This window comes from Bacillus sp. TE8-1 (assembly GCF_008368855.1).
GTDB classification, from domain to species: domain Bacteria; phylum Bacillota; class Bacilli; order Bacillales; family Bacillaceae_G; genus Bacillus_A; species Bacillus_A cereus.
The window spans coordinates 57672-115342 of the sequence record NZ_QPET01000005.1 but is presented as its reverse complement, the minus strand read 5'-3'; the positions used below and the strand labels follow the sequence as shown (position 1 = coordinate 115342).

The window sequence follows — 57671 nt, the reverse complement described above, 5'->3', positions numbered from 1 at the left end:
AAGCGATGACTAGTAAATTTAAAGTATAATAACAGCAGATAAGTAAGGTGAAAATAATATCACCTTACTTATTTTTCTATTCAGCAATTAGGGGAGTCATTAACGGGATGAAAAAAAGAAGAAGACTATGGAATTTATGGAAAACGATTACATTGTTAGTTTGTACAGTTGTAATTTTTTCTTTACTTGTGACAGATATATTAATTAGTCATAATGTAGAACGGACGACGGAGGATAGCCAAGCAGAGAAGGCAAAAACAATTGCACACATTGTGGCGAATGATTCGATTGTAATCGATGGTTTGGTTGGGAAAGCAGATACCTCTGCAATCCAAACGTATACAAATAGAATATTACAAAACACAGGTGTTCAGTTTATTGTAGTTATGGACATGAATGGAATAAGAAAGTCACATCCAAATCCTCAAAAAATAGGGCATCATTTTATTGGGGGAGATGAAGGGCCTGCATTGAAAGGAAAAGAACATGTATCGTTAGCAGAAGGAACTTTAGGTATTTCCATGCGAGTGTTTGTACCAATATTTTCTGAAACAGGTGAACAACTTGGAGCTGTGGCTGTTGGTATTTCAGCAGATAATGTAAAAGAGAGAGTTAAGGAAAGTAGACATATCATTTATATTGGTGTCGGAGTTGGTGTATTAGTCGGAATTATAGGAGCAATATTGCTAGCTAGACATATAAAGAAAAGTTTATTCGGTCTTGAGCCGCACAGGATAGCAAAAATTCTTGAAGAAAGAAATACGATGCTACAATCTGTAAAGGAAGGTATTATTGCTGTAGATAAAGAGGCTAGAGTAACATTAATTAATAATGAAGCGAAACGTCTATTTAAAAAAAGCGGACTTGAAGAAGATTTTATCGGTAAAGATGTTGAGTTGTATATGCCAAATTCACGTATAAAAGAAGTATTGCAAACGGGAGAAGTACAATTAAACGAAGAACAAAATATTTATGGAATTACGATTGTGACGAATCGAGTTCCTTTATATGTAAAAGGAGAAATAGTTGGTGCAATTGCAACATTTCGTGATAAAACAGAGATTAGAAAACTAGCAGAGGAACTAACTGGTATTAGACTATATGCAGAAGCATTACGGGCACAATCTCATGAGTTTATGAATAAGATGCATGTCGTATTAGGGCTTACACATATGAAGCAGTATGAAGAATTACAGAAGTATATAAGCGGCATGGTATCAGAGCATCAATATGAAATTGGTGGAGTTATGAAAAGAATAAAAAGTCCAGTATTTGCTGGTTTTTTACTAGGTAAGCTCAGCTATGCTAGAGAGAAAAATATAAAATTAATTATAAGTGAAGATTCTTATATGCCGGAAATAGATGATGAAAGTATTACTCATGAACTTATTACGATTGTCGGAAATTTAATTGATAATGCATTAGAGGCAGTTACGAATTGTGAAAAGAAGCGAGTTGAAGTTAAGATACAACATGGGGATATACTAACTATTACAGTACAAGATACGGGAAAAGGTATACAAGAAAAAGAAATAGAGGAATTATTTACGAAAGGTTATTCCACAAAGGGAGATAACCGCGGTTATGGTTTGTATCTTGTAAAAGAAAGTATACAGCGAATAAATGGGGAAATTCATATGCATTCATTAGTAGGAAAGGGAACAACGATAACAATTGAAATACCTAAAGGTAGGGATGAGAGGCAAATATGATTAAAGTTTTAATTGTAGAAGATGACCCGATGGTAGCAATGTTAAATACGCATTATTTAGAGCAAGTAGGAGGGTTTGAGCTTGTTCAAGCAGTTAACTCAGTAAAGTCGGCGATAGAAATATTAGAGAAATCACGAGTAGATTTAGTATTACTTGATATTTTTATGCCTGAAGAGACTGGTTTTGAGCTTTTAATGTATATCCGGAACCAAGAAAAAGAAATCGATATTATAATGATTTCAGCTGTACATGATATGGGAAGTATTAAAAAAGCATTACAATATGGCGTAGTAGATTATTTAATTAAACCATTTACATTTGAACGATTTAAAGAGGCATTAACTATATATCGAGAAAAACTTACTTTTATGAAAGAACAACAAAAAATTAGTCAATCGGAATTAGATTCGTTAATTTTACAAAAAGAAAAAAGGGCGCCTACTGTCACGAAAGAGCTTCCGAAAGGGTTAACGAAGCAAACATTGCAATTAATTTGGCAGAAGATCGAGTCGTTGAATGGAAGGGTGTTTACAACAGATGAAATGGCACAATTAGTTGGAATTTCAAGAGTTTCTATTCGAAAATATGTAATGTTTTTGACTGACATTGGGGTGTTAGAAAACGAAATGATGTACCAACATGTGGGAAGACCTGTAAGTAAATTAAGATGTGTTGATCAAAAGAAAATAGAGTTTTACGTATAAGCGACTTAGTATAAGTCGCTTATACTTTTTTTAATTACAAAATCAATTACAAAACTTACAAAAACTATTTTTACTATTGAAAGCGTTTTAATATTGTTATTAAGAAAACGAGGGGGTGCCATATGGGAATTCAAAAGAATGTGGAAGCGGTATCATTTTCTGAAGGAAATGAAGTACAAAGAGAATCTTTCGCTTCTAAAATTATGAATGTAAAAATCGGTGTTATACCTTTACCGTTATATGTAGTATTGGCTGCTATTATTTATGGGGCATCTGTATATAATAAATTGCCAGCAGATATGATTGGTGGATTTGCAGTTATTATGATCATGGGGATTTTCTTAGGCGATATTGGGATGAGAATTCCAATTTTAAAAAATATCGGCGGTCCAGCAATACTTTCGTTATTTATTCCATCATTACTTGTATTTTTTAACTGGATGAATCCAGCTTCAATGGAAGCTGCGACTATGTTAATGAAAAAATCGAACTTTTTATATTTATATATTTCTTGTTTAGTAGTCGGAAGTATTTTAGGAATGAACCGTAAAGTGTTAGTACAAGGTTTCGTTCGCATGTTTATTCCTTTAGTAGTAGGGACATTAGCTTCTGTAGCAGTAGGGTTATTGGTCGGTTCATTATTTGGATTTGAAATGAAGCACACATTCTTCTTTATCATCGTACCAATTGTGAGTGGTGGTATCGGGGAAGGGATTTTACCATTGTCGCTAGCTTATAGTGATATTTTAAATGAATCATCAGCGACGTTTGTATCACAGCTTATTCCAGCAGCTATTATTGGAAATATGTTCGCAATTGTAAGTGCAGGGTATATGAAGCGTTTAGGTGAGAAGAAACCGGAGCTTAGTGGTAACGGTGTATTAGTGAAAACAGACAATCAAGCAGAATTATTAAAAGAACAAAATACAGAGAAGCCAATTGACTTCTCATTAATGGGAGCAGGTTTATTAATTGCGTGTACGTTCTTCATCTTCGGAGGATTTGCTTCTAAGTTCATCGGTATTCCTGGGGCAATCATTATGATTTTTTCAGCAGCACTTGTGAAATACTTTAAATTAATGCCAGCAAAAATGGAGCAAGGAGCATTCCATTTATATAAATTTATTTCGAAGAATTTAACTTGGCCTTTAATGGTTGGATTAGGATTGCTATATATTCCGTTAAAAGACGTAGCAGCAGTTCTTTCAGTAGGATATGTTGTTGTGTGCGCATCGGTTGTTCTTACAATGGTAGCATCAGGTTTTCTTGTAGGGAAAGTGATGAAGATGTATCCAGTTGAATCGGCGATTGTAACTGGATGTCATAGCGGTTTAGGCGGAACTGGAGATGTTGCTATTTTATCGGCTTCAAATCGTATGGAATTAATGCCGTTCGCGCAAATTTCAACTCGTTTAGGCGGGGCGGCAATGGTTGTAACGGCGACAATATTATTAAAAATGTTTTCATGATCAAACAAGCTAGCTATATTCGTATAGCTAGCTTGTCAAATTAAGGGGAGATTATAAGTATGTTAGCAAATCAAATTAATGAAAGATCATTGTTATTGCATAAAGAATTAGTAGGGAAAATTGAAATTACAAGTAAAGTGGAGGTAAATTCAGCGGATGATTTAAGCCTGACGTATACACCAGGTGTAGCGGAGTCGTGTAAAGCGATTGCGGCAGATGAAGAAACAGTGTATGACTATACAGCACGTGGCAATATGGTGGCAGTTGTTTCAGATGGAACAGCGGTACTCGGTTTAGGAAACATTGGACCGAAAGCCGCTATGCCTGTTATGGAAGGAAAAAGTATTTTGTTTAAGAAGTTTGCGAATGTAGATGCTTTCCCATTATGTTTAGGCACAACGGATGTAGATGAAATCGTTACCCTTGTAAAAAATTTAGAGCCTACATTTGCAGGGATTAATTTAGAAGATATTGCAGCACCGCGTTGTTTTGAAATTGAAAAACGATTAAAAGAAGAAACGAATATTCCTGTATTCCATGATGATCAACATGGAACAGCTATTGTCGTTTTAGCAGCTGTTATTAATGCATTAAAAGTTGTTAGCAAACAAATGGATAATGTGAAAATCGTTATTAACGGTGCGGGTTCGGCAGGAATTGCAATTGGAAAATTATTATTAAAGGCTGGTGCAAAGCACATTACGCTAGTTAGCCTAGAAGGTATTGTTTGTGAAGGTGAAACATGGATGAACGAAGCACAAATTGAAGTTTCAAAAAAGACAAATCGTGAACATGTGCGTGGAACGTTAAAAGAAGCAATTCACCAAGCTGATATTTTTATTGGCGTATCTGCTCCTAACGTATTAACGAAAGAACTTGTACAGACGATGAATGAGAAAGCAATTGTGTTTGCAATGGCTAATCCAATTCCAGAAATCTTCCCTGAGGATGCATTAGAGGCTGGGGCAGCTGTAGTAGGAACTGGACGCTCGGATTATGCGAATCAAGTAAATAATGTATTGGCGTTTCCCGGAATATTCCGCGGTGCGTTAGATGTGCGCGCAACTGATATTACAGAAGAGATGAAATTAGCGGCAGCATATGGGATCGCTAACATCATTACTGATGAAGAACGTAATGCGAATTATGTAATTCCGAATCCATTAGATAAAAGAGTTGTTCCAAGTGTTGCAGAAGCAGTAGCGAAAGCAGCTATTGATTCAGGCGTGGCACAAATTACGAAAATACCACGTTATTAATAGCGAAAAGCAGTGCCTAAAAGGCACTGCTTTTTTGAGATAAGAAATCAAAATAATGAAGAAGTGTAGAATTATTTATGTTTCTTCACTATTTATTTAATTCCATTGCAACTTGTTTACCATTCACTAAAACCTCAGTTACTGCTACGATCACTTCTATCATTTTTTTCATCTCTCATCTCTCCTCGTTTCATTTCTTACTTTAAGTATAAGAGAAGAGAGATAATTCAACTATCGAAGTACATGACGTAGAAATTACATTGTTGTAAGAAAGTGGTTTATTTTTGTCACTTTACTCAGCAGTGATTACAAACTGATCATAATATTTTTCATTCACATATATATTTAATAACCATAATCCAGATGAAGGTAGTGACATAGTGAGAGGGAGTTCGTTTGTAGTAGAATCGATTGTATTTGAAGTAGTCCAAGTTTGTTTGGAAGTTTCTTTTTGAAAGAGTACTTGTGTCGGAGTTACAGATCCTTGTTTTAGCGCAATAATAGACAATTTTCCAGTTGGTATTTCAGAATCTAGAAAGTGCCACATTATTTCATTTTGTTCATTTGCGATAATAGGACTATCAGCCATTGCGACTTTACCCTCGATGCCTTTTAAAGGCATTTTTCCTTCTACGAAAGAAGGTGTTTCTTCCCAATTTACATCTTTTAAAACACTAAGGTGAAAGAAGGAAGGTGCGTTCACTTGAGTGGATGACGTTGCTATTACGTCTTTTTTTTGTTCTTTTGAATCCGGTTGCGTTTGTGTGCATCCGGTGATGAGGAAGGAGAGAAGTAGCATAGTTCCGATTTTTTTCATGGTGCCACACTCCTAGTTTTTATTGTTAGTGTAATTGTATTTGCTAGAAGGCGGGACAATTCCTTTAAAGTATAAAAAGAGGTCGTAAGTTTTGTACGACCTCTTTTGACATTTTTTATCCCGTAAAAGCCCGATTGGTGTAGGTTAATAATTAGTGGGAGATAGCCCCACTAATTAAAGTTTCACTTTATACTTGCTCAGTTGTATAGGTTGGTTCGGTTTCTTTTTGAGGCATCGTCAAAAAAATAACGGACAGAACGATACATATGCCGCCTAATAATTGATATGTTCCAAAAGATTCATTTAGCCAAGTGATTGAAAAGATGGCAGCTACAAGGGGTTCAATGCTAGATAAAATGCTTGTTTCTGTTGCTGCTAAATATTTAAGACTACCGATATATAGAAGGAAAGAAAGGGTACCACTAATAATGATAAGAATAAGCATAGAAAAAGTTTTTAGTGTAAGAGTTTGTGAAAATTGATTCCACCCGAATGAACGATTATAAATAAGTAGTGCAATTCCTCCGATTAACATCCCCCAACCAATTACTACAGTTGTCCCGCATTCTTTAATGAGAGAAGCCGGATGAAGGGTATAAAATGCAAATCCGATTGCTGTTAATAGTCCAAAAATAATAGCTTCTTTGGATAAAACAATATTTTCAATTGAGCCATTTGTAATAATAAAGTATGTTCCTATTAGCGCGGCTATAATTGCGAATAGTTGCATGGAAGCAGGGAATTTTCTTTGTTCAAATGCAACATACATGGTAATAAGAACAGGACCTAGAAATTGAAATAGCGTTGCTGTGACTGCATTACTAATATGAACCGTTTCGATAAAGGCGTATTGCGCACCGAGCATGCCGAGAATAGAGAAAATAATAAGTTGTATAGAATATCTAGGGTGTTTCCAAATTTGAAATATGTTTTGTTTCTTTATAAGTAAGAAAGACAAAATAAATATTCCTGCAAGCAACAATCGAATTGTTAAAAAATCAATTGAGGATACATTAGTATGTTGAAATAGCCACTGAATCATTGGACCAGATAATCCCCATAATGTAGCCCCTGTAATAATCATAATGAGTCCGATACGTCTACCATTGTTCATTATCATGTTTCTCCTCTCCAGTATTTGATTTTTTATGTGTGACATGATAAAAGGAATTATATATAACTTCTGGTACTGTAAAAAGTATCAGATTTTAGTTTTATTAAGGGGTCAGATATTATGTTAGAATTAACGCCTAATTTAAATATGAATAGTAAAAAGGCATTGTATGTGCAATTGTATGAGTATATAAAAAAAGAAATTAAAGATGGATCGATTGTCCCTTTTACGAAATTACCGGCTAAGCGAAAGTTAGCGATACATTTACAAGTAAGTAAAAATACAGTAGAGGCAGCGTACGAACAATTACTTGCAGAAGGTTATATTGAGTCGATATCGAGAAAAGGTTATTTTGTATGCAAGATTGAGCAAATGGTTCATATAGAGGATAGCGGAGATAGAATAGAAGAAGTACCGTTTCAGGAGAAGAGTTATAAATTTGATTTTACACAAACAGGAATTGATACAAATGCTTTTCCATTCAATATGTATCGGAAAATTGTAAATGAAATATGGCAGCCGCATAATAACGAACTTCTCTTTCTAGGACACCCTCAAGGAGAAGCGAGCTTAAGAGAAGAGATTACGAATTATTTGTATGAATCTAGAGGTGTACGTTGTTCAGCTAGTCAAATTGTATTAGGAGCGGGAACACAAATATTAGTGAAACTATTGTTTCAATTGTTAAAGGGAAGCAATTATGCAGTTGAAAACCCAGGGTATCATAGAAAGATGGTTGTTTTTGAACAGGGAGAAGCAAGAGTCCAAATGTTATCTTTAGATAGAGATGGAATTTGTATTGCAGATTTAGAAAATAGCAATGCGAATGTTGTATTTGTTACACCTTCCCATCAGTTTCCGTATGGAATGATTATGCCTATTACGAGAAGGATGCAGCTTTTACAATGGGCCAAGAAAGAAGAGAGCAGGTATATTATTGAAGATGATTATGATAGTGAATTTCGCTATTCTGGAAAGCCTATACCGGCGCTGCAAGGGTTAGATACAGAGGGGAAAGTTATTTATATGGGGACGCTATCTAAAGCATTATTACCATCGCTACGGATGAGCTATATGGTGTTGCCGAAGAAATTAATTAAAAAGTATCAACAGCAATATTTATTTTATACACAAAGTGTTTCAAGAATGGACCAAGAAGTGATTAGAAGATTTTTAAATGAAGGCTATTGGGAAAAACATATTCATAAAATGCGTGTCGTCTACCGAAAGAAGAGAGATCGACTTGTTTTTGAAATAGAGAAGTATTTCTCTAATCGTGTTGAAGTGATAGGAGAAGATTCGGGATTACACATTTTATTAAAATTGCATAATGGAATGCGGGAAGAAGAATTAATTCAAGAAGCTGCGAAACATAGTATCAAAATATATCCTGTGTCTACGTACTATAAAGACGGTACGGCGCCTGAGAATGTAGTTTTACTTGGGTTTGCGATATTATCAGAGGGCGAGATTGCGAAAGCGATTCAATTATTACACACGGCATGGTTTACAAGAAAGTAAAAAACATCCTCCAAACATGAGGATGTTTTTTATTATTTATTTTCATCTAAGAATAAGACCATATGCTCTTCGTCCCAATATTGTCCGTTATATTTTAATGAACGTTCTTGTACACCGAATGTTTTAAAACCTAATGATTCATAAAGTTTTTTCGCTCCATCGTTGCCAACAACAACATCAAGCATAACTTGTTCTACTTCTAAAGATTTAGCAAGCTCAAGACATTCTTTAATAAGTGCTTTTCCTGCTCCAAGTCCGCGTGCTTTTGGAGATACATATACAGAACCGATTTTAGCTTTATGTTCTTGTTTTACATATGGTTTCGTTTCCAGTGTTGCAACCCCGATTAATTTTCCATCTTTAAATGCACCTAGCGTATAGTTTTCGTCTTGTGCTAATTTTTGTGCTTTATATTCAATCGCACACTCTTTATTAATAATATCTTCATAAGAAGAGCTGAATGCTTCAGGGTTTTGCTTTAATCCTTCTACGCGAAGTTCTAAGTAAATTTCTGCTTCGTCTTTTGTTAATACATGGATATCCAATTATATCACCCTCCAAATCTTTGCAAATGTACCTTTATTTTATATTGAAATAAGAATAATTTCAAAAGCTTAGCTTATATGAGCTGTTGTTATGAACAAAATAACACCAGTAGTGTTTACTACTACTGGTGTTTTCACACGCATATTATTCAAAAGGTAGCTCGATTATAAAGTTTGTTCCCGCTCCTAATTGGCTTGTTACTAGAATAGAACCGTTATGCAATTCTACAATTTCTTTTGCAACAGCTAGCCCGATGCCTTTTCCGCCTGTAGCTCGTGTTCTAGATTTATCAACACGATAAAAACGGTCAAAAATATGCGGGATATCTTCTTCAGGAATACCTTCACCTTCATCTTGTACACTTATTGTAAAAGAATCTGTTTCCATGAGTACACGTATCGTAATAGATGTGTTTTCTGGCGAATGTTGATAAGCGTTGTGTAATAAATTTAACATAACTTGTTCCATACGTCTTTCGTCTATGCAAACTTCTAAATCATCTTTGCAATATACATGAAGTTGCATTTGCTTATTTGTTAATGTTGTTTTTGTTTTTTCAACCATTCGTTCTAAAAATGGCTGAAGAAGCACTTTTTGTTTTTTTATAACAAATTGGTGTTGTTCTAATTGTACAAGCATAAATAAATCTTGGACGAGATCGGTTACACTATCCGTTTCATCCTCAATAATTTGTAAGTATTCTTCTCGCTCCTCTTTTGTTAAAGAGTCTCTCTTTGCTACCTTCGCATAACCTTTCATATAGGTCAATGGAGTTAATAGTTCATGAGCGACACTAGCGAGAAATTCATTGCGCTCTTTTTTCATATACGTAAGTTCACTCGATAAATCTTCAATTGTTTTTGCTAAACTTCCAAGTTCATCATTTCGTTTAATACCTAATTGAATTGGCTTGTTTAATTTTGACATTTTTTCTGTCGCTCTCTTCATTTTTACAAGTGGTTCTGTAATAACGCGTGAAAAAACAAAGACAGAAATTGTTGTTAAAATAATTGTTAAAACGCTAATGATAAGAAATTGGTTCATGAGTTTAAGTAACATATTTTCTAGGAAAGATGTTTTTAATAACATATATAGCTTTCCTTGAAACTTTGTTGTGTTAAGTGGGCTTACTGTTGTGATGAACTTTGATTTTTTCCAGTTCCTTTCAACGACCAATCCGCCGTCTGGGACAGTTTCTGTTTTACAAGTAAGTTGTTTTTGCATATCTTTTGTTACGGGTTCTGAGGTGGAAATAATTTTGCCGTTATGGTCAGTAATAATGATAGCTATATCGGAGTTAGAAATTGATTCCGATTCAACTAAGTGTGCAGCCTCATTCGTAATATCGAACTCAGGGTACACAGGACGTTTAGGATTTTTATTATGTTCAGCGTGTTTCATTTCTTTATAATATTCATCCCGTCTCTCGCGGCTTTTAATTTTTTTACTATAGCGATTACCTTTCTCTAAAAGAGCATCTGTTTCCTCTACAATACGCATTTTTGAAAGGCTTTTATAAAAAGATACGAAGGCAATTGTTTCAATACATAAAGCTAATATTAAAAAGTATGTCCCAATTTTAAGGGAAAGTTTACTCATTTTTTCACCATACCTTATTCATAATAAAGAGTCAGTGGTATACGATTTCCCACTGACCGAAGTAATTATTCACTTTTCCATTTATATCCGACTTTATAGACCGTTTCTAGGTAATCTTCAATAGGAAATCCTTTTTTGCGTAGTTTATCACGGATATTACGAATGTGTGAATCAATTGTTCTATATTCGATATCTGTTTCATAGCCCCAAATTTTTTCGATTAAATCATCTCGGCTATAAGCACGGTTTGTATTTTGTAAAAATAGTCCGAGTAACGAAAATTCGATAGGAGTTAATGAGATTTTTTCATCATAAACTGTGACAGTATGTTTCGTTTTATCCCACTCAATACCATTGAAACTAACAAAGCCATCTTTTTTTGTACGGCGTAATATAGCCTCGATTCGTGCGACTAATACATGCTCATCAAATGGTTTTGTAATATAATCATCTGCGCCCATCGTGAGGCCTTTCACCATATCGTAGTTTTGGTTGCGAGCTGTTAACATAATGATAGGAACGTTGGAAATTTGACGAATTTGATAGCAAGTATCCCATCCATCCATACTTGGCATCATAACATCTAATAAAATAATATCGAATTCTTTTTGTTCGATTAATTTTAGTGCTTCAAGGCCAGAGGTAGCTTTCATACAAAAATAGCCGCGAGGGCTTAAGAACAGATCTAATAATCGTAACATACGTTCTTCATCGTCTACTAATAAAATTTTTACCATAATCTTGTGCACCCCAAACTGTTCATTCTACTTGTATAGTTTACATGAAAATAATAAAAAACTCTTTTTATGTGATTGAATGGAGGGCTGATTTTTTCGCTCAGAGTAATTGACATAAAAAATGCACTAGTTTTGCACAACTATTTTTTATAATAGAAAACGTAGCGACACAAAATACCCTATGTTGCGACATAACGTCATGTCATTTTATTTATAAAATGACAATTCCATTCTATTGTGTATGTGAGATAGAGAGGGTTTTCGTATTCACCTCGCATCGGATAAGAAAAATTTCCTATCTCACACTTTTTTTAAAAGGAGATCATACACATGAATTCAAAAGAAGAAATTTCAAAAAAAGAAAAGCAAGATCGTAATACGGTTGTCATGTGCGTTGCCGTATCTATGGTTATTATTATAAGTTGCGTAAATAAAATTTTGGGGATTTTATAATATAAAAAAAGCTGATTGCTTCTTAAGGAGCAATCAGCTTTTTTCATTGTTAGGGGGAGTGTTCATATAATAAACCAAGGTAAAATTGCTAACCCAGAAGTTACAATTGCTGTAGTAAATATTAAAAGCATAGCTCGTTTGTTTTGTTTCATGTCACATTCTCCTCTACATATCAAGTACATGCGATCAGCGTGGGATGTAGTTCCCCACTGAGTAAAGTTTCACTTTATATTTTTAGTATAATGAATGGAAAGGTTTGGTACGATCGATAAAGGTGACATGAAGATTACATTGTTGTAATGAAAAAAACATCTTTCTTATTAAGAAAGATGTTTTTGGAAAACTCCCCCACTGAGTAAAGTTTCACCTTATATTGAAGTATTAATCATTTAAGAACAGAACCATATGTTCCTCGTCCCAATATTGACCGTTATGTTTTAATGAACGCTCTTGTACGCCGTAAGTTTGGAAACCTAATGACTCATATAATTTTTTTGCTGCATCGTTACCAACTACAACATCGAGCATAAGTTGTTCTACATGTAATTTATCGGCATTTTCAATAATTGCTTTAATTAGAGCTCGTCCTGCTCCAAGGCCACGCGCTTTTGGGGAAACAAAAACGGAGCCAATTTTTGCTTTATGTTCTTGTTTAATGAAAGGCTTTGTTTCTAAAGTAGCGATACCAATTAAATCGTTATCTTTGAAGACCCCTAGAGTATACTTATCCGGATTGCTTAATCGTTTTGCCATAGCAGCTACAGGATCCTCATGTTTAAGAACATCTTCATAAGAAGAGCTAAAAGCTTCCGGGTTCTTCGTTAAACCTTCCATACAAACTTTTAAATATATTTCTGCGTCCTCTGTCGTTAATAAGCGAATTTCCATCGTTGTAACCTCCTTGGTCGATTTTAAATAAAATAAATCCATTGCTTTTATAAGAATGTGTATGCGTTTTGTTAGAAGTCTCTTTTAATTTGTAAAAGAATGAAAAGATATATGCTACAATGTTTTGTTTTAATTATGTAATGAAATTATATATTAACTTTATTAACTATTCAAGTGTTTAATATGTTACATTTTTATAACTAAAATAACTCCTCGATTGAGGAGTTATTTTTTAAACATTGGATTGATAGCCATCAATTCGTGTTGGATGTGTGTAAATATTACAAGAGTCATTTCTAATAAACCCTACGACTGTAATGCCTAAATCATGGGCAAGTTGCAATGCTAGTTTTGTTGGGGCAGATTTAGATAGAACAATTTCACATCCGATTTTTGAAACTTTGAGTAAAATTTCAGATGAAATACGTCCGCTAAATGCGATAATTTTTCCTTTAACAGATATATCATTGCGTAAACAATGACCGTATATTTTGTCTAATGCATTATGTCTTCCGATATCCATTCTTGATAGAAGGATATTATTTCGATCACATAGCGCGGTATTGTGAACACCACCAGTTTGGCGAAAGGTAGTGGAAGATTGTTGTAAAGTATTCATTAAGTAAAAACATTCTTCAGGAGTAATTTTTACATGTATATCATGTAAGTCTTTTGCTTTTGCTGCGTCGTTTACGAAAATAAAACCTTGTCTACCTTTTCCGCAGCAAGAAGTGACGTATCGTTTATTATATAAAGTTTGATAGAGCGGATTCACTTTTGATGATTTTACATGGACAATTCCGTTATCTTTTTGAACCCATAGTTCTTCAACATCGTTATAGGAAGAAATAATCCCCTCAGAAATTAAAAAACCAATTACCATATCTTCAATATAATTTGGTGTGCATACGACTGTTACATATTCTTCACCATTCAATTTAATAGTAATAGGAGATTCTGTAACAATCTCATCCGGTTGTTTTGAAAATGTACCAGATTGATAACGTACAATTGTATAAGTCTCTTGCGTAGGCCCCATATTTAATTCCCCTTTTATATGTATTTCTCTCCCACATTTATCATAAAACAATGGGAAAAATAAAAACACCTATTAACAAGAAGATCACAGATTATTTTGGTTATTATTGTATATGTACGATATAATAGAACTGTAGAATAGTGATATTTTCAAGCTTTCGTAGTTATACCTTATAACATCTAGAATCGACTTCATAAGAAAGTATTTGGGTAGAGCGTTTCAAAAATATGTACAGTAATGCGATTTTGAAAACGGATTCATGATTGTGTTGTACAGTTGGTTGTAAGGAGAGGGGAAACTATGGCAGAACAGACAGTCCGTGTAACCGTCGATGGTAAAGAATTTTCTGCATCAGGTGAAAAGACGATACTACAATTATTTAACGAGAGTAATTTGGAACATCCTCAAATTTGTCATGTACCAGAAGTAGATCCAATTCAAACTTGTGATACGTGTATTGTAGAAGTAAATGGAAAGTTATTGCGTGCTTGTTCAACGAAATTAGAGAACGGTATGCATATCGAAAGACAGTCCCAGCGTGCAAAAGAGGCACAGACTGAGGCAATGGATCGAATATTAGAGAATCATCTACTGTATTGTACCGTTTGTGATAACAATAATGGTAACTGTAAAGTCCACAATACAGTACATATGATGGGAATTGAGGAACAGAAATATCCGTATGAGCCAAAAGTAAGTGCGTGTGAAGTGGATATGTCACATCCGTTTTATCGATATGATCCAAATCAATGTATTGCTTGTGGACAGTGTGTAGAAGTATGTCAAAACTTACAAGTGAATGAAACTATATCGATTGATTGGAGCTTAGACCGTCCACGTGTTATATGGGACAATGGTGTAAGTATAAATGACTCATCTTGTGTAAGTTGCGGGCAATGTGTAACAGTATGTCCATGTAATGCGTTGATGGAGAAATCAATGTTAGGTGAAGCTGGATTCATGACAGGATTGAAACCGGATGTGTTAGATCCGATGATTGATTTTGTAAAGGATGTAGAGCCGGGATATAGTAGTATTTTAGCAGTTTCAGAAGTAGAGGCTGCGATGCGTAAGACGAAAGTGAATAAAACAAAAACAGTTTGTACATTTTGTGGTGTAGGTTGTTCATTTGAAGTATGGACGAAAGACCGCCACATTTTGAAAGTGCAGCCTGTTTCAGATGCGCCGGTTAACGGTATTTCAACATGTGTAAAAGGCAAATTTGGATGGGATTTTGTAAACAGTGAAGATCGTATTACAAAGCCATTAATTCGCCAAGGAGATATGTTTGTTGAAGCTTCATGGGAAGAGGCTCTTGAAGTTGTTGCATCCAATATGCAGCATATTAAATCGGAATATGGAAGTGATGCATTTGGGTTTATTTCTTCTTCGAAAGTAACGAATGAAGAAAATTATCTTATGCAAAAACTAGCCCGTCAAATATATGGAACGAATAATGTAGACAACTGTTCCCGTTATTGTCAATCTCCAGCAACAGACGGTTTATTTAAAACTGTCGGTATGGGCGGGGACGCTGGAACAGTGAAAGATATTGCGGAAGCAGGCCTTGTCATTATCGTTGGAGCAAATCCGACAGAAGGACATCCTGTACTTGCAACGCGTGTAAAACGTGCTCATAAATTACATGACCAAAAATTAATTGTGGCGGATCTTCGTAAACATGAAATGGCAGAGCGTGCGGATTTATTCATTCATCCGCGCCAAGGAACTGATTACGTATGGCTCGCTGGTATTACGAAATATATTATTGATCAAGATTGGCACGATAAAAAGTTCATAGCTGAAAATGTGAAGAATTTTGATGAATATAGCAAAATGGTAGAAAAGTATACGCTTGATTATACAGAAGAAATTACGGGGATTTCGAAAGAAAATCTGAAAGAAATGGCACGTATGGTATATGAAGCAGATGGTACTTGTGTACTTTGGGGAATGGGTGTAACTCAAAATACTGGAGGAAGTACAACTTCAGCAGCAATTTCAAATCTATTGCTTGTTACGGGTAACTATCGTCGTCCTGGTGCAGGAGCATACCCATTACGCGGACATAATAACGTACAAGGCGCTTGTGATATGGCAACATTACCAAACTGGCTTCCAGGTTACCAAGCGGTTTCAGATGATGTGCTTCGTGCGAAATTTGAAAAAGCATACGGTACTACAATTCCGAAAGCACCAGGCTTAAATAATATTGCAATGTTACTGGCAGCAGATGAAGGAAAACTGCGTGGTATGTATGTTATGGGTGAAGAAATGGCTTTAGTAGATTCGAATGCCAACCATGTACAACATATTTTAGCGAATTTAGATTTCCTTGTTGTTCAAGATATGTTCTTATCGAAAACAGCTCGTTTTGCTGATGTTATTTTACCGGCAGCACCAAGCTTAGAAAAAGAGGGAACATTTACGAATACAGAGCGCCGTATTCAAAGATTATATGAAGTATTGAAGCCGCTTGGTGATTCAAAGCCAGACTGGTGGATTTTACAAAAAGTAGCTCGTGCGCTTGGCGGGGACTGGAATTATGAAAGTCCAAGTGAAATCATGGATGAAATTGCATCGCTTGCACCTTTATATTCTCAGGCAACATACGATCGTTTAGAAGGATGGAATAGTTTATGTTGGGGTAGCCATGATGGTAGCGATACACCGCTATTATATGTGGACGGATTTAACTTCCCGGATAAACTAGCTCGTCTATCATTAGATGAATGGGTACCACCAGTTGTAGCGCCAGATGAGTATGATTTACTTTTAAATAATGGTCGTATGTTAGAACATTTCCACGAAGGGAATATGACGAATAAATCGGCTGGTATTTTATCTAAAGTATCTGAAGTGTTCGTTGAAATCTCGCCTGAACTTGCCCTAGAGCGCAATGTGAAAGATGGTGGCCTTGTAGAATTAGCATCACCATTTGGGAAAATTAAAGTACAGGCACTTGTTACAGATCGTGTAACGGGGAAAGAGCTATATTTACCGATGCATGCAACGGTAAATGAAGAGGCAATCAATATTTTAACTGGAACGGCGACAGATCTTTATACGTGTACACCAGCGTACAAACAAACAATGGTAAAGATGCGTGTATTACGTGAAAAAGGGAATCGTCCGTTACCATCTTCAAACCCGAGAGATAAAAAGCGTAATCCGCAAAACGGTGTTGAAATCGAGCGGAAATGGCAAAGAAAACAATACGTATCACTTGTGGACTAGGGGGCGGAGATAGTGGCGAAAGAAATTACTGTAATTAAAAAGAAAGTTGTAACAGAGGAAGAACAGAAACAGCAAGTAGCAGATGAACTTCTAAATGAGCTATCTAATAATCGTGAAGCAGTAGAAGAAACAATGCAGCTTTTAGCACAGTTGCAGAAGGCTGGTATATTAGATGCGGCAATTAGTTTACTTGCTGCGAAGGAAGATGTTTCAAAAATCGCTGTGGAGCAACTAAATCGTGAACCAGTTAAAAATGCACTCAACAATATGATGGGGGCAGGAGAAGCGTTATCTTCAGTTGACCCAGAAATAACGAAGCAAATTACGTCAAGTTTAGTTACAGGATTGCAATTTGCAACAGATGAATTAAATAGTGGTAAAAAAACAAAAGTGATGGATTTCTTTAAAGTATTAAAAGATCCAGATATCAATAGAGCTATTACATTCGGTTTTAGCTTCTTGAAAGCATTTGGACAAGGGCTAGAGAAAAAATAGAATAAATGAAAAAGTGATGGGAAGTAGCCATCACTTTTTTCATTATATGTATAAGAGTGTTCATGTTAAGCGGAATATATTATTATTAAAAAGATGGATTAGGACTGGAAATATGGAATCCATCTCAAATACCGTTTTAGAATTTGGAGGAATATATGCAACACCGTAAAAAACTATCTATACCAGGAGTAATGAGACATTCCTTTCAAACAGTTAAATTTGCTTTTTGGAATGTATTAACTTTTCAACTTGCTTATAAATTATTAGCAGCGATTGTGTTTGTTCCACTATTTGGAATTATTTTTAATAAGTTATTGTATTTTGGTGGTTATGCAAATGCGACAAATGATGAATTATTAGCGTTTTTAAAGACGCCTTATGGCATCTTAGCAATCGTAATTTTATCATTGTTAGCACTGTTTCTTATCTTTACAGAATTTGCGGTGCTTATTATTATTTCGTATTTCGCTCATAAAAGACAGAAGGTGAAATTACGTCCGATTTTATATAAAACGGTAACGTATTTACCTACTCTTTTCACATATTGCTTACCAGGATTTATTTTATATGCTGTCGTATTGTTGCCTCTTTTAAATATGGGATATGAAACGGCATTAATCCCGCAAATTCAAATTCCTAACTTTATTACAGGAGAACTGTTTAAGACAACGATGGGACAAGTTGGTTATTACACGTTCTTTGCTGTAGTCGCGTATTTGAATCTTCGATGGATTTTCGTTCTACCTATTGTTGTTTTAGAGCAAAAACCATTTCGCGTGGCAGCACGTAAAAGTGCAACTTTAGTAAAGGAAAGCTTTTTTAAAGTACTATTCTTTTTAGTAGGATTTTTTATCTCAATTGGAATTGTATATGTCGTGTTTTTGGGAATGTATTTATTGTGCCTATGGGGTGTTTATGAATTTACAAACCCGAAAGGAACATTTGCATTATTAGCTGAATCAACGATTTCTGTATTTTTAACGAGTACATTGTATTTATTCAGCTTTATCGTGACGCCATTTTATATTATGGCGATTACGCGATTATACTTACAAAAGGTTCCAGTTGAGGATGTTTTATTAGAAGAAGGATTAGATTATTCGAAAACGAAAGCAGATAAATGTTTCTTCCAAAAACATCGTTGGAAATTCATTGGCGTATACATTGTAGGAATTATTACTGCGGGAATGGTCGTTGCCTTCATTGTAACGTTTATTTCAAATTCGTATAAAGAACCGATTATTATGGCGCACCGCGGGTATATATCAAAAGGCGTAGAAAATACGAAAGAAGCTGTGCAAGGTGCTATTGATGCAAAAGCAGACTACGCTGAAATAGATGTATTACAAACGAAAGACGGTGAACTAGCGGTTATACATGATTTGAAGCTGAAACGTCTCGCAAATGCCAATGTGCATGTGTCAGATTTAACGATGGCGGAGTTAAGGCAGCTTACCCTTAGTCAAGATGGACTTTCAGGACAAATAAGTACACTTGATGAAATCATTAAGCTAGCAAATGGCAAAATCAAACTTAATATAGAAGTGAAGCTTCATGGGGGCGAAAAAGATTTTGTAAACAAAGTCTTAAAAACGATTAAAGATAATGAATTTGAGAAGCAATGTGTAATTCAAACGTTACACTATCCACTTATTAAAGAGTTTAAGCGTGCAAATCCAGATATAAAAGTAGGGTATATACTGTATGCAAGTAGAGCTAACTTAAAGAATGTGAAGGCTGATTTTTACGTAGCAGAAGAATATATGTTAAATAAGAAATTAGTAAAAGAAGCAAGGAAGTTAAACAAACCAATTTACGTATGGACAGTAAATGATATGGAAAATTTAAAGGCATATTATAAGTTAAACGTAGATGGTATTATAACCGATTACCCTGAAGATGCACGTGAAACAATTAAGATGTTAAAAGAGCAAGAAGCGGAAGAAAGTGATCTGTTTGATAAAATTACTGAAACGACAGATGATTTATTTTCTAAGTTATTTATAAGTTACCCAGCTGCTAGCTAAATGCTAGCAGCTGTTTTTTTTGTGAAAAGAATATATCTCTAAAGTATTGAGTAAAGTAATAACTGTATATGTATACGTTATCGCTTAGGTTTCTTACATTGTTACATTATTGTCAAATAATAAATGATTGCTGTTTATTTTGAAGCAGTATAATAAAAATAGAGTGAAAGATAATGGAATGACACGAAACCCCTAATAGAATCAATGTTTTATATATTTACACTATTCTAAATATAAAAACTTTAGGAAAATGATATGTTAGCGTTTTCATAACTTTTAAGTTATGCTAGAATAAGGACATAAGTTATTAATTATTACAAAAAGAAAAAAGAATCTCTTTTTTCTGTTAATTATAAGGGGGCATTTCATTATGCGTATTGGGGTACCAGCAGAAATTAAAAACAACGAAAACCGTGTGGCAATGACACCAGCAGGTGTTGTACATTTAATTCGTAACAATCACGAAGTATTCATTCAAAAGGGTGCAGGTTTAGGGTCTGGTTTCACAGATGCTCAGTATGTTGAAGCGGGAGCAAAAATTGTTGATACAGCTGAAGAAGCTTGGAATATGGAAATGGTTATGAAAGTTAAGGAACCAATTGAAAGCGAATACAAACACTTCAGTGAAGGCTTAATCTTGTTCACATACTTACACTTAGCTCCAGAGCCAGAATTAACAAAAGCTTTAATCGAGAAAAAAGTTGTTTCTATCGCATATGAAACAGTACAATTAGAAAACCGTTCATTACCATTACTTGCGCCTATGAGTGAAGTAGCTGGTCGTATGGCTGCACAAATTGGTGCACAATTCCTTGAGAAAAACAAAGGCGGTAAAGGTATCTTACTTGCAGGTGTTCCAGGGGTTAAACGTGGTAAAGTAACAATCATCGGTGGTGGACAAGCTGGTACAAATGCTGCTAAAATTGCAGTTGGACTAGGTGCGGATGTAACAATCATCGACTTAAGTGCAGAACGTCTTCGTCAATTAGATGACATTTTCGGAAACCAAGTAAAAACTTTAATGTCTAATCCTTACAATATTGCAGAAGCTGTTAAAGAGTCTGATCTTGTAATCGGTGCAGTATTAATCCCAGGTGCAAAAGCTCCAAAACTTGTAACAGAAGAAATGATTAAATCAATGGAACCAGGTTCTGTTGTTGTAGATATCGCGATTGACCAAGGTGGTATTTTCGAAACAACTGACCGTATTACAACTCATGATAACCCAACTTACGAAAAACACGGCGTTGTTCATTATGCAGTTGCAAACATGCCAGGTGCGGTTCCACGTACATCAACTCTTGCATTAACAAACGTAACAGTACCATATGCAGTACAAATTGCTAACAAAGGCTACAAAGAAGCTTGCCTAGGTAACACTGCATTACTAAAAGGTATTAACACATTAGATGGCTATGTAACATTCGAAGCAGTTGCAGAAGCTCACGGTGTAGAGTACAAAGGTGCTAAAGAATTATTAGAAGCAGAAACAGTATCTTGCTAATAGAAGCATTATACAAAACAAAATCGAACAATATATAAAACAACATGATAAGAGCTAAGAGTGAAGATCTCTTAGCTCTTCTTGGCAAAAGGGGGCATACATCGTGGCCAACCTATTTAAAAAGAAATCCGTTACGCAATTGTTAGGGGAAAGTAAAAGTAAAACTTTGACGAAAACGCTAGGGGCATTTGACCTAACAATGCTAGGGATTGGTGCGATAATTGGTACAGGAGTTCTAGTATTAACTGGATTAGTAGCAGCAAGAGATGCTGGTCCAGCAGTTATTTTTTCATTCATGATTGCAGCCATCGTTTGTGGATTTGCAGCATTATGTTACGCAGAGGTTGCTTCTACACTTCCTGTTTCAGGTAGTGTGTACACATACTCATATGCAACAATTGGTGAGTTTGTAGCTCATTTAATGGGATGGACATTACTATCCGTATATGTTGTAACGACTGCCGCAGTAGCTGGCGGATGGACTGGTTACTTCCATAACTTAGTGAGTGGATTAGGGCTTGAAATTCCAAAAGCACTGCTAACGATTCCGTCTCAAGGTGGTATAGTGAATTTACCAGCAGTTATCGTTACATTAGTTATAACTTGGTTATTATCAAGAGGTACGAAAGAAAGTAAACGAGTGAATAACATAATGGTATTAATTAAAATTGGTATCGTTGTTTTATTCATTGCAGTTGGTGTATTCTACGTGAAACCAGAAAACTGGATACCATTTGCACCGTACGGTTTAAGTGGAGTTTTCGCGGGGGGAGCAGCAGTATTCTTTGCTTTCTTAGGATTTGATGCATTAGCAACTTCTGCTGAAGAAGTAAAAAATCCGCAACGTGATCTACCGATTGGTATTATCGCTTCGTTAGTCATTTGTACAATCATTTATGTTGTAGTTTGTCTCGTTATGACGGGTATGGTTTCATATAAAGAGCTAGATGTACCGGAAGCGATGGCGTATGTGTTAGAAGTTGTAGGACAAGATAAAGTAGCTGGTATAATCGCAATTGGAGCTGTAATTGGTATTATGGCAGTAATTTTTGCTTACATTTATGCAACGACACGTGTATTCTTCGCTATGAGCCGTGACGGTTTATTGCCAGAATCTTTCGCGAAAATTAATAAAAAGACAGAAGCACCAACATTTACAGTTTGGTTAACAGGAATTGGTAGTGCTTTAATTGCTGGATTTATCGATTTGAAAGAATTGTCGAATTTAGCGAATATTGGAGCGTTGTTAACATTTGCGATGGTTGGTGTGTCAGTTATTATTCTTCGTAAAACACATCCAAAATTACAACGTGGATTTATGGTACCACTTGTACCGATCTTGCCGATTATTTCAATTGCATGTTGTCTATTCTTAATGGTAAACCTACCATTAAAAACATGGATGTACTTCGGTGCTTGGTTAGCAATCGGAGTAGTTGTATACTTTGTTTATTCGAAAAAACATAGTCATTTAAAAGACGATGGAAGTTCGCAGGATAATTTAGAACAAGCTAATTAAAAGCTTAATTAAAAGGGATATAAGTATAGTAAGCCTTGTGCGTCTAGGGAGCGCGCAAGGCTTTTTCTTTTGTTGAAATAAAGGGAATGTATATTACTTTGTTGAATTTTTATGTCGGAATATGAAAAAGGGTGGGAGCAAAATGGAAGAAACAAAAGTTGTAGTTGGAGCAGAGGGTTATAATAATAACCCTGGTTGGTTACATACGAATGAAGAAGAATTAAATTTATTACGGAGAGAAACTTGGCTTGATAAATTTCAACCTAATTCTTTATCAGTAATTTTGGCAGAACATGTATGGGAGCATTTATCATATGAAGAAGGAATTGAAGCTGCAAAAATTTGTTATGAGTTTTTAATGGAGAATGGATATATTCGTTGTGCAGTACCAGATGCATTTTTTCCAGATGAAGAATATCAACAAGGGGTACAAGTAGGTGGACCTGGTCCATTAGATCATCCTGCAGCAAGCCATAAAATTGTTCATAACTATAAAACAATCACGTCCATGTTTGAATCAGCAGGTTTTCAAGTGAGGCTCTTAGAATACTGTGATGAGAATGGTAAGTTTCACTATAATGATTGGAATGAGAAAGATGGATTTATTTATCGTTCGAAACGTTTTGACCATAGAAATCGGGATAATCAGTTAGGATTTGTTTCTTTAATTGTGGATGCGGTGAAAATGAAAAGTAAGTAAAAAGGGGTGTGCGAATTGTGCATCCTTTTTTGTATGAGAATATAGAGGGTGCGGAAAATATGTATACGACTTATTAAAATGTGAACGGAATGTTCATAAAAAAAATTCAGATTTCATTGACACATATGAGTAGGCGCTCATATAATAAGAGTATAAGATATATGAATGATTGTTCATATGTTCAATTAAAGAGGTGAGCTATAATGGCTGGAAATAAAGTAGAAACACCACAAGAGACATGTTCTCAAACGATAATTCATGAAGAAGTTGTAGAGCAAGTAAAACAAACAATTCCAACTGATGAAAGTTTAAGTAAAGTAGCAGAACTATTTAAAGTATTAGGTGACCGTACACGTACGAGAATATTACATGCACTATTTGAAGCTGAAATGTGCGTTTGTGATTTAGCTTATTTATTAGGAATGACACAATCATCTATTTCGCATCAGCTTCGTGTGTTAAAGCAAGCGAAACTTGTGAAGAATCGTAAAGAAGGAAAGGTTGTTTATTATTCGTTAGCTGACCAGCACGTAATTCATATCTTCGAGCAAGCGTTTGAACACGTAAACGAAGAAGAATAAAAAGAACGCGAGGAGGGAGAACGATGGCTGAAGCGTTAGTGAAAAAGAAACTGATGCTAGAAGGTTTAGATTGTGCGAATTGTGCAATGAAAATTGAAAAAGGTGTTGGGAATATAGAAGGAGTAAATTCTTGCTCTGTAAACTTTGCAACAAAGACAATGATTTTAGAAACGGCACAAAATAAAGAAAACGAAGTTGTTACGGAAGCAAAACAACTCGTTACAAAATTAGAACCGCATATTAAAGTGCAAGAAGAACAAAAAAATAAAATTGCTAAAGAAGTATTTATATTAGAAGGTTTAGATTGCGCGAACTGTGCAATGAAAATTGAAAATAAAGTGAAGGAAATGCCAGCTGTCTCAGAAGCAACTGTTGATTTCGTATCGAAGAAACTACGAGTAGAAGTTGCGAATAAAAGAGAACTAGAAGCGACTGTAGCAAATATAACAAATGTCGTTCAAAAGTTAGAGCCAGACGTGAAAGTTGTTCGTGAAGAGAAGAACGGTCATGACCACGGGCATAGTCATGATCATGGTGAAGCAAATGTGAAAAAGATGGTAGGGAGATTAGTGGTCGGCGGAATTTTGACAGCAATTGCTGCATTAGCGGGCTTACCACAAATGGTAACAATTCCGTTATTCGTCCTTGCTTATTTATTAATAGGTGGAGATATCGTTTGGAGAGCGGTAAGAAACATAACTCGTGGCCAAGTATTTGATGAAAACTTCTTAATGGCAATTGCAACTGTAGGAGCTTTTGCAATTCAACAATACTCAGAAGCTGTAGCAGTAATGCTATTTTATCAAGTAGGAGAACTATTCCAAAGCATTGCGGTAAACCGCTCTCGAAAATCAATTACTTCATTAATGGATATTCGTCCTGATTATGCGAATGTAAAGGTTGGAAATGAAACGAAACAAGTATCACCAGAAGATGTACAAATTGGCGATTATATTATCGTTAAGCCAGGTGAGAAAGTGCCGTTAGACGGAAAAGTAATTGAAGGAACATCAATGGTAGATACTTCAGCATTAACAGGTGAATCTGTACCACGTGAAGTTGAAGTTGGAAATGATGTATTAAGTGGCTTTGTGAACCAAAACGGTGTGTTGACAATTGAAGTTACAAAAGAATTCGGTGAATCAACTGTATCGAAAATTTTAGATTTAGTTCAAAATGCAAGCAGTAAAAAAGCACCAACGGAAAACTTTATTACGAAGTTTGCACGTTACTACACTCCAGTTGTAGTTATTACAGCGGCAATCATGGCGTTTATTCCACCACTTATTTTAGAAGGAGCTACATTCTCTGAGTGGATTTATAGAGCTTTAGTGTTCTTAGTAATCTCTTGTCCATGTGCGTTAGTTGTATCCATTCCTCTTGGATTCTTTGGAGGTATTGGTGGTGCATCTAAAAGTGGTGTGTTAGTAAAAGGTAGTAACTATTTAGAAGCTTTAAATGATGTGAAATATATTGTTTTTGACAAAACAGGAACATTAACAAAAGGTGTTTTCAAAGTTACAAAAATGGAACCGAGCGAAGGTACTACAAGTGAAGAGTTATTAGAGTATGCGGCATTTGCTGAAGTATATTCTAACCATCCAATTGCCCAATCTATTCGAAAGGCATATGGAAAATCAATTGATGAAAAAATAATCGATGATTATAACGAAATTTCTGGTCACGGTACAGTTGTAAAAGTACAAGGAAAAGAAATTTTTGCAGGTAATGCAAAATTAATGAGAAAAGAAAATATTGAATTTAAGCAACCAGAAACAGTAGGTACATTAGTTCATGTTGCTGTAGATGGAAGATATGCAGGTTATATTGTTATCTCTGATGAGGTAAAAGAGGATTCGAAACAAGCGATTCAAAAATTAAAAGAACTAGGTATTAAAAAGACAGTAATGTTAACTGGTGATGCAAAACCAGTTGGTGAAGCTGTCGGTAAAGAATTAGGCTTAGATGAAGTTCATGCGGAATTACTACCGCAACAAAAAGTAGAAGAGATTGAAAAAATTGATGCAGCGAAGCACGGAAAAGAAAAAATTGCCTTCGTTGGTGACGGTATTAACGATACACCAGTATTAGCCCGTGCAGACGTTGGTATTGCGATGGGTGGTTTAGGGTCAGATGCAGCAATTGAAGCGGCAGACATCGTTATTATGACTGATGAGCCTTCAAAAATTGCGACAGCTGTAAAAATTGCAAAACGTACAAGAAGTATAGTGTGGCAAAATATCATCTTTGCTTTAGGTGTAAAAGGGATCGTTTTATTACTTGGTGCTTTTGGTATTGCAACAATGTGGGAAGCTGTTTTCTCAGATGTTGGTGTGACACTACTTGCAGTGTTAAATGCAATGCGTGTATTAAGAGTGAAAGATTTATAAAAAAGAGGACGCGACCCGCGTCCTCTTTTTTATTGGTGATTTTGTTGAAATTGACTCAATAAAATAATACCAAATATTATTTTAATTTTAAATAGTATTATATTAAAATTTACAAATTAAAAACATTCGTCTTATTATTTTAATATATTTTTTACAAATATCCATATAGTATTGAAAAAACCAGAGAAGGAGAAACTTCTCTGGTTACTTTTGTATGTTTTTTTCAACTTGTTCTCGAACAGTTTGAATGTAATTCATTTTATGATCCCAACACTCTTGGCTTAAATCGACAGGGTATTCTTCAGGATTTAAAGTTCGCATATATTCTTCCCAAAATAGAGAGAGACTCTGTTCATTATATTTTTGAATATCTAATATACTTGGTAGTTCATATGTTCTTTCACCGTTAACGAAAATATCTTTATGCAGTTCACGGGCTTCAAAGTTTGTTACGAATTTACTTATATATGTGTGAACTGGATGGAACATTTTTAAGCGCTCTTCTTTTCCAGGTTCTTCAGAATCTAACGCAATATAATCGCCTTCTGCATGATCGTTTACCCGATTGATAATACGATAAATTCGTTTCAGTCCTGGAGTGGTAATTTTTTCAGGGTTAGATGAAATTTTAATCGTATCATTTAATTTTCCGTCAGTATCTTCAATCGCAACTAGTTTGTAAACAGCCCCCAATGCAGGTTGCTCAAAGGACGTAATTAATTTTGTCCCAACGCCCCATACGTCAATTTTTGCTCCTTGAGATTTAAGGTGCATAATTGTGTATTCATCTAAATCGCTAGAAGCGATAATTTTTGTATTTGTAAACCCTGCTTCATCTAATAGTTTTCGTGCCTTTTTCGATAAATAAGCCATATCACCACTATCAAGACGTATGCCATAGAAATCAATACGATCCCCAAATTCTTTTGCAACACGAATCGCATTTGGAACACCAGATTTCAATGTGTCATATGTATCAACGAGAAAGACGCACTTTTTATGAGTTTCAGCGTATTTTTTAAACGCGACGTATTCATCGCGATATGCTTGAACGAAAGAGTGAGCGTGTGTGCCAGCTACAGGAATCCCAAAGCGTTTCCCAGCACGAACGTTGCTTGTAGAGGAGAAACCACCAATAAAGGCAGCACGCGTCCCCCAAAGGGCAGCATCGAACTCATGGGCACGTCTTGTGCCGAACTCTAAAAGCTCATCATTACTTGCAGCATGTTTCATACGTGCTGCTTTTGTGGCAATTAATGTTTGGTAATTCACAATATTTAAGAGGGCAGTCTCAATAATTTGTGCTTCACCAAGTGGTGCATCAACACGTAATAAAGGCTCGTTATTAAATACAACTTCACCTTCTTGCATACTGCGAATCGTCCCAGTGAATTTCATATTTTGTAAATAATGAAGGAATTCTTCTTCAAATTGTAATTCTGCTAAATAAGCGATATCGCTTTCAGTAAAACTGAAATTTTCAATGTACTCTACAATTTTCTCAAGGCCAGCAAAAACAGCGTAACCGTTCTCAAATGGAAGCTTTCGAAAATATAAATCAAAAACAGAACGGCGATTATGAATACCATCTTTCCAATATGTATAAGCCATGTTGATTTGATATAGGTCTGTATGTAAGGCATAACTATCGTCTTTATAATGAGTCATCGCGAGAACACCTCCATAATTTGGTTATAGTATACCAATTTTTCACCATTCGTAGCAAAGAAGAGATATTGATGTGAAGTCAAGAGAGAAAAAAATGAAATTATGCATATTTTTTAGAAAATTTATATTTATCAATTTATATTTCTCCAAATTTTATGTATTATTAGAGTAATGGGGGTAATGAGAATGGAGGAGGACAATGCAACAAACATTAGAAAAAATAGGCAAACAAGTCTTTTATAAACGGCTCCAGCAAAAAATGACACAAGAAGAATTATGTCAGGGCATTTGTTCTGTCTCATACTTAAGTAAGATCGAAAATGGAAAGATCGAAGCATCAGAAGAAATTCTACAATTGCTCTGCACAAGACTAGAAATTGCTGTGACGGATTTGAGAGATGTAGAAGAAGATGTGAAGGGGAAGCTGGATGAATGGTTAAATGCACTAGTTCATTTAGACAAGCAACAAGTAGAACGTATATATGAAGAGTTGCAAGGTGAAATGAAGCATGTGTTGGATTTTGAAATTATAAATTATTATAAACTGCTGTATACACGTTATTTAATTATGAAAAGGGATTTTCCTGCTGTCGAAAAAGAGTTAGAGAGCTTAAAGAAGATGTACAAAAAGTATTCACCATTCCAAAAATTATTATATACGTATAGCAAAGGGTTATATTATTTTTTACAACATAGATATAAGAAGGCATTGGAGTATTTGACTCGAACAGAAGTAATGGCAAAGGAACAAGGTTATCATGAGAATGGAATATATTTCAATTTAGCTCTTGTTTATAATGAATTAGAAGTTGAACATATGACTTTACATTTTGCTAATGTAGCAATGGAAGGATTTAAGAATGAATATAAATTCCGTTATGTGATAAATTGCCAGTTACTTATTGCGTTGAGTTATATACAAAAAAAGCAATATAATGAAGCACTATCTATTTATAATAATATTTTGAGGGAAGCAAATTCTTTTGCTGATAAAGAAAGTATAACAGCTATTGCTTTAAATAATTTAGGCTTTTTGTACTATAACTTAAAAGATTATGCAAAAGCAAAAGATTATTATTTACAATGCCTAAAGTACAAAAAGGAAGAGGATTTAAATTATATTGATGCAGTGTATGAGATCGCTTTGCAGTGTATTGAATTAAAAGAATTTGAAGAAGCGAAAGATTGGATTAATAAAGGGATAGATGTTGCCAAGAGGGATGAAAAGTATAAAAGTATGCTATATATACTTTCAATGCTTAAGAATAAATACTTTGAAACGAAAGATGTTTATAAAAGATTTTTAGAAGTTGAGGCAATCCCATTTTTTAGAGGCGAAGAAAATAAAAAGGAATTAAAAATGGTGTATTTAGAACTAGCAGGATATCACGAGGAATTACTAGAATTTAAGGAAAGTAATAACTACTATAAATTAGCAATTAATTTATTAGAAGAAAAGGGAGGAAAATAATATGAAAAAAATAATTATTGGTGCTTTGGCTTTGGTAGCTGTATTAGTGGTATTGGAACCGCAATATGCTTGGACATCGGATATTTATGGTCAAGGAGAAAAAGTAGTAGAATTAATAAATTCTTAACAGAAACCCCTTTCCAACAGGAAAGGGTTTTTTCAATATTTGTTCCTCAAAATTCTACAAAACTTGAGAAAATAATTATTTGAATTTTTAGTATATTAATAGTGGAAACATAATGCTAATATAAAACTACTCTTTTTCAAAAAAATTTTTTATTAGGGGGAAGGTTCATGAAAAAGAAAAGTTTAGCGTTAGTGTTAGCGACAGGAATGGCAGTTACAACATTTGGAGGGACAGGCTCTGCATTTGCGGATTCTAAAAATGTACTCTCTACGAAGAAGTACAATGAGACAGTACAGTCACCTGAGTTTATTTCTGGTGATCTAACTGGAGCGACTGGTAAGAAAGCGGAATCTGTTGTGTTTGATTACTTAAATGCAGCAAAAGGTGATTACAAGCTAGGGGAAAAGAGTGCGCAAGATTCTTTCAAAGTGAAACAAGTGAAGAAAGATGCTGTAACTGATTCAACAGTAGTACGTATGCAACAAGTTTACGAAGGAGTGCCTGTATGGGGTTCTACTCAAGTGGCTCACGTAAGTAAAGACGGTTCTTTAAAAGTATTGTCTGGAACAGTTGCACCTGATTTAGACAAAAAGGAAAAGTTGAAAAATAAAAATAAGATTGAAGGCGCAAAAGCAATTGAAATCGCGCAACAAGATTTAGGGGTAACACCGAAATATGAGGTAGAACCAAAAGCGGACTTATATGTATATCAAAATGGTGAAGAAACAACATATGCATACGTTGTAAATCTAAACTTCTTAGATCCAAGTCCAGGAAACTACTACTATTTCATTGAAGCAGACAGCGGTAAAGTATTAAATAAATATAATAAATTGGATCATGTAACAAATGAAGATAAATCACCAGTTAAGCAAGAGGCTCCTAAACAAGAAGCGAAACCGGCTGTAAAGCCTGTAACAGGAACAAATGCAGTGGGTACTGGTAAAGGTGTATTAGGAGATACGAAGTCACTTAATACAACGTTATCTGCATCTTCTTACTACTTACAAGATAATACGCGCGGAGCAACGATTTTCACATATGATGCGAAAAATCGTACTACATTACCAGGAACTTTATGGGGAGATGCAGATAATGTTTTCAATGCGGCGTATGATGCAGCGGCAGTAGATGCTCATTACTATGCAGGTAAAACATATGACTATTATAAAGCTACATTTAACAGAAACTCTATTAATGATGCAGGAGCTCCGTTAAAATCGACAGTTCATTACGGAAGTAAGTATAATAATGCATTCTGGAACGGCTCACAAATGGTATACGGAGATGGTGATGGTGTAACATTCACTTCATTATCTGGTGGAATTGATGTAATTGGTCACGAATTAACGCATGCTGTTACTGAAAATAGCTCGGACTTAATTTATCAAAATGAATCAGGAGCGCTAAATGAAGCAATTTCTGATATTTTTGGTACTTTAGTAGAATTCTATGATAACCGTAACCCGGATTGGGAGATTGGTGAAGATATTTATACGCCTGGTAAAGCAGGAGATGCGCTTCGCTCTATGAGTGATCCAGCGAAATACGGTGATCCAGACCATTATTCTAAGCGTTACACTGGTACTAGTGATAACGGTGGGGTTCATACAAACAGTGGTATCATTAACAAACAAGCTTATTTATTAGCAAATGGTGGTACGCATTCGGGTGTAACTGTAACGGGCATTGGTAAAGATAAGTTAGGTGCAATTTATTACCGTGCAAACACACAATATTTCACGCAATCTACTACATTTAGCCAAGCTCGTGCTGGTGCAGTACAAGCTGCAGCTGATTTATATGGTGCGACTTCTGCGGAAGTAGCAGCAGTTAAGCAATCATTTAGTGCTGTTGGTATTAACTAAGGATTAAAAAGGATAGCTATTAATAAAATACCTCAAAAATAAAGAAGGAGCCTATGCTCCTTCTTTATTTTTTTTTTCTCCATTTTTTCCACAAATAAAACAATCCAATAGCGCCTGCGATTGTTACAATCCACTTTGCTTCATTTGTTCCGTTCATGACATGATAGGCAGAATATACTTCGATTAACAATGCCGGTATTTTCCCTATTGTGCTGGCAATACTGAAGGAGAGTAATGAGATCTTACCTAGAGCCGCAAATAAAGTCACGATACTTGATGGGATGAAAGGTATCAAGCGAAACGATAGAACGAGTAGAAAGGCCTCTCTACCTTCTACATAAAGAAGACGCTCTACCTTTGGGTATTTATTTACTTTATCGTGAGTGAACTTTTGAAGGCCCATGCGGTAAATATAAAACGAGATAATAGCCCCTAATGCTTCGCCTACGATCGAAATAACAGTACCATTTGTTACGCCAAAGAGCTGTATATTAATGGCGGTTAAAAAAATACTAGGGATAAAACCTAAAAGACTAATGATGATGTTAATTAAGATACTAAGTGGAATTGCGATTGAATAGTATTCTGTTAAGAAATTTTGAATCGTTTCAGCCATTGTTTAAAATCCTTTATCTTTTTTTGCATTACACCACATTTCGTTTGTATAGGCAAGGGGAAATTTACATAATGTAGAAAACGTTGATAAGAAGGGTATTTTATACCTTATATGGGTATTAGGTATAAAAAAATAGGGGTATTTTAAAATGTTTTTAAAAATACTATAAAAACCTTTGTATAAAAGAGTTTTATAGTTATGTTATCGGTGATTTTATCTGGGAAATAATCGAAAAATATAGGGGGTATATATTATAAAAGGCGAAAAATAGAGGGTTGATGAAATTGCTGGGGTAAATATGGAAAAATAGATGAAAAAAATGAAAACTGATAGATTTTTTCGTTGTGAAATTGACTTTTAGTGAAGTTGCGATAATAATCATGGAAGAGGTGATATGATGAAACGAATAAGTAGTCTTTTCTTCAGTAGTTTATTGGCATTAATGCTGATCTTAAGCGGATGTGCAGGAAAAGAACAAAAAACAGAGAAACAGACAGGGAATCAAGCTACATCGGTAGAAAAAATTAGTGATAATATTTTAGATGAAATGGAAGGACCACCTAAAAATGGTCATACGATTGAAAGACATGTAGGCAAGTCAGAAGAGGATTTGAAGAATCGCTTGAAGACAGATAAAGTGTCAGCCGCAAGTACATACTATGATAAAGAAACAGCGACGAAAGCTGTAAAAGATAGCTTGAAGCAACATGACAAGGAAATTCAAGATTGGTTAAAAAATTCTAAAGAGGCTCGTCTCGTATTAAATACAACTCATTCATTTCCTGTTGGAAAAACGGTAATAAAGAAAAATATGAGTGTAAAAGACAAGTTAGTAAAAACTGTTACTGTTTTAGCAAGAGATAAGTCAGGAGAATTAGGGTTTAAGATTATTACTTCTTATCCATCTGATAAATAAGAAGGGGGAGTACATTATGTATACGACATTACAATACTTTCTTAAATCGTACTGTACGTTAAGTATTCATGAGGATGAAATAGTAAGCGTGATGGAAGAGTTTATTGAACAAGAAGACGAAGAAATTGTTTTGAAATTACGTGATGAATTAATAAATATGAAGAAAAAGAACGCGTGGGAAGAGGCGTGTGTATTAGCTGCGAAGCAAGGAAATCGTATGTGGTCTTTAGAAGAAACGAAAGACCATCTTGAAACTTTTTTACTATTACTGCAAAAGAAAAAGGCGTGATTTAATCACGCCTTTTTCTTTATGCTATTCGGTTGATATTATCTATTCTTTTGGAGCGCTTTTATATACGCTTTTTGAAATTTGTCCATTTGATATTACTTCCCCGTTTTGTGTTACTTTTTTATACGTAACCGCGGTGATTTTATCACTAGTTCTACTAATTACTTGAGAAGAAACTTCAACATTTTTACCAGTATTTGTACCGAAAATGCGTGTAGTAATACTACCTCCATTTGAAAATGCTTGAATATAAATATGATTGCCTGTATTATTTTTAAATTTTAAATCTGGACCATAATCTGCTACTGCTGCATCTTGCCCAAGTGGTAAATAATTTACTGGCATAGAATGATTGCTTCGAGAAACAATGCCTAAATCTGCCCTTAAAGCTGCACTGTATAATGTACTACTGACTTGGCAAACTCCTCCGCCTGCACTTTGTATTACTTTACCTTGTGAATATACTGCTGCAGATTTATAACCATGTGCAGCATCAGTTACGCCAACGCGACCGTTAAAACTAAATGTTTCATCAGGTGCGACAATAACCCCACTTAAAGTATTAGCTGACTTATTTACGTTAAATGATTGATTTCCGTTACGGCCAGCCATTGGAGTAGAATATTCAGCAATGACTTCTTTAATACCCATTTTCTGTATGTCTTCTGTAGAACGTTCTGGTTTTATGAATGTAACTGGTAATGTAACATCTGATTTACCAGTAGTAATAGCTTCATTTGTTAAACCGCTTAGTTTCCCTTTATCAATTTTTTCTCCGTTTTGGCTTTGACTAATATTTACTGTTGAGCCTTCAATACTTAATTCTGCGTTAACAGGATTTTTTAATGTTTCATTATATTTATCTTTTATAAAGGTTTCATAAGCTGTTGCATTTAATTGTGGTGTTAATTTATAGTCACGTTTTAATTCACCGTTTTCAGCTTGCTTACGCATTTTGTAACGATTCATTACGTTTCCTTCTTGTTCTTTGAAGATTTTGTCAATAATATCTTTCTCTTTATAATTTATCCCTAAATCTTTCCATGTGTAAGTTTGTTTATCGTTTTGGAATATGTAGGTAAGGGATTTTTGATCTAACTCAGTTACCTTTTGATTAATAATTGCTTGAATATCCTTCTTATTTTTTCCGTCGAGAGAAATACCTTCAAATGTAGTATTTGGTAATGCAGTAGTATCTAATTGATTATTTAATTTGGATACATATTGATATCCCCCAACACCGCCTACACAAAGTAATATGCCCCCAGCAATTGCAGAACCAATCAGTATTTTACTTAGCTTCATTTATTTCCCCCCAGAAATTTATGTATAAATATATGTATTACATTTTTTGTATAAAAATGATGAAAATAACATTATGTACGTACTAGTATACTATTATTTTCACTGTGTGTGTAATGTTTTCATAAAAAATGTTACACCACTGTAATAATTGTCACTTCTTGTCACAATGTGTATGAAAAATATGTTGAAAAATATAATAAAAAGGCTGTCTAGAAAGATCTAGCAGCCTTTTTATTATAATTTTTTATGTTCATTTTTATTCGTAACACCGAGATGTTTTTGAAGGGTAGTTGAAATAGTATCGACGCTTTTTTCATTTGGAACGTAATAATAAATACCACCTATATATTTATCTGTACCCTCTACTTGCATTTTTTCCATTTTTAAATTTGAATCCATTGAATTTTTTGTAATTGTCATCATATCATCAAAAGTTAAATTAGTTTTTAAATCTTTATCGACAGCGTCTAGTAGGCCACCGATTTTATTAATGGAATTAAGAGATAGTGCCTTTTCAGCAATGGCCTCTAATACAAGCTGTTGACGTTGACCACGCATATAATCACTATCGATATGACGAGTTCTAGCTAGTGCCAGTGCCTCTTCTCCATTTAAATGTTGACGTCCTTTTTTTAGATGAATGGCATCTGCTTCATCTTTACTATTTTGCTCTGTGAACTCAACTGGAACGTCTACAGTAATACCACCAAGAGAATCAACAATTTTAATAAAGGATTTAAAATTGAATTTTACATAGTAGTCAACTGGAACATCTAAAAAGTTCTCTACCGTATCAATTGTGCTGTCTACACCACCGAATACGTGCGCATGTGTGATTTTATCGTATTTATCACGTGATTTAATGTAGACGCGTGAGTCACGTGGAATGCTTACAAGTTTAACGGATTTATCGTTTTTATTAATTGTTGCAAGTAATAACGCATCTGTTCGAGTTGCTTTTCCATAACCTTTTTCCCTAATATCACTTTCATCAACACCCATAATTAGTACGGAAATATTGTCGGTCATAGGTTTAACAGCTTTTTCACGTTTACTGGACTTATCTCCTCGACCTAGTTCAGCATAAGCATTATTTAAGACGGACTTTGCTTTACTGTATATATGGAAGGAGTAGCCTCCTGCTCCAAGTGCTACAATTAGTAATGGAATAAGAAGGAACCAAAGTAGGCGTTTTTTCTTTGAGCGTCCTTTTTTGGCTCGCGTATTGTTGTTCGTGTCGGATTTCATCATTTTTTCTCCTTTAAAACTATCAAAGTGTATACATTTAGAAGTGTATTCAAACACATAAAAAATATTTTACGCTAAATAAAAGCGATTGTACATGTATAAAAAATAGATGTCTTGATTATTTATAAGACACCTATTCGTTATTGTATACAAAAGATAGGGATAAGAAAATGATAAAATTTTACCTAATTACAACATAATGCTTACGATAATTGCAGATAAAATACTAACGAGAGTAGCTCCATATAGTAATTTAAGGCCAAACCTCGCAACAACGTTTCCTTGTTCTTCGTTTAGTCCTTTTACCGCACCTGAAATAATACCAATGGAAGAAAAATTGGCAAAAGATACAAGGAAAACAGAAATAATACCAACTGTACGGGGAGAAAGGCTATTAGAAATTTTACTAAGGTCCATCATTGCGACAAATTCATTCGTTACAAGCTTCGTTGCCATAATGCTGCCAGCCGCGACAATTTCAGAACTGGGTACACCGATAAGGAATGCGATAGGTGCAAATACATAGCCGATTAATTGTTGGAACGTAATACCGAATATAATGAGGAACAGGTCATTAATACAACTAATTAATGCGACGAATCCGATGAGCATAGCGCCGACAACAATGGCTACACGAAAACCATCAAGAATGTATTCTCCAAGCATTTCAAAAAAGCTTTGTTTTTCACCTTTGATTTCTAAAATATCTTCGTCATCTTTAACGTCGTAAGGGTTAATGATGAGTATGATAATAAAACCGCTAAATAAATTGAGAACGAGTGCAGTTACTACATATTTAGGTTCAATCATTGTCATATAGGCACCTACGATAGACATAGATACGGTTGACATAGCAGAGGCACAAAGTGTATAAAGACGGTGTTTTGGAATTTGAGCTAATTGTTTTTTCACTGTAATAAAAACTTCTGATTGGCCGACAATGGCAGAGGCGATAGCGTTGTAAGATTCTAATTTACCAAGACCATTTATTTTACTAAGAAAGTACCCGATCCAACGAATAAAAAATGGTAATATTTTAAAATGTTGTAATATGCCAATTAAAACAGAAATAAAGACGATTGGTAATAATACAGTAAGGAAAAATGGCATTTCACCTTTATTTGCAAGACCACCAAATACGAAATTTATTCCATCAGCAGCATACTCGAGTAGCTTGGTAAACAAACTGGAAATGATTCTAATAAGTATGAGGCCGATTTCTGTATTTAATAGTAAATAGGTTAAAATTAACTGTATAATAAGCATGATAAAAATTGGTTTAAATTTAATATGCTTCTTATTATTGCTAGCAATATAAGCGAGCAAGAAAACAACAATTAGTCCGACGAAAAAAGTAATGAATTTCATGGTAAGCCCCCTAAAAGAGATATTCTGCTATATATGTTTTTCATTTCAAGGGAGAATATGCATCTTTGGTAAAGAAAGGAATAGAGAGAGCATGAATATATGTAGAGTGCATCACGTTGCAATTATTTGTTCGAATTATGAGACGTCAAAGGATTTTTATACTAGGATATTAGGGTTTGAAGAGATAAATGAAGTATATAGAAAGGAACGAGATTCTTATAAATTAGATTTATGTGTAGGAGAAGAGTATCAAATCGAATTATTTTCATTTCCAAATCCGCCTGAGCGCAAAAGTTTTCCAGAAGCAGCCGGTCTTAGACATTTAGCATTTGCTGTTACAAATATAGAAGAAGCTGTGAAGCATTTAAACCAATGTGGTGTTGAGACGGAACCGATCCGTATTGATGAAATAACGGGGAAGAAATTCGTCTTTTTCCAAGATCCTGATGGTTTACCTTTAGAATTGTATGAGGTTTGAAAATTGGTGGATTTTATATAGAGTTGCTTTCCAATAATTGAAGAAACTAAAGTGAAACTTCTTTTTAAAAGGAGGTGTAACTTTAGCTAAGAAAGCTAAAGAGCATATGTGGATATTTTAAAATTATTGATGGTAGTCATTCTTATTGGGTTAACAGCATTTTTTGTGGCTGTTGAATTTGCAATTATTAAGGTACGTAGCAGTCGTATTGATCAACTCGTTAGCGAAAAAAGACGAGGTGCACTGGCAGCTAAAAAGGTAACTTCAAATTTAGATGAATATTTATCGGCCTGTCAGCTAGGTATTACAATTACTGCTTTAGGGCTTGGGTGGTTAGGGGAACCAACCATTAAACATTTACTCGAGCCGTTGTTTTTAAAATTAAAATTCTCACCTGCAATTTCCAGTACAGTTTCATTTATTATTGCCTTTGCAGTAATTACATTTTTACATGTTGTCATTGGGGAACTTGCTCCAAAGACATTTGCTATACAAAAAGCAGAACAAGTTAGCTTATTGTTATCGAAACCACTTATTTATTTTTACCGAGTTATGTATCCGTTTATTTGGGCTTTGAATGGTTCAGCGAGGGTTGTAACTGGTTTATTCGGATTACATCCAGCTTCTGAACATGAAGTAGCTCATTCAGAAGAAGAATTAAGGTTAATCTTATCTGAGAGCTATGAGAGCGGAGAGATTAACCAAAGGGAATTTAAATATGTAAATAATATTTTTGAATTTGATAATAGAGTAGCAAAAGAAATTATGGTACCTCGTACGGAAGTTGTAGGCTTATATGAGGACGAACCATTTGAAACACATATTAAAGTAATCGCGCAAGAAAAGTACACGAGATATCCTGTATTTGGTGAAGATAAAGATGAAATTATTGGGATGGTTAATGTAAAAGATTTATTTATTCGTTATATGGATGGTAATCGGGACGAGGAGTGCTCAATTATGCCATATACAAGGCCAGTTATTGAAGTGCTAGAAAATATTCCAATTCATGATTTACTATTACAAATGCAAAGAAAACACATTCCATTAGCTGTATTGTATGATGAATATGGTGGTACAGCTGGGATTGTTACACTAGAAGATATTTTAGAAGAAATTGTTGGAGAAATTCGAGATGAATACGATGAAGATGAGAATCCCCCTATAGAGCATATAAGTGAAGGTTATAAAATCGTAGAAGGAAAAGTGCTTATTAGTGAAGTAAATGATTTGCTTGGCATACATTTAATTGCTGATGATGTAGATACAATTGGTGGCTGGATTATGGTACAAAAACAAATCGTTGCTGAAGGAGATATTATTGAGAAACACGGTTTTTATTTTAAAGTCCTTGAAAAGGATATGCATCAAATTAAACGAGTGGAAATAAGGAAAGTAGAAGAATGATTTTCTATAAACTTTAATAAAAAGGATATACAGAAAAATAAATGTTTGCGCTTTCAAAAAAGGTGCTATATAGTGAAGGTGGATACTGAAAAATTCTTCTGAATGATACTCGTGTTTTTAGAGGGCGGATTTTTTGGATAAGGATTTAGAATGAAAAAGTATAGGTGATAAAAATGATAGCAACGAAGGATATACGTATAGAAAAAGATTTTTTAGGTGAAAAAGAAGTACCAAGTGCAGCTTATTATGGTGTACAAACATTACGTGCCGTAGAAAACTTCCCAATTACAGGATATCGCATTCATCCATCACTCATTACAGCAATGGCAATTGTGAAAAAAGCGGCGGCGCTTGCGAATATAGATACTGGTTACTTAGCTAAAGACATTGGACATGAAATTGCAGAAGCAGCGCAAGAAATTGTTGATGGAAAGTTTCATGATCAATTTATCGTGGACCCTATTCAAGGTGGAGCCGGAACTTCTATTAATATGAATACAAATGAAGTAATTGCGAATAGAGCGTTAGAACGTATGGGATATGAAAAAGGGGCGTATGCGAAAATTAGCCCAAACACTCATGTGAACATGGCCCAATCAACGAACGATGCGTTTCCAACAGGGATTCATATTGCAACTCTTATGATGTTAGAAAAGCTTCTTATTACAATGGAAGAACTTCATTCTGCTTTTCGTAAAAAAGCAAAAGAGTTTGATCATGTTATTAAAATGGGACGCACACATTTACAAGATGCAGTTCCAATTCGCCTTGGACAAGAATTTGAAGCGTATAGCCGAGTGCTTGCGCGTGATATAAAAAGAATTAAACAGTCTCGTCAACATTTATATGAAGTGAATATGGGCGCGACAGCTGTTGGTACAGGATTAAATGCAAATCCTATGTATATTGAACAAGTGGTAAAACATTTAAGAACGTTTAGTGGATTCCCACTTGTTGGTGCAGAGCATTTAGTTGATGCAACGCAAAATACAGATGCATACACAGAAGTATCTGCAGCACTTAAAGTATGTATGATGAACATGTCTAAAATTGCAAACGATCTTCGTATTATGGCGTCTGGTCCACGTGTTGGGTTAGCTGAAATTCAATTGCCAGCACGTCAGCCAGGTTCATCGATTATGCCAGGAAAAGTAAATCCAGTTATGGCAGAAGTGATTAACCAAGTCGCATTCCAAGTAATCGGAAACGATCATACAATTTGCTTAGCATCAGAAGCAGGACAATTAGAGTTAAACGTAATGGAGCCTGTGCTTGTATTTAATTTAATTCAATCTATTAGTATTATGAATAATGGATTCCGTGTATTCCGTGAATATTGTATTGAAGGAATTACGGCAAATGAAGAATTGCTGAAGCAATATGTTGAGAAAAGTGTTGGAATTATTACAGCAGTTAATCCTCATATTGGTTATGAAGTAGCATCTCGTATTGCACGTGAAGCAATTGAAACAGGGAAATCTGTTAGGGAGTTATGTTTAGAACATGGTGTACTGACAGAAGAGGAATTGGATATTATTTTAGATCCATTCGAAATGACTCACCCTGAAATTGCTGGAGCTTCTTTATTAAAAAATAAAAAAATGTAATGTGAAAAACACCGATCCACTTGGATCGGTGTTTTATTTTTAAAAGATATTAAATACAGCGTTTAATTGAAGTAAGCTAATAACAGCTAAGAAGATTAAACTGTATTTCATTGCTGTTTTAAATAGAGCAGATTCTTTACCAACTAGCCCAACTGCGGCACAAGCAACTGCTACAGATTGTGGTGAAACCATTTTTGCCATTGTACCACCTACTACGTTTAAGGCAACGAGTGTAGAAGGAACGATGTTTAACTGGTCTGCTGTTACTGCTTGAAGTGGTGCGAATAAAGAACCACTTGAAACTACTGAACCTGTAATGAATACGCCAATCCATCCTAAGATTGGAGAAAGAACTGGGAATGCATTACCAGTAGAAGAGAATGCAAGTCCAAGTGTAGATGACATACCAGAGTAGTTTTCTACGTAAGCTAAAGCGATAACGCTACAAATTGTATATACTGGAGCTTTTAATTCTTTCATTGTTTCAATCATTAATTCTTTAACCATTTTACCTTTTACGCGGTAAACGATAAGTGAAACGATAATTGCTAGTACAATCGCAGTAGTTGTAGAAGAGAATACATCAAATTTGAAAACAGCTGCGAAAGGTGTATCAGCTTTTGTAATTGGTGTAGTTTTCATAACAGCATTATGAAGACCAGGGAACTGAATGTTAAATACTAAGTTTGCTAACGCACCATCTGGAGCAAATAAAGCTTTAATCGGTTTTAAGTTAAAGATTGTTACAAATGCAGTTAAGAATACGAATGGAGACCAAGCGTATAAAATTTGATTGAATGTATGTGATACTTTAGTTTCTTGTTTTTCTTCTTTAGTAGAAGATTTTGGTTGCCAAACACGTAAGAATAATGCAAGAGCAATCATACTTACAACTGCTGCGAAAATATTAGTAAGTTCTGCACCTAAGAAGTAAGTCACAGCGAATTGAGTAATAGCGAAAGAAACACCACTTACAAGAATACCTTGCCAAGTTTCTTTAATACCTTTAATTCCATCGACCATTGAAACAAGTAAGAAAGGTAAAATAATACTAATGAAAGGTAAAATAAGAACAGTTTGACGACCAATAGTTAATGCGTCAAGTTGAGTTAATTGTGCTGGCACTGTAACTGGAATACCCATAGCACCCATAGCACCACCAGCAATATTAGCTACTAAACAAATACCTGCTGCTTTTAATGGATTAAAGCCCATACCTACAAGTAGTGCGGCTGTAATAGCAACTGGAACCCCTAGACCAGCTGCACCTTCTAAGAAAGCACCGAAAGAATAAGCGATTAATAATACTTGTAAACGTTGATCATTTGTAATGCTTGAAATACTATCGCGAATAATATTGAATTGCTCTGTTTTAACAGTTAATTTGTAAAGGAAAATTGCGGCGATAACGATAGTACAAATTGGATAAAATCCAGATAAAACACCGAATCCAGCAGATGCTACAGCTACTGTTGCTGGCATTTTATAAACAAATATTGCAAGGATAATAGCGACAATCACACTATAAAGACCAGCCATGTAACTTTTCATTTTGAATCCCATTAAACAAATGATGAAACAAAAGATTGGAAGTGCTGCGATTAGTGCAGATAACCAAATATTGTTTAATGGGTCATAAATTTGTGTCCAAGTACTCATAATAATGACAACTCCTATCTATTATATGTGAAGAAATTCACATTATTTGTGAAACTATTCACAATCAACTTACATGCTTAGTATATTCTCCTTCAACACTATTGTCAACGTAAAAAAGTATAATTATTCCATAATAGTGTTAAAAGAAAAGCTTTGTTCATAAAGTAGACAAAAAACACACTCAAATGAATTTAAGTGTGCTGTATAAACTATTTGCATATTATTTTGCTTATTCAGATGGCGTGTTTCCTATAAGTGTATATTAGATGCCGTCTTTTATATCGAGTATAAAGTTTAATATATGCACCTATCTGTCCTATTTGATCTAGTGTGAGGGAGGATTGGTGAGTGGATTTAAATAGGAAGTTTTGCACAACAGTCCAACCGCTTGCAATACGAATAAAAAATTAGAAACAAACTTTTAATATCACATCATCTCTTTTTACTGAAAATTCCTTTTAGCGTAACAAAGAGGTTAATTATAGTTCAACTACATTACGATAGGTTATCAATTATAGACGGTATTTTACAATACCGTTACTGTGCGTTTCAATGAGGTGAAAATATAACAAAAAGCTTGATAAAACAACGTTTGCAAGCAAAGTATTCGTAGGCCATTATTTTGCTTTTTCGTTATATCATATAGTATAATATTCAAAATCAGCAAGGATTTTTTCCTGAATTTTTGCTGATAAAGATGGAAAAATTTTTCGGCTTTATAGGTTGATAAAGTTATGTCGTAACAGGAAATATAAGAACAGATATATAAATAAATAAAAAGAACATAAAAACGCAAATAAAAACGAAAATGAGGGGAACTTTATGAGCCAAAATCAATTCGAATGTCGTATTTCAGAAGAAGATGTACAAATGTTAAGAGCGTTAGCTCACCCACTTCGTCTACGTCTAGTAATGGAACTTATGCAAAGAGGAACATGTAATGTAACACAACTACAGGAAGTATTAGAAATTCCGCAATCAACGGTTTCACAACATTTAACGAAGTTAAAGCAAAATAAAGTAGTGCGCTTTGAAAGACGAGGATTAGAAGTGTATTATCAAATCCATAATGATAAAGTAAGTGCGGTAGTAAAAACATTATTTTCTTAAAATTTGAATATTATGGAAAAAGACGTATGGAATATACGTCTTTTTTTATTTGTCAGAAAGGTAGCGAGAGAGTAAATATTAGCATGTGAGGAAGAAATGACTATCAATCAACATGCTGCCTTACGGAATATATTCTAAAAGGAAAAGAAAAAATAGAAAGGAGTGTAGTAAGCAAAAGGAGGGACAGTAGTATGGATGTGAAACGTGTGAAACAAATTTTATCTTCTTCAAGTAGAATTGACGTTACATATGAGGGCGTACCAGTATGGATTGAGAGCTGTGATGAGCAGAAGGGGAGTGCTCAAGTGTATGATGTATCTAATCCTGGTGAGAGCGTTCATGTGGACGTGACAGCTTTAGAGGAGAAATAATAAAAAAGACGCTTCTAATTTTAGAAGCGTCTTTTTGTTATTCCATCATACTTGCAACTTTTTTAGAGCATAGAAGAAGTACAAATCCTAAGACGATAACGATAATCCCGATACTTGCAAATACTTCAAGGTATCCTAATGATTGTGTAAAGGAAGCAAGTTTACCAGCTAACCAGTTAGCCATACCTGAACCAGCTAACCATACACCCATTAATAATGATGCTAATTTAACAGGTGCAATTGCACTTACCATAGATAATCCGATTGGTGATAAGAATAGTTCTCCAATTGTATGGAACATATAAGTGATAACGATGAATAATAAGTTTGCTTTAACAGTTATATCAGCTTCACTACTTCCGGTTTTTAGAACCGCTAATGTTAAAACCAGGTAACCTATACCTAGTAAAATCATACCAAATGCCATTTTTGTTGGTATTTTTAAATCACCACGCTTTGATTTAGAAAGTTTTAACCATAGCATAGATACGAATGGTGCAAGGAGTACGATGAACGCTGGATTAACGGATTGGAACCAAGATGTTGGCACTTCCCATCCGAAAATTGTACGATCAACAAATTTATCTGTATAAAGTGTTAAAGAACTACCAGCTTGTTCAAAGCCTGCCCAGAAGAATACTACGAAACAAGTTAAAATTACAATTGCCCAAGTGCGATTTTTTTCTTGTTTTGTTAAAGGTTTCTTTTCAATTGTAGGTTGATTTTTTGATTTTTTACCGACAACTGTTGTTCCAGCTTTACCAAGGTAGCGAGGAGCTAATAAGTTGAAAACAATTTGCCCAACAATCATACCGATACAAGCTGCTAAGAATCCGTATTTATATCCCATAACCATAACGCCATCAACGCTTGTTTTAAAGAAGTCTTCTGCTAAAAATCCACAAATAAGTGGAGCAAAGAAAGCACCTACGTTAATACCCATATAGAAGATAGTAAATGCACTGTCACGACGTGAATCATTTTCATCATACAATTCACCTAACAGTGTAGAAATATTTGGTTTAAAGAATCCATTACCAATAACTAATAATATTAATCCAAGGAAAAGTCCTGTTTTTGTGTTCATTGAGAATAGTACAAAGTTACCGATTGCCATAATAATTCCGCCGAGAGTAATGGCATGACGTCTTGTAATGTAATGATCAGTTAGCCATCCGCCAAGAATTGGCATGAAATATACTGCTGCTGTAAAATAACCGTATAATTGCACTGCAAATGCCTTATCAAATCCTAACCCGCCACTAACCGCAGCAGTTGTTAAATAAAGAACTAAAAGGCCACGCATTCCATAATAACTAAATCTTTCCCACATTTCTGTTAAGAACAACAAGTACAACCCTGGTGGATGTTTTTTTGGTGATTGTTGCTCTCCAGCTTTGTCTAATTTTAAAGCTGCATCCATTTTTGTTTCCCCCTAATCCTGTATAACGGATATTTATGTAATCATTTTAATTTACAAAATATTTAGAAGTCAATAGAATTATATGGAAATAGAAAGAAAATTTCTAAAAAAGTTCTATTTTTCTTCAACCGTTACTGTATTTTGCCCTGAAAACGAGATGATAAGCGTTTTCAAATGTAATAATTGAATTCTAAAAGAAAATAAAATAGTGATTAATCAGAAAATTTAGATTAAAATATTTATTCTGATATAAAGAAAATATATTCTATTTACTTTCTCAATATAACATATTGGGAATAAAAATACAAAACGAAATAATGTGACATTTAAGTGAATTGAAAAATAACCAGCTCCACAGAAGGGAGCTGGTTAAGGAAATATTATTTAACAAAGCGTTTTTCGATGTCATCTAGTAATAGGTTAGCAGCAATTACACCGCCAGCTGTATTCCAAATAACGTCATCCACTTTGTATGCTTTACCATTTTTTACTGCATTTAAATTTTTAAATAGAGGATCGTTTATATATTCTTTTTCTAGTTCAGATCCTTTTTTCTCATTTCCTTTATCGAATGTGAAGTAGAATAATACGTCACCATCCATAGCAGAAATACGCTCTTTAGATACGTTACGCTCTGCAAAATCATCTTTATTTTGATCTCCAGGACGTTTAAATCCAAGTTCTTTTAAAATAACACCAGAGAATGTATCGCCATGATAAATACGAACATCACCAGGCATGAAACGAACCATAGAGATTTCTTGATTTACTTTATCGCCAAGTTTGCCTTTTAAATCTTTCATACGTGATTCGTAATCAGCTACAACTTTTTGACCTTCTTTTTCTTTATTTAATGCTTTTGCATAAAATTTGAAGTTATCTTTCCATTCACCACGTAATGTTTCTGAGAACACAGTAGGTGCAATTGCTTTTAATTGTTCGTACACTTTTTCGTGGCGCATTTTGTTACCGATAATTAAGTCTGGTTTTAAAGAAGCGATTGTTTCAACGTTAACTTGTCCTTCATCACCAACAACTTTTACATCTTTCATTTTATCCTTAATATGTGGATACCATGGGTCACCAGTCCAAGACTTTACAGCACCAACTGGTTTCACACCTAATTCAAGTAAAGCTTCAGTTCCTTCATTTGTTAAGATAACTACACGTTTTGGATTAGCAGGAACTTCTGTTTTACCCATTGCATGTTCTACAGTAACCACTTCTTTTTTATTATCTTCTTTTGTAGATTCTTCTTTGTTATTTGATTTTCCACAAGCGCTTAAAAGCATTGAAAATGCTAGTAAAAATACAAATACTGTAAACGATTTCTTCCGCATGAAATTCATTATGTACCCCCTATATGTTGAGAATATTTTTCAATAGCAAGCATGATATTAAGCCTTTATCTTTTGATTGTCAATACATATGGGTGAAAATAATTCTCATTTCCGTTGACAATGAGAATTAAGTTGAAATACACTAACAACGTATCATTATACATTGAAGGGGAAACGCTGCATGTTATTAAAAACAAATCGAGCAAAATGGATTGGATTATTTGTTGGAATCATTGCAGTCGTTATTTGTATTTGGGGAAGTATTATTTTCGGATATACAAATACGAGTTGGAAACTAGCATTGGATGCTTTTTTCCATTTTAACGGTTCCAATGAACATATTATTATTCAAAATGTACGTCTGCCTAGGGCGTTAATTGCAGCTAGTGTTGGTGCTAGTTTAGCCATTGCTGGTTGTCTTATGCAAACTTTAACTAAGAATCCACTTGCTTCTCCAGATTTTATTGGATTAAATTCAGGTGCTGCGTTCTTTATAGTTGTAGCAATTGTAATCTTTTCAGTAACATCATTATCAGCTTTCACATGGATTGCCTTTTTAGGAGCGGCGGTTGCAGCTGTACTTGTATTTGCTTCTAGTTCTTTAGGAAAAGAAGGGACTACTCCTCTTAAGTTAACGTTAGCAGGGGTCGCAATTAGTGCATTATTTTCATCATTAACACAAGGATTACTTGTGTTAAATGAAAAAGCACTTGAAGAGGTATTATTTTGGCTTGCTGGATCTGTGCAAGGGAGAAAGTTAGAAATTTTACAATCTGTATTCCCATATTTATTAATAGGATGGATTGCATCTCTTATGATGGCAGGGAAAGTAAATACATTGATGATGGGAGAAGACGTCGCGAAAGGACTTGGACAACGAACAATTTTAATGAAATCATTCGTGTTACTTATTATTGTACTATTGTCTGGTGGTTCAGTTGCGGTTGCTGGCCCAATTGGATTTATTGGAATTATTACTCCGCATTTTGCGAGATTTCTTGTTGGAGTTGACCACAGATGGAGAGTGCCTTATAGCGGATTGTTAGGTGCAATACTACTAATATTGGCTGATATAGCAGCAAGATATGTCATTATGCCACAAGAAGTACCAGTAGGAGTTATGACAGCATTTATTGGAGCTCCATTCTTTATTTATATTGCACGTAAGAGAGGGCTTAGCAAATGAAGAAATATATTCCGTTTCGTATAGGAAAAGGTGAGCTCTCGTTTTTAATGTATAAACGAGCTTGTCTCGTCTTGTTAAGTTTACTAGTTGTTTTAATAGGATTATTCTTTGCGAGTGCAGGTATGGGGGACATGAAAATTGCTCCTTATGACGTATGGCAAGCAATTACTGGAAATGGCGATGCGATGTCAAATATGGTTGTAAATAAGTTTCGTATGCCACGTATTTTAATTGCTATCCTCGTAGGAATTGCGCTTGCAGTAGCGGGCTGTATTTTACAAGGGCTCGTTCGAAATCCACTTGCTTCTCCTGATATCATCGGGATTACGGGCGGGGCAAGTGTCGCAGTTGTATTATTTTTAGCGCTATTTAGTGATAAAAATAATGCGCTAACTGTAAGCATTCATTATATGCCGTTAGCAGCTTTTGCAGGAGCAACGATTGTAGCGGTTTTTGTATACTTATTTGCATGGAAAAATGATGGATTATCACCAATTATTCTCGTTTTAATTGGTGTTGGATTTTGGGCATTAACGAAGGCGGCGACAACATTATTTATGTTGTTAGCACCAATTTATCAAGCGAGCCAAGCGAATGTATGGATTACGGGTACCGTTTATGGCTCTTCTTGGCAAAATGTTATGGTACTTGCACCGTGGGTTCTCATTTTAACGGTAATATCATTTATAGCTGCTAGACATTTAAATGCGCAAGAGCTGGGGGATGATATTGCGGTAGGACTTGGTGTTCCTTTAACGAAGTCACGCGTATTCATGTTATTACTTAGTACGGCTTTAATTGGGGGAGCAGTTGCCTTCGCCGGAGGGATTGGATTTGTCGGTTTAATGGCACCTCATATTTCACGAAGGCTAGTTGGTTCTTTATACGGTGCATTGCTCCCAGTTGCAGCTATTGTCGGTGCAATTCTAGTACTTGCTGCAGATTTAATAGGGCGTACAATTTTCACACCACTTGAAATTCCAGCAGGGGTATTTACATCAGCAATTGGTGCACCTTATTTCATTTATTTACTTTATAAAAGTCGGAATTCATAAAGGGAGATGAATATGCAAAAAGCATTGGAGACGAAACGCTTGACGTTGTCTTATGGTGAAACAATTATTATTGATGAGCTGAACTTAGAAATTCCAAAAGGAGAAATTACAATTTTTATTGGTTCTAACGGTTGCGGGAAATCAACTTTATTACGTTCACTAGCCAGATTATTAAAGCCAACAAATGGTGATATTTTGTTAGATAATCAAGCAATTCAAAGTATGCAAACGAAGCAAATTGCTCGTCAAATGGCGATTTTACCGCAAGGACCACAAGCACCAGAAGGACTTACAGTATTACAACTTGTAAAGCAAGGGCGTTATCCATATCAAACATGGCTGAAGCAATGGTCAGAAAAAGACGAGGAAATGGTACAGAAGGCACTTGCAGCAACAGGTATGACAGAATTTGCTGAGCGTGATGTGCATGCCCTTTCAGGTGGACAACGTCAACGTGCTTGGATCGCAATGACACTTGCACAAGATACAGATATTATTTTACTGGATGAGCCTACTACATATTTAGATATGACTCACCAAATTGAAGTGCTAGATTTATTATTCGAATTAAATGAAATAGAACAAAGAACAATTGTTATGGTATTACATGATCTAAATTTAGCATGCCGCTATGCAGATAACATTGTAGCCATTCAAGATAAACAAATATATGCACAAGGTAAACCTGAAGAAGTGGTAGATGAGAAACTAGTACGTGATGTATTCCGAATGGAGTGCCAAATTAGTACGGATCCGTTGTTTGGAACACCACTTTGTATCCCGCACGGAAGAGGAAGACGTGTAGTTAAAGAAGTTGCTCAGGCAATGAGATAAAAAACGATGAGTGATTCATCGTTTTTTTTTATTTGGTACAAGAAAATAAGAGGAAGAGAGGAATACGTAAGCGACGTTTATACTCTTCTTCATCTTGAAAATAGGTTGGATTTGGTGTAGCTTCTTTTAATGATGTAATGGTAAATCCGGCTTGCTGTAATAATGTGAAATAATCTTCCGTTGTACGATGATATTTAATAACTTCTTGGTCAATCCATGGTTCAACCCGTTTGCCTAGTTTAAAGTAATCATCGACGAGCCAACTCGTTCTTTTACCACTCGTTTGTAAGCTTTCAAATGAAGAAGTAATAACGGGATGTTGAACGCTAAAGGTAAAGGTGCCATTTGTTTTTAAAGTTTGAAATACATTTTGAAAAATGGTATCAAGATGTTCAATATAATGTAAGGCGAGTCTAGATGTTACTAAATCAAAAGTGGAAGAGGGGTAGGTATAATCTTTGAGGTTTAAAAAATGAACAGATCCATTTTTATTTTCTAGTTGTTTTTTAGCTTTTTTATACATAAGTTCGGAGCCTTCAATGCCGGTGTAAGAGTAGCAACCCTTTTCTAATAATTCCGCGCCAAACCTAGCATCACCACAGCCTAAATCGAGAATTTGTTTTCCTCGTACATGACCAATGAGCTGAAAGAATACTGGTTTTTCAATGGATTCATTTGGGCTATTTTCTCGATATCTTCGTTTCATATATTGTTCGAAAAATGCTGTGTTATTGTATACATCAGATTCTGTAAATGCCATGTTTGAAACCTCCCGAAATATTTTTTTAATTCTATCAAATATGAAAAGTAAATGATAGATTTATTGTAATGAATCATATATAATCTAAAATTGTAAGCGGTTACTTTAAACTATTTTTCTATAATAAATTCTGAAAACGTGTTAAGCTAGTAGAGGGATTATTAGAACTATTAAGACAATAATCCGCTTACATGAACGATGGGAGGCTTCACGATGTCTAGTAAAACACTTGCGAAATTTTTAGAAGAAAATTTAGAGGATTTAAAATCAAAGGGGCTTTATAACGTAATTGATCCGCTTGAGAGTTCAAATGGACCAATCATTACAATTGGCGGAAAAGAATATATTAACTTATCTTCAAACAACTATCTTGGATTAGCAACAGATAGCCGTTTGCAAGAAGCAGCAATTGGTGCTATTCATAAGTACGGTGTTGGAGCAGGGGCTGTTCGTACAATTAACGGTACTTTAGATTTGCATATTAAGTTAGAAGAAACAATTGCAAAGTTTAAACATACAGAAGCAGCAATTGCTTATCAATCAGGATTTAACTGTAATATGGCAGCGATTTCAGCTGTTATGGATAAAAATGATGCGATTCTTTCAGACGAATTAAATCATGCATCTATTATTGACGGTAGTCGTTTATCAAAAGCAAAAATTATTGTTTATAAACATTCTGATATGGAAGATTTACGCCAAAAAGCAATCGCGGCGAAAGAATCAGGTCTTTACAATAAATTAATGGTAATTACAGATGGTGTCTTTTCGATGGATGGAGATGTTGCAAAACTACCAGAAATTGTTGAGATTGCAGAAGAGTTAGATTTAATGACATACGTAGATGATGCGCACGGTTCAGGTGTACTTGGAAAAGGTGCAGGAACTGTAAAGCACTTCGGTCTTTCTGATAAAGTTGATTTCCAAATTGGTACATTATCAAAAGCAATTGGGGTAATTGGTGGGTATGTAGCAGGGAAACAAAACTTAATTGACTGGTTAAAAGTTCGTTCACGCCCATTCTTATTCTCTACAGCATTAACACCAGCTGATGCAGCAGCTTGTATGAGATCAATTGAAATCTTAATGGAAAGCACAGAGTTACACGATCGTTTATGGGAAAATGGACGCTACTTGAAACAAGGATTAAAAGAACTTGGCTTTAACATTGGGGAAAGTGAAACGCCAATTACACCTTGTATCATTGGGGACGAAGTATTAACACAAGAATTTAGTAAACGTCTAAATGAAGAAGGTGTATACGCGAAATCTATCGTGTTCCCAACTGTAGCAAAAGGGACAGGGCGCGTTCGTAATATGCCTACAGCAGCTCATACGAAAGAAATGTTAGATGAAGCAATTCTTAAGTATGAAAAAGTAGGAAAAGAAATGGGCATCATTTAAGTAACGACATCTTTTGAATAGCTTGCAAATGAGGAGTGGGGAAAATGAAAAAAATTCTAGTAACCGGTTCTTTAGGGCAAATTGGTTCTGAACTAGTAATGAAACTTCGTGATGTATACGGCGCATCAAATGTTATTGCAACAGATATTCGTGAAACAGACAGTGAAGTAGTAACGTCTGGTCCATTTGAAACGTTAGATGTAACAGATGGACAAAAACTACATGATATCGCAAAGCGTAATGAAGTAGATACAATTATTCATTTAGCAGCTTTACTTTCAGCAACAGCAGAAAAAAATCCGTTATTTGCATGGAATTTAAATATGGGTGGACTTGTAAATGCTCTAGAAGCAGCTCGTGAATTAAACTGTAAGTTCTTCACGCCAAGTTCTATCGGTGCATTCGGTCCATCAACGCCAAAAGATAATACACCGCAAGATACAATTCAGCGTCCTACTACGATGTATGGGGTAAACAAAGTAGCAGGAGAATTACTGTGTGATTATTATCATCAAAAGTTTGGTGTAGATACGCGCGGTGTCCGTTTCCCAGGTTTAATTTCTTACGTAGCGCCTCCAGGAGGCGGAACGACTGATTATGCAGTTGAAATTTATTATGAGGCGATTAAAAAAGGTGCATACACCTCATACATTGCTGAAGGAACATATATGGACATGATGTATATGCCTGATGCTTTACAAGCGATCATTTCATTAATGGAAGCTGATCCAAGTAAGCTAGTGCATAGAAATGCATTTAACATTACAGCAATGAGCTTCGAGCCAGAGCAAATTGCAGCGTCAATTCGTAAACACATTCCGACGTTTACAATGGATTATGCAGTAGATCCAGCTCGTCAAACAATCGCTGATAGCTGGCCAAACTCTATTGATGCAACAGCAGCAATGAAAGAGTGGGGCTTTAAAGCAGAATACGATTTAGACAAAATGACAACTGACATGCTGGCTAAGTTAAAAAAAAAGCTCACAGCTGAGTTAGTGATGAATTAATAGGAAGAGTCGATTCTTAGGAATCGGCTCTTCCTCATTTTTGGAAGGAGAGAAGTCTTATGCAAAGAGTTGATGTCGTATATGCACTAATACATGACGAAGAAACAGATAAAATATTAATGGTACATAATGTAGAACAAAACGTTTGGTCATTGCCAGGTGGGGCTGTGGAAAAAGGTGAAATATTAGAGGAAGCACTAATAAGAGAAGTGAAAGAAGAGACAGGTTTAACTGCTACGTTAGGTGGACTTGTTGCGATCAATGAAAAATTCTTTGAAGAATCAGGGAATCATGCGCTATTTTTTACATTCCGAGCGAATGTAGAAAAAGGTGAACTTATTGCGGAAGATGAAGGTGAAATTTCTGCAGTAGAGTGGGTGGATCGAACAATTGCGAATGAGCGCTTCCCATACTATGACGGAGGATTTGAATATTTGTTAGAAATAGCCATTCCATACAAGTTTCAACCAGAAACAAAGTAATTGAACGAAAAAACAGGAGCCACAAGGCTCCTATTTTCTATTCAATCGTCTTCAGTAATAATTTTTTCAGTAATGGTTTAATCTTCAGTCGTAAATCTTCAGCGTGATTTGCAACTAAGAAGTGATGGTTATAAATGTTTTTCATCAATTGATAAGTTGCTTCTTTCGCTTCGCCTTCTTCGATGAAGATACCGATTACTTCCATACCACTTTTACGCGCGAGTTTAACAGCTTCATGCGTATCTAAAATTCCGTCTTGTTGATAGTCTAGCGCAGAAGGCTCACCGTCTGTGAAGACTAGTAAGAATTTATGTTTCTCAGGTCTTTTGGCAAGCTTTTCAGAAACGATACGAATAATATATCCGTCGCGGTTATCTTCTTCTTCACGAAGTTGCATAATTTCTGGACCAACGTTTGGTAACGTTGAGTTTTTATAATTTACAACTTCATGGATAACGTTCGGCTTATCTTCAGGTTTAGCGCTAGAGGCATCTTCCCAAAATCCGCTAATAGCGTGCGGGATTTTTAAAGATTTTAAAGCTTCATGGAATAGTACAACACTCTTCTTCGTTTCTTCCATTTTGTTATACATAGAACCAGAACAGTCAACTAACAGTTGGAATGCAACGTCGAGCTCTTGTGATTCTTGCCCTTTTTTATAAAACATGCGAGGCTGCTTTTCAGTATAAATACGAAGGAATTTCTTACGAAGTCTTCCGTAATATTTATCACTATTTGCATTCGTTTTATTTTCAATCGTTTTTTCGATAATTTTCTTTAATTCTTTTACATCTTTATTAACGACTGATTTGATAGCTTGGTAATCCTTTTTCTCATCAGGATTTGGTTTACGTGCTTCTTTAAATGTATGAGAAGCGCCAGTGTTATATTTACCATATGCACCATCATTTTGACTAGAAGCGTGTGAAGCCCTTGCTTCTTCTGTATCAGCGCCATCAAAGTTGGATTGTGTACTTTTTTGAGAAGTACCTTGTACAGAACCAAGTGCTTGGTCGCCATCTTCTGATTCACGAGCAGTATCGCCCATCATGTTTGTTTTTGTTCCGCTTTCTAATTCAAAGCGTAAAAAGTTCTCGTTTTCGTTATTTTTATTTTCACGATGCCATGTGGAGAAACTTTCATCCATTTTGTTTTTATTTTCATCGTCATCTATAAGCTGCGTATCATCATTTGCTAAATCTTCGACGCGACAGTTCTTTTCGTCTGCAAGAACAGATAAATAAAGCGGTGCATGTCCGAAATAATTGTTAAGCATATCACTTTCAAGAAGCTCCTCTAAGCGGTAGCGAATTTTCTCAACGATATACATAATATCTTCCGTATTACGAGCTTGGAATGTTTCATGCAAAATAGCTTCAATTTGTTCGAAATATTCATTATTAAACATTTCATATTTATCGCTCGTTAATGAAAGATAGCATAGGCAAAATAGACGATCACCGTGATAGTTACGAACGCGATTGATTTCATTTTGTGAGCTAAAGTAATTGCGATACATTTCTTTTCTTCTTTTAAAAACATGCTTCGTGCCAGGACGTAAGTTCTTTACAATTTCCTCAACGCGTAAATCTTCTAATAGAACAAATAATTGTGTTAAAAACTTTTTTAGGGGCGATTCTTGCAATTCAATCGCATAAGAACGAATTAAAGTCATGTCCGAGTAATGTTTATTACCAAGTGCTTTTAAGAACACTTCGCTTTTTAATCCGATTACTGTATCTTCTTCTTTTCGATCATCCCAAAAGTGACTAATGACAACTTTCTTTTCAATTTCGTCGTAGTATGCTTTATAGCCATATTCAAGATAGGCATCGTCTTCTTTTAGAAGGGCATACATTAAGTTTTCCATTTGTAGAAACAGCGACGCATCAATTTTTTTGTCACTAAAAATTTGTCTCATAAATTATCCCTCAAAGAAATAACTTTCTGCTAATTCACGGACAGTCATTTGTTCTGTTTCATCATTAAGTTTTGCAATTATGCTTCGTTCAATCGCTCGCATAACAGGAATATATACACCTAAATCACATGCGTCGATAATGCCACGAATACTTGCCGCTTCTTCACTTACACGTCCATCGCGAGCTAAAGGCATAAGGTCGCTTGCAAAGGCAACAAACTTTTCAATTGTTGCAACATCATTTAATTTTGATTCTGCTAATAATAGTTCTTTTAATGTGTCACCTTGAATGTAAGGAACTTCAATAATAACGAAACGGTTTTTTAATGCTTCATTTAGTTCACTTGTTCCAACGTAACCTTCGTTAATCGCAGCAATTACACGGTATTCGTCATCACCGTATACAACCTCTTGTGTAAATGGGTTTGTGATCATTTTACGGTAATCTAATGCGCCGTGAAGAAGTGGTAACGTTTCAGGTTTTGCCATATTGATTTCGTCAATATATAGGAAGTGACCGTTCTTCATTGCTTTCATAAGAGGACCGTTAACGAATGAAACTTCAGATGCACCATCTTTCGTTTGTAGTGTGTTGTATCCTAAAATACCCTCTACATCTAAGTCGACAGAGCAGTTAATGCTATGCATTGGTTTTTGGAATAAAGAAGAAAGAGTTTCCGCTAGTACTGTTTTACCACTACCAGTCGGTCCTTTTAATAGAATGTTCTTGCCAAGAAGAAGTGCTGTAATCGCATCTTCAATAATGCTATTATCAGACGCTTTATATATTTTCGTTCCGATTAAATGTGCATTTTCACCAGCTTCTTGCTTATTCTTTTCATGAATCGTAGAAAGCTGTTGTTTTAAATCAGCATGTATATGAAATTGTTCTAACATGTATTTCCCACCTAACATTATTTTCATAAAGTAATACATCTTATGATAACTTGTTTTAATATGGTATGCAAAGAAAAGGAAGGGGGATAAAGGGAAAAGAAAAAGCAATCAAGATGAAGTTGATTGCCTAAAGTAAAGGAGAAATAAGCCTCATGAAAGACTCCAATATGCGTTTTTTTATACTTCTTTTTTGGAAAGAGTTCCATTTAATTTCAGTCGAATGTTTAAAATCTTCTTCAAAATCACGTTTAATATCGTGAACTGTTTTTGATTCATAAAGTACACTAATAATTTCGTAATTCAATTCAAAGCTACGTACATCCATGTTCGCTGTTCCAATAGTTGCAATTGTATCATCAACGAGTACAATTTTTGCATGCATAAAACCATCTTTATAACTGTAAATAGAAGCACCAGCTTTTAAAAGCGGAGTGAAATAGGATTGAGATGCTTGATCACTAATGATGCTATCACTTTTACCTGGATATAAAATCCGTACATCTATTCCGGCAATTGCACTTAAGCGTAATAATGTTAAAGTTTCTTGATCTGGAATAAAGTAGGGTGTAGCGATCCAAATGGATTTTTTTGCAGAGCCCATAACAGCTAATAATGTATTACGAATACTTTTATCATCGGAGCTTGGTCCGCTTGCTACGATTTGAACAGCACCTTCTGCATTTGAAATCTCTTTACCTGGGAAGTATTGTCTATTCATGAATTGATCCCAGGAATAAGTATTTAAACCACTAGAGGCATAGAGCCAGTCTTCTAGAAAGATTGCTTGTAATTTATATAATGCTTTTCCTTCTATTTTTAAATGACTATCACGCCAAACAGGAAATTTCTTGGAACGGCCAAGATATTCATCACCGACATTGAGTCCTCCGGTAAAACCAATTTTTCCATCTACAATAACAATTTTTCGATGGTTACGATAATTGACAGTTTCAAGTAACCAAGCTGAAAAAATAGGGTCAAATTCTACAATTTCAATCCCAGCTTCTTTCATAGGTTGTAAAAATCGTCTTCTTAACGTATTACTTCCAAGGCCATCATAAAGGAAGCGTACAATAACACCATCTTTTGCTTTTTGTATTAAAGCATCTCGAACTTTTGTACCAATTTCATCAGATTTATAAATGTAGTATTGAATATGTATATGATGCTTTGCCTGCTCTATAGCTCGCAAAATTTCTGAAAATGTTTGATCTCCGTTTGTTAAAAGTTTTGTAGTTGTTTTATCTGCGGCAGGACCACCTCCAAATTTTTGTATGACTTCTGTTAAATGTATGGAACGTTCATTTAGTGGGACTGTGAGTAATAACTCTAGTCTTCTTCCTTCTAATATTTCACGGAATAATTTTCTTTGTTCTTCTGAACGATGGAGATGTTTTTTTCTTCTCCAGCGGCTGCGTCCGAAAATAGCGTATAAAAGCACACCTATAATAGGAAGAAGTGCTAATACTAAAAACCATGCTAACGTACTTTGTGGAGATCTATTTTCTATAAAAATAACGAATGAAATTCCGACAATTGT

Annotated in this window: 50 protein-coding genes (2 of these 50 cut by a window edge); 31 read left to right on the top strand and 19 right to left on the bottom strand. The window is 35.0% G+C overall.

Annotated elements, in window-relative coordinates:
• The 5 genes from DN404_RS31400 to DN404_RS05610 form a co-directional block, all read left to right on the top strand.
• Nucleotides 1–29: the 3' portion of a methyl-accepting chemotaxis protein gene (locus tag DN404_RS31400; RefSeq protein ID WP_433846465.1), read on the top strand. 919 nt of this gene lie to the left of the window's left edge; only the last 29 of its 948 coding nucleotides appear in the window; the start codon falls outside the window, past its left edge; the stop codon is at nt 27–29.
• Between the two features lie 78 nt (nt 30–107).
• Complete coding sequence (locus tag DN404_RS05625; protein WP_000747345.1) at nt 108–1712, top strand: sensor histidine kinase; 1605 nt, start codon at nt 108–110, stop codon at nt 1710–1712.
• Nucleotides 1709–2416: a response regulator gene (locus DN404_RS05620; protein ID WP_000598664.1), complete on the top strand. Its 708-nt coding sequence runs from the start codon at nt 1709–1711 to the stop codon at nt 2414–2416. The genes DN404_RS05625 and DN404_RS05620 overlap by 4 nt, the downstream gene beginning before the upstream one ends.
• A gap of 122 nt (nt 2417–2538) precedes the next feature.
• Nucleotides 2539–3885 carry a 2-hydroxycarboxylate transporter family protein gene (locus DN404_RS05615; protein WP_000512722.1) on the top strand — a complete coding sequence of 449 codons (1347 nt, stop codon included), beginning with the start codon at nt 2539–2541 and terminating at the stop codon, nt 3883–3885.
• Nucleotides 3886–3944: 59 nt separating this feature from the next.
• The gene (locus DN404_RS05610; protein ID WP_000880780.1) at nt 3945–5144 is read left to right on the top strand and encodes an NAD(P)-dependent malic enzyme; all 1200 of its coding nucleotides are present in this window, start codon (nt 3945–3947) and stop codon (nt 5142–5144) included.
• Between the two features lie 292 nt (nt 5145–5436).
• Here DN404_RS05610 and DN404_RS05605 read toward each other — a convergent pair whose 3' ends face one another.
• Both DN404_RS05605 and DN404_RS05600 read right to left on the bottom strand, forming a co-directional pair.
• Complete coding sequence (locus tag DN404_RS05605; protein WP_000719692.1) at nt 5437–5961, bottom strand: DUF4871 domain-containing protein; 525 nt, start codon at nt 5959–5961, stop codon at nt 5437–5439.
• Nucleotides 5962–6148: 187 nt separating this feature from the next.
• Nucleotides 6149–7075: a DMT family transporter gene (locus DN404_RS05600; protein WP_149214809.1), complete on the bottom strand. Its 927-nt coding sequence runs from the start codon at nt 7073–7075 to the stop codon at nt 6149–6151.
• Nucleotides 7076–7195: 120 nt separating this feature from the next.
• Here DN404_RS05600 and pdxR point away from each other — a divergent pair, with 120 nt between their 5' ends.
• Nucleotides 7196–8596 (top strand): MocR-like pyridoxine biosynthesis transcription factor PdxR, encoded by a 1401-nt coding sequence (pdxR, locus tag DN404_RS05595; RefSeq protein WP_149214808.1) that lies wholly within the window; start codon nt 7196–7198, stop codon nt 8594–8596.
• A 32-nt stretch (nt 8597–8628) separates the two neighbouring features.
• Here the strand turns inward: pdxR and DN404_RS05590 are convergent, their stop codons facing one another.
• The 3 genes from DN404_RS05590 to DN404_RS05580 all read right to left on the bottom strand — a co-directional run bounded on the left by DN404_RS05590 (nt 8629) and on the right by DN404_RS05580 (nt 11478).
• Nucleotides 8629–9141 carry a GNAT family N-acetyltransferase gene (locus tag DN404_RS05590; RefSeq protein WP_000351212.1) on the bottom strand — a complete coding sequence of 171 codons (513 nt, stop codon included), beginning with the start codon at nt 9139–9141 and terminating at the stop codon, nt 8629–8631.
• A 145-nt stretch (nt 9142–9286) separates the two neighbouring features.
• Complete coding sequence (locus DN404_RS05585; protein ID WP_000041024.1) at nt 9287–10741, bottom strand: HAMP domain-containing sensor histidine kinase; 1455 nt, start codon at nt 10739–10741, stop codon at nt 9287–9289.
• Nucleotides 10742–10806: 65 nt separating this feature from the next.
• Complete coding sequence (locus DN404_RS05580; RefSeq protein WP_000238957.1) at nt 10807–11478, bottom strand: response regulator transcription factor; 672 nt, start codon at nt 11476–11478, stop codon at nt 10807–10809.
• A 330-nt stretch (nt 11479–11808) separates the two neighbouring features.
• Here DN404_RS05580 and DN404_RS30890 point away from each other — a divergent pair, with 330 nt between their 5' ends.
• The gene (locus DN404_RS30890; protein WP_001085006.1) at nt 11809–11931 is read left to right on the top strand and encodes a hypothetical protein; all 123 of its coding nucleotides are present in this window, start codon (nt 11809–11811) and stop codon (nt 11929–11931) included.
• A gap of 381 nt (nt 11932–12312) precedes the next feature.
• Here DN404_RS30890 and DN404_RS05575 read toward each other — a convergent pair whose 3' ends face one another.
• Nucleotides 12313–12819, bottom strand: coding sequence for a GNAT family N-acetyltransferase (locus tag DN404_RS05575; RefSeq protein WP_000405875.1), 507 nt, complete (start codon nt 12817–12819; stop codon nt 12313–12315).
• 232 nt (nt 12820–13051) lie between these two features.
• The gene (gene fdhD, locus DN404_RS05570) at nt 13052–13858 is read right to left on the bottom strand and encodes a formate dehydrogenase accessory sulfurtransferase FdhD (protein ID WP_149214807.1); all 807 of its coding nucleotides are present in this window, start codon (nt 13856–13858) and stop codon (nt 13052–13054) included.
• Nucleotides 13859–14158: 300 nt separating this feature from the next.
• On the opposite strand from fdhD, the gene fdhF reads away from it, so the two are divergent.
• The 8 genes from fdhF (at nt 14159) to DN404_RS05530 (ending at nt 26311) form a co-directional block, all read left to right on the top strand.
• Complete coding sequence (gene fdhF / locus DN404_RS05565; protein ID WP_006925034.1) at nt 14159–17095, top strand: formate dehydrogenase subunit alpha; 2937 nt, start codon at nt 14159–14161, stop codon at nt 17093–17095.
• 12 nt (nt 17096–17107) lie between these two features.
• Nucleotides 17108–17590: a helical membrane plugin domain-containing protein gene (locus DN404_RS05560; protein ID WP_001040540.1), complete on the top strand. Its 483-nt coding sequence runs from the start codon at nt 17108–17110 to the stop codon at nt 17588–17590.
• Nucleotides 17591–17745: 155 nt separating this feature from the next.
• A complete protein-coding gene (locus DN404_RS05555) occupies nt 17746–19617 on the top strand; it encodes a glycerophosphodiester phosphodiesterase (RefSeq protein WP_001164717.1) in 1872 nt (623 codons plus the stop codon).
• A 370-nt stretch (nt 19618–19987) separates the two neighbouring features.
• Entirely contained in the window at nt 19988–21121 is a 1134-nt protein-coding gene (gene ald / locus DN404_RS05550; RefSeq protein ID WP_001219744.1) for an alanine dehydrogenase, read from the top strand.
• Between the two features lie 103 nt (nt 21122–21224).
• A complete protein-coding gene (locus DN404_RS05545; protein ID WP_001284887.1) occupies nt 21225–22640 on the top strand; it encodes an amino acid permease in 1416 nt (471 codons plus the stop codon).
• 142 nt (nt 22641–22782) lie between these two features.
• Nucleotides 22783–23340 carry a class I SAM-dependent methyltransferase gene (locus DN404_RS05540; protein ID WP_000393177.1) on the top strand — a complete coding sequence of 186 codons (558 nt, stop codon included), beginning with the start codon at nt 22783–22785 and terminating at the stop codon, nt 23338–23340.
• 203 nt (nt 23341–23543) lie between these two features.
• Nucleotides 23544–23921, top strand: coding sequence for an ArsR/SmtB family transcription factor (locus tag DN404_RS05535; RefSeq protein ID WP_000918378.1), 378 nt, complete (start codon nt 23544–23546; stop codon nt 23919–23921).
• Between the two features lie 23 nt (nt 23922–23944).
• Nucleotides 23945–26311 (top strand): heavy metal translocating P-type ATPase, encoded by a 2367-nt coding sequence (locus tag DN404_RS05530; RefSeq protein ID WP_000796569.1) that lies wholly within the window; start codon nt 23945–23947, stop codon nt 26309–26311.
• Nucleotides 26312–26515: 204 nt separating this feature from the next.
• Here DN404_RS05530 and DN404_RS05525 read toward each other — a convergent pair whose 3' ends face one another.
• Entirely contained in the window at nt 26516–27979 is a 1464-nt protein-coding gene (locus tag DN404_RS05525) for a nicotinate phosphoribosyltransferase (RefSeq protein WP_000150184.1), read from the bottom strand.
• Between the two features lie 199 nt (nt 27980–28178).
• Between DN404_RS05525 and DN404_RS05520 the strand changes: the two genes are divergently transcribed.
• The 3 genes from DN404_RS05520 (at nt 28179) to DN404_RS05510 (ending at nt 31445) form a co-directional block, all read left to right on the top strand.
• Nucleotides 28179–29450 carry a helix-turn-helix domain-containing protein gene (locus tag DN404_RS05520; RefSeq protein WP_001187959.1) on the top strand — a complete coding sequence of 424 codons (1272 nt, stop codon included), beginning with the start codon at nt 28179–28181 and terminating at the stop codon, nt 29448–29450.
• A gap of 1 nt (nt 29451) precedes the next feature.
• The gene (locus tag DN404_RS05515) at nt 29452–29577 is read left to right on the top strand and encodes an NprX family peptide pheromone (protein WP_000720172.1); all 126 of its coding nucleotides are present in this window, start codon (nt 29452–29454) and stop codon (nt 29575–29577) included.
• Between the two features lie 167 nt (nt 29578–29744).
• Entirely contained in the window at nt 29745–31445 is a 1701-nt protein-coding gene (locus tag DN404_RS05510) for a M4 family metallopeptidase (protein WP_149214806.1), read from the top strand.
• Between the two features lie 64 nt (nt 31446–31509).
• Here the strand turns inward: DN404_RS05510 and DN404_RS05505 are convergent, their stop codons facing one another.
• A complete protein-coding gene (locus DN404_RS05505) occupies nt 31510–32061 on the bottom strand; it encodes a TVP38/TMEM64 family protein (RefSeq protein WP_149214805.1) in 552 nt (183 codons plus the stop codon).
• Between the two features lie 397 nt (nt 32062–32458).
• Between DN404_RS05505 and DN404_RS05500 the strand changes: the two genes are divergently transcribed.
• Nucleotides 32459–32977: an RNase A-like domain-containing lipoprotein gene (locus DN404_RS05500; RefSeq protein ID WP_000822694.1), complete on the top strand. Its 519-nt coding sequence runs from the start codon at nt 32459–32461 to the stop codon at nt 32975–32977.
• Nucleotides 32978–32993: 16 nt separating this feature from the next.
• Entirely contained in the window at nt 32994–33266 is a 273-nt protein-coding gene (locus tag DN404_RS05495) for a hypothetical protein (RefSeq protein ID WP_000288803.1), read from the top strand.
• A 42-nt stretch (nt 33267–33308) separates the two neighbouring features.
• On the opposite strand, the gene DN404_RS05490 is transcribed toward DN404_RS05495, so the two are convergent.
• The 3 genes from DN404_RS05490 to DN404_RS05480 form a co-directional block, all read right to left on the bottom strand.
• The gene (locus DN404_RS05490) at nt 33309–34571 is read right to left on the bottom strand and encodes a VanW family protein (RefSeq protein ID WP_000777355.1); all 1263 of its coding nucleotides are present in this window, start codon (nt 34569–34571) and stop codon (nt 33309–33311) included.
• Nucleotides 34572–34805: 234 nt separating this feature from the next.
• Nucleotides 34806–35822: an LCP family protein gene (locus DN404_RS05485; protein ID WP_002163841.1), complete on the bottom strand. Its 1017-nt coding sequence runs from the start codon at nt 35820–35822 to the stop codon at nt 34806–34808.
• A gap of 186 nt (nt 35823–36008) precedes the next feature.
• The gene (locus DN404_RS05480) at nt 36009–37187 is read right to left on the bottom strand and encodes a NupC/NupG family nucleoside CNT transporter (protein WP_000668866.1); all 1179 of its coding nucleotides are present in this window, start codon (nt 37185–37187) and stop codon (nt 36009–36011) included.
• Nucleotides 37188–37278: 91 nt separating this feature from the next.
• On the opposite strand from DN404_RS05480, the gene gloA2 reads away from it, so the two are divergent.
• The 3 genes from gloA2 (at nt 37279) to aspA (ending at nt 40679) form a co-directional block, all read left to right on the top strand.
• Nucleotides 37279–37665 carry an SMU1112c/YaeR family gloxylase I-like metalloprotein gene (gene gloA2, locus DN404_RS05475; RefSeq protein WP_149214804.1) on the top strand — a complete coding sequence of 129 codons (387 nt, stop codon included), beginning with the start codon at nt 37279–37281 and terminating at the stop codon, nt 37663–37665.
• A gap of 108 nt (nt 37666–37773) precedes the next feature.
• Nucleotides 37774–39072 (top strand): hemolysin family protein, encoded by a 1299-nt coding sequence (locus DN404_RS05470; RefSeq protein ID WP_000353313.1) that lies wholly within the window; start codon nt 37774–37776, stop codon nt 39070–39072.
• A 173-nt stretch (nt 39073–39245) separates the two neighbouring features.
• Nucleotides 39246–40679, top strand: coding sequence for an aspartate ammonia-lyase (gene aspA, locus DN404_RS05465; RefSeq protein WP_000562128.1), 1434 nt, complete (start codon nt 39246–39248; stop codon nt 40677–40679).
• Nucleotides 40680–40718: 39 nt separating this feature from the next.
• On the opposite strand, the gene DN404_RS05460 is transcribed toward aspA, so the two are convergent.
• Nucleotides 40719–42338: an L-lactate permease gene (locus tag DN404_RS05460; RefSeq protein ID WP_000109096.1), complete on the bottom strand. Its 1620-nt coding sequence runs from the start codon at nt 42336–42338 to the stop codon at nt 40719–40721.
• A gap of 822 nt (nt 42339–43160) precedes the next feature.
• Here DN404_RS05460 and DN404_RS05455 point away from each other — a divergent pair.
• Both DN404_RS05455 and DN404_RS05450 read left to right on the top strand, forming a co-directional pair.
• Nucleotides 43161–43448, top strand: coding sequence for an ArsR/SmtB family transcription factor (locus DN404_RS05455; RefSeq protein ID WP_000081428.1), 288 nt, complete (start codon nt 43161–43163; stop codon nt 43446–43448).
• Nucleotides 43449–43639: 191 nt separating this feature from the next.
• Nucleotides 43640–43819: an acid-soluble spore protein H gene (locus DN404_RS05450; protein ID WP_000382679.1), complete on the top strand. Its 180-nt coding sequence runs from the start codon at nt 43640–43642 to the stop codon at nt 43817–43819.
• Nucleotides 43820–43856: 37 nt separating this feature from the next.
• On the opposite strand, the gene DN404_RS05445 is transcribed toward DN404_RS05450, so the two are convergent.
• Entirely contained in the window at nt 43857–45242 is a 1386-nt protein-coding gene (locus DN404_RS05445; RefSeq protein ID WP_000338327.1) for a peptide MFS transporter, read from the bottom strand.
• Between the two features lie 380 nt (nt 45243–45622).
• Nucleotides 45623–46591, bottom strand: a complete 969-nt coding sequence (locus tag DN404_RS05440) for an ABC transporter substrate-binding protein (RefSeq protein WP_001010276.1) — start codon at nt 46589–46591, stop codon at nt 45623–45625.
• A gap of 172 nt (nt 46592–46763) precedes the next feature.
• On the opposite strand from DN404_RS05440, the gene DN404_RS05435 reads away from it, so the two are divergent.
• From DN404_RS05435 to DN404_RS05425, 3 genes are read left to right on the top strand one after another with little or no spacing between them, the layout of a single operon-like run.
• Nucleotides 46764–47768 (top strand): FecCD family ABC transporter permease, encoded by a 1005-nt coding sequence (locus DN404_RS05435; RefSeq protein WP_000925232.1) that lies wholly within the window; start codon nt 46764–46766, stop codon nt 47766–47768.
• Entirely contained in the window at nt 47765–48823 is a 1059-nt protein-coding gene (locus tag DN404_RS05430; RefSeq protein ID WP_000760056.1) for a FecCD family ABC transporter permease, read from the top strand. Before DN404_RS05435 ends, DN404_RS05430 begins: the two co-directional genes overlap by 4 nt.
• Nucleotides 48824–48835: 12 nt before the next feature.
• On the top strand, nt 48836–49657 hold the full coding sequence (locus tag DN404_RS05425; RefSeq protein ID WP_033695236.1) for an ABC transporter ATP-binding protein: 822 nt from the start codon (nt 48836–48838) through the stop codon (nt 49655–49657).
• Nucleotides 49658–49685: 28 nt separating this feature from the next.
• Here DN404_RS05425 and DN404_RS05420 read toward each other — a convergent pair whose 3' ends face one another.
• The gene (locus tag DN404_RS05420) at nt 49686–50417 is read right to left on the bottom strand and encodes a class I SAM-dependent DNA methyltransferase (protein WP_149214803.1); all 732 of its coding nucleotides are present in this window, start codon (nt 50415–50417) and stop codon (nt 49686–49688) included.
• A gap of 213 nt (nt 50418–50630) precedes the next feature.
• Here DN404_RS05420 and DN404_RS05415 point away from each other — a divergent pair, with 213 nt between their 5' ends.
• From DN404_RS05415 to DN404_RS05405, 3 genes are read left to right on the top strand one after another with little or no spacing between them, the layout of a single operon-like run.
• Nucleotides 50631–51821 (top strand): glycine C-acetyltransferase, encoded by a 1191-nt coding sequence (locus DN404_RS05415; protein WP_000095905.1) that lies wholly within the window; start codon nt 50631–50633, stop codon nt 51819–51821.
• A gap of 44 nt (nt 51822–51865) precedes the next feature.
• Nucleotides 51866–52831, top strand: a complete 966-nt coding sequence (locus DN404_RS05410) for an L-threonine 3-dehydrogenase (RefSeq protein ID WP_000723125.1) — start codon at nt 51866–51868, stop codon at nt 52829–52831.
• A gap of 59 nt (nt 52832–52890) precedes the next feature.
• Nucleotides 52891–53313, top strand: a complete 423-nt coding sequence (locus tag DN404_RS05405; RefSeq protein WP_006919539.1) for an NUDIX hydrolase — start codon at nt 52891–52893, stop codon at nt 53311–53313.
• A 37-nt stretch (nt 53314–53350) separates the two neighbouring features.
• Here the strand turns inward: DN404_RS05405 and DN404_RS05400 are convergent, their stop codons facing one another.
• The 3 genes from DN404_RS05400 to DN404_RS05390 all read right to left on the bottom strand — a co-directional run.
• On the bottom strand, nt 53351–55234 hold the full coding sequence (locus tag DN404_RS05400; RefSeq protein ID WP_001248875.1) for a vWA domain-containing protein: 1884 nt from the start codon (nt 55232–55234) through the stop codon (nt 53351–53353).
• A 3-nt stretch (nt 55235–55237) separates the two neighbouring features.
• Nucleotides 55238–56131, bottom strand: a complete 894-nt coding sequence (locus DN404_RS05395; RefSeq protein WP_000892973.1) for an ATP-binding protein — start codon at nt 56129–56131, stop codon at nt 55238–55240.
• 127 nt (nt 56132–56258) lie between these two features.
• A protein-coding gene (locus tag DN404_RS05390) for a cardiolipin synthase (RefSeq protein ID WP_000743031.1) crosses the window boundary here: on the bottom strand, nt 56259–57671 show its 3' portion. 117 nt of this gene lie beyond the right edge of the window; the window shows 1413 of its 1530 coding nt (coding positions 118–1530); the start codon falls outside the window, past its right edge; it ends in the stop codon at nt 56259–56261.

Coding starts and splice junctions, on each gene's coding strand:
- DN404_RS05625 (WP_000747345.1), top strand. CDS start 108: ATGAAAAAAAGAAGAAGACTATGGAATTTATGGAAAACGATTACATTG.
- DN404_RS05620 (WP_000598664.1), top strand. CDS start 1,709: ATGATTAAAGTTTTAATTGTAGAAGATGACCCGATGGTAGCAATGTTA.
- DN404_RS05615 (WP_000512722.1), top strand. CDS start 2,539: ATGGGAATTCAAAAGAATGTGGAAGCGGTATCATTTTCTGAAGGAAAT.
- DN404_RS05610 (WP_000880780.1), top strand. CDS start 3,945: ATGTTAGCAAATCAAATTAATGAAAGATCATTGTTATTGCATAAAGAA.
- DN404_RS05605 (WP_000719692.1), bottom strand. CDS start 5,961: ATGAAAAAAATCGGAACTATGCTACTTCTCTCCTTCCTCATCACCGGA.
- DN404_RS05600 (WP_149214809.1), bottom strand. CDS start 7,075: ATGAACAATGGTAGACGTATCGGACTCATTATGATTATTACAGGGGCT.
- pdxR (WP_149214808.1), top strand. CDS start 7,196: ATGTTAGAATTAACGCCTAATTTAAATATGAATAGTAAAAAGGCATTG.
- DN404_RS05585 (WP_000041024.1), bottom strand. CDS start 10,741: ATGAGTAAACTTTCCCTTAAAATTGGGACATACTTTTTAATATTAGCT.
- DN404_RS05580 (WP_000238957.1), bottom strand. CDS start 11,478: ATGGTAAAAATTTTATTAGTAGACGATGAAGAACGTATGTTACGATTA.
- DN404_RS30890 (WP_001085006.1), top strand. CDS start 11,809: ATGAATTCAAAAGAAGAAATTTCAAAAAAAGAAAAGCAAGATCGTAAT.
- DN404_RS05575 (WP_000405875.1), bottom strand. CDS start 12,819: ATGGAAATTCGCTTATTAACGACAGAGGACGCAGAAATATATTTAAAA.
- fdhD (WP_149214807.1), bottom strand. CDS start 13,858: ATGGGGCCTACGCAAGAGACTTATACAATTGTACGTTATCAATCTGGT.
- fdhF (WP_006925034.1), top strand. CDS start 14,159: ATGGCAGAACAGACAGTCCGTGTAACCGTCGATGGTAAAGAATTTTCT.
- DN404_RS05555 (WP_001164717.1), top strand. CDS start 17,746: ATGCAACACCGTAAAAAACTATCTATACCAGGAGTAATGAGACATTCC.
- ald (WP_001219744.1), top strand. CDS start 19,988: ATGCGTATTGGGGTACCAGCAGAAATTAAAAACAACGAAAACCGTGTG.
- DN404_RS05540 (WP_000393177.1), top strand. CDS start 22,783: ATGGAAGAAACAAAAGTTGTAGTTGGAGCAGAGGGTTATAATAATAAC.
- DN404_RS05535 (WP_000918378.1), top strand. CDS start 23,544: ATGGCTGGAAATAAAGTAGAAACACCACAAGAGACATGTTCTCAAACG.
- DN404_RS05530 (WP_000796569.1), top strand. CDS start 23,945: ATGGCTGAAGCGTTAGTGAAAAAGAAACTGATGCTAGAAGGTTTAGAT.
- DN404_RS05525 (WP_000150184.1), bottom strand. CDS start 27,979: ATGACTCATTATAAAGACGATAGTTATGCCTTACATACAGACCTATAT.
- DN404_RS05520 (WP_001187959.1), top strand. CDS start 28,179: ATGCAACAAACATTAGAAAAAATAGGCAAACAAGTCTTTTATAAACGG.
- DN404_RS05515 (WP_000720172.1), top strand. CDS start 29,452: ATGAAAAAAATAATTATTGGTGCTTTGGCTTTGGTAGCTGTATTAGTG.
- DN404_RS05510 (WP_149214806.1), top strand. CDS start 29,745: ATGAAAAAGAAAAGTTTAGCGTTAGTGTTAGCGACAGGAATGGCAGTT.
- DN404_RS05505 (WP_149214805.1), bottom strand. CDS start 32,061: ATGGCTGAAACGATTCAAAATTTCTTAACAGAATACTATTCAATCGCA.
- DN404_RS05500 (WP_000822694.1), top strand. CDS start 32,459: ATGAAACGAATAAGTAGTCTTTTCTTCAGTAGTTTATTGGCATTAATG.
- DN404_RS05495 (WP_000288803.1), top strand. CDS start 32,994: ATGTATACGACATTACAATACTTTCTTAAATCGTACTGTACGTTAAGT.
- DN404_RS05490 (WP_000777355.1), bottom strand. CDS start 34,571: ATGAAGCTAAGTAAAATACTGATTGGTTCTGCAATTGCTGGGGGCATA.
- DN404_RS05485 (WP_002163841.1), bottom strand. CDS start 35,822: ATGATGAAATCCGACACGAACAACAATACGCGAGCCAAAAAAGGACGC.
- DN404_RS05480 (WP_000668866.1), bottom strand. CDS start 37,187: ATGAAATTCATTACTTTTTTCGTCGGACTAATTGTTGTTTTCTTGCTC.
- gloA2 (WP_149214804.1), top strand. CDS start 37,279: ATGAATATATGTAGAGTGCATCACGTTGCAATTATTTGTTCGAATTAT.
- aspA (WP_000562128.1), top strand. CDS start 39,246: ATGATAGCAACGAAGGATATACGTATAGAAAAAGATTTTTTAGGTGAA.
- DN404_RS05460 (WP_000109096.1), bottom strand. CDS start 42,338: ATGAGTACTTGGACACAAATTTATGACCCATTAAACAATATTTGGTTA.
- DN404_RS05455 (WP_000081428.1), top strand. CDS start 43,161: ATGAGCCAAAATCAATTCGAATGTCGTATTTCAGAAGAAGATGTACAA.
- DN404_RS05450 (WP_000382679.1), top strand. CDS start 43,640: ATGGATGTGAAACGTGTGAAACAAATTTTATCTTCTTCAAGTAGAATT.
- DN404_RS05445 (WP_000338327.1), bottom strand. CDS start 45,242: ATGGATGCAGCTTTAAAATTAGACAAAGCTGGAGAGCAACAATCACCA.
- DN404_RS05440 (WP_001010276.1), bottom strand. CDS start 46,591: ATGAATTTCATGCGGAAGAAATCGTTTACAGTATTTGTATTTTTACTA.
- DN404_RS05435 (WP_000925232.1), top strand. CDS start 46,764: ATGTTATTAAAAACAAATCGAGCAAAATGGATTGGATTATTTGTTGGA.
- DN404_RS05430 (WP_000760056.1), top strand. CDS start 47,765: ATGAAGAAATATATTCCGTTTCGTATAGGAAAAGGTGAGCTCTCGTTT.
- DN404_RS05425 (WP_033695236.1), top strand. CDS start 48,836: ATGCAAAAAGCATTGGAGACGAAACGCTTGACGTTGTCTTATGGTGAA.
- DN404_RS05420 (WP_149214803.1), bottom strand. CDS start 50,417: ATGGCATTTACAGAATCTGATGTATACAATAACACAGCATTTTTCGAA.
- DN404_RS05415 (WP_000095905.1), top strand. CDS start 50,631: ATGTCTAGTAAAACACTTGCGAAATTTTTAGAAGAAAATTTAGAGGAT.
- DN404_RS05410 (WP_000723125.1), top strand. CDS start 51,866: ATGAAAAAAATTCTAGTAACCGGTTCTTTAGGGCAAATTGGTTCTGAA.
- DN404_RS05405 (WP_006919539.1), top strand. CDS start 52,891: ATGCAAAGAGTTGATGTCGTATATGCACTAATACATGACGAAGAAACA.
- DN404_RS05400 (WP_001248875.1), bottom strand. CDS start 55,234: ATGAGACAAATTTTTAGTGACAAAAAAATTGATGCGTCGCTGTTTCTA.
- DN404_RS05395 (WP_000892973.1), bottom strand. CDS start 56,131: ATGTTAGAACAATTTCATATACATGCTGATTTAAAACAACAGCTTTCT.